The following is a 57,671-nucleotide window of genomic DNA, read 5'->3' on the forward strand; positions in this document are numbered from 1 at the left end:
CTCACGGTTCGGCACTGTTCACCCGTGGTGAAACCCAGGCTCTGGTTGTTGCAACACTGGGCACCGCCCGTGACGCACAGCTGCTGGACACCCTGGAAGGCGAGAAAAAAGACCCGTTCATGCTGCACTACAACTTCCCTCCGTTCTCGGTGGGCGAGTGTGGTCGCATGGGTGGTGCTGGTCGTCGTGAAATCGGTCACGGCCGTCTGGCCCGTCGTTCGGTTTCGGCCATGCTGCCAGCCGCTGACGTGTTCCCGTACACCATCCGTGTGGTTTCGGAAATCACCGAATCCAACGGTTCGAGCTCGATGGCTTCCGTTTGCGGCGCTTCCCTGGCCCTGATGGACGCTGGTGTGCCGATGAAGGCGCCGGTTGCCGGTATCGCCATGGGTCTGGTTAAAGAAGGCGAGAAATTCGCCGTCCTGACCGACATCCTCGGTGACGAAGACCACCTGGGCGACATGGACTTCAAAGTAGCCGGTACCGCCAAAGGTGTTACCGCGCTGCAGATGGACATCAAGATCAAAGGCATCACCGAAGAAATCATGGAAATCGCTCTGGGCCAAGCCCTGGAAGCGCGCCTGAACATCCTCGGTCAGATGAACCAGATCATCGGCCAGTCGCGTACCGAACTGTCGGCCAACGCACCGACCATGATCGCGATGAAGATCGACACCGACAAGATCCGTGACGTTATCGGTAAAGGTGGCGCGACCATCCGTGCGATCTGCGAAGAAACCAAGGCTTCGATCGACATCGAAGACGACGGTTCGATCAAGATCTTCGGCGAAACCAAGGAAGCGGCTGAAGCAGCACGTCAGCGCGTACTGGGTATCACCGCTGAAGCCGAGATCGGCAAGATCTACGTCGGCAAGGTTGAGCGCATCGTCGATTTCGGCGCATTCGTCAACATCCTGCCAGGCAAGGACGGTCTGGTGCACATCTCGATGTTGAGCGATGCTCGCGTCGAGAAAGTGACCGACATCCTGAAAGAAGGCCAGGAAGTGGAAGTGCTGGTACTGGACGTGGACAACCGCGGTCGTATCAAGCTGTCGATCAAAGACGTGGCAGCTGCCAAGGCTTCGGGCGTTTAATCAGCCCATAGCGTTAGCGCAATAAAAATGCCCCGCCGTGAAAACGGTGGGGCATTTTTTTGTCTGTCATAAACACCCAGAGATCGCAGCCTGCGGCAGCGTCCACAAAAGCGCTGTGGTAACCCGATCATGCAGGAGTTGCCGCAGGCTGCGATCTTTGCTTTTGTGAAAACCGGTGCTAGGTTTAGCCCACCGCCCGTGTAGCTCAGCCGGTAGAGCAGCGCACTCGTAACGCGAAGGTCGCAGGTTCGATTCCTGTCTCGGGCACCATCTTCCTTATTTCACCTTGCGGCTCAGATCCTCGACAGTGCGTTTGAGCTGATCCATCGCCCGATCCTGATCGTTGATCTTCTGCTTCAGACTGGAAATCTCGCTGCTGTTCGAATTGGAGCTGGAACCGCTGTTGCGCTTGAGGTCTTCCACCTGACGGCCGAGGGTTTCGAGCTTGCGATCCTGTTCCTTGACCTTGTTTTTCAGCTCCTCGATTTCCTTGCCGCTGGAACTGGAGCTCGAACCGCTGCTGCGTTTGAGTTCTTCGATCTGACGTGATTGATCGCTGACGGTGTCGCGCATTTTTTTCAATTCATCGACGCTGAAATCGCTGCGGATCACCACTTCTTTACCATAGTCGTTGTGAATCAACGAAAATTTGTCACCGTAGGAGGGGCTACTGGAACTCAGCTCCAGTGCCATGGCGCTTGCGGGAAGAGCCATGGCAGCAATCAGAGCGGTGGTGGAGATAACGGCGGACATTTTCGAAAAACTGCGCATCACTGGTTTTCCTTGTGAACAGCGAAGATGGGTGCCGAAGTGGCACATCGCTATGACTCGGATTTCGTATTTATGTTCCGCAGGTCAACTTTTTGTGCGAGAGATGTAAAGAGCCGTGTAATTCGTCATGCAAACGTCCTATATTCGGTGCCTGCATGAGCATCGCTTAGCAGTTTTCAGATGATCCCGAATGGTTCCGAAGGCCGGAAAAAACCGCGTCAGAGAGATCCTTGATGATCCAGATCCATCCTCCATTCTTACGATCAGCGAGAACGCCATGACCGAATTAACTCAAGAGCAACGTCACGAACAAGCGCTGGAAAAGTACAAGCTTGATGCGCCCCAACTGCTGGAAGAGATCAAGGATCTCAGTCCTGATGATCAGAAAGATCAGATCCAGTGGGCGTTCGAAGACGAGGCCGAAGCTCAGGGCCTGCAGCCCTGGGAGTTGACGCTCAAGTACACGAGCACGCCGGAGGAGTTCGAGGCGCAGCGTCTCGTGCTGCACAAAGAGGCGGCCGAAGTACTGGGTGTCGAGTGGGATGAGTACTGCGAGATGAATAATCTGGTGGTCTGAAACAAAAACGCCAGCCTTATCCGGGCTGGCGTTTTTTATTGCGTAGTCTTCAGAGACTCAAGCGCATCGACAGATCGACAGCTTTGACATCCTTGGTCATCGCGCCGATCGAGATGTAATCCACCCCGGTTTCAGCGATCGGCAGCAGCGTGCTTTCGTTGATGCCGCCGCTGGCTTCCAGTTTCGCCTTGCCGCCGTTCAGGCGCACGGCTTCGCGCATGTCATCCAGGCTCAGCTCGTCGAGCATGATGATGTCAGCGCCTGCCTCCAGTGCTTCTTTCAGCTCATCCAGGCTTTCCACTTCGACTTCCACCGGTTTGCCCGGCGCGATCTTGTGCGCGGCGGCAATTGCCTGCGGGATGCCACCGCTGGCGGCGATGTGGTTTTCCTTGATCAGGAACGCGTCGTACAGTCCGATGCGGTGATTGTGGCAGCCACCACAGGTCACTGCGTACTTCTGCGCCATACGCAGGCCTGGCAGGGTTTTACGGGTATCGAGCAGCTTGACGTCAGTAGCGCCGACGAAGTCTGCGAGGTACTGCGCGCGTGTGGCCACGCCTGACAACAACTGCAGGAAGTTCAGCGCACTGCGTTCACCGGTCAGCAGCGACCGCGCCGGACCTTCCAGATGAAACAGCGGTTGATTGGCTTTGACCCGCTCGCCATCGACCACTTGCCAGTGCACTGCAACGCGGGGATCGAGCTGACGAAATACTGCATCGACCCACGCCGTGCCACAGACGACGGCCTCGTCGCGGGTGATGATGGTGGCTTTGGCCAGGCGTTCGGCCGGGATCAGTTGCGCGGTGATGTCGCCGCTGCCGATGTCTTCGAGCAACGCACGGCGCACGTTGGCTTCGATTTCGGCGGTCAAATCGGCGAGACGTAGATTCGGCATAACGGGCTCCACAAACAAAGTGGTTCGATTATAGGGGCATGGGATCAGCCAACCCAAGGCGAGAACGTGCGTGCCTGACTGCATCCGGTCGAATTTGTTTGAGCAAACAGTGTTGAACCGTGGTCACTGGAAGGGCGCCGGTATAGGGGAAACCCTGACGGCTATAGCGCCGGAGACATCTTTTGCAAGATAATCCGCCTTGCATTTGACGTCATAGCTTTGACGTCCTAAGAATCACCGTTCCAGGAGGCTTGGATGCACAACGACGGGAAAGTAGTGCCTTTGCACAAGGCCGCTACCGATCAGGCGAATCACTCGCCGCTCGCCCGCCTGCCTGTGATTCTGCTTCAGGTTCGCGACAAGGCTGCGCAGCAACTGCGTCACGGTTTGCAGGAACTGTTCGATAACGCCGACGACACGCTGTTTGAAATGGCCGATCGGGCGCGCAACGACGTCGAGCAGAACATCTTTTTCGAAGCCATGCGCGACCTGCGCCTCAAGCGCAAGAATATCGAGCGCGGCTTTCTCGAACAGTTTTTCGAGGCCTTCGTCGGTCTCACTCAGTACGACCCCACGCACAACACGCTGCCACGCACGCTGATGTTTGAGGACTCGGCACCGCGCACCGATGACATGGAGCGCAGCGTAGCGGTCGAAACCATGGTCGGTCGGGTGCTCAAACGCGATGGTTTCGCCCTCGATCAATTGACTCTGCGTCTCAACGCCTTGCTCGGCAATACCCTCGACGACCAGCACAACCCGCTCGGCCCGGCGATGCTGTGCGAGTTCTTTTTGCAGGCCGGGCGCAATCTGGGCGTGGAGATCAAGGTCAAGCTGATCCTGCTCAAACTGTTCGAGCGCTATGTGCTGGCCGACACCGAACAGCTTTACGCTGAGGCCAACCAGCTGTTGCTCGCCACCGGCGTGTTGCCGGCGTTGAAACCGGCACCGGCGCGGCGCGCCATGGATCGAGCGGCCGCGAGTGTCTACAGCGAAGAAAGTCATGAGCCGACGCCCGCCGACGAAGGCGTGCAAGAAGTGTTCGCCGCGCTGCAGGAGTTGCTGTTGCATGTGCGCGGCAGCGTGGCGCCGACCCTGGAACCCAGCAGCGCGAGCCAACCGATCACCACACGCGACCTGCTACGCCTGCTTTCGCATTTGCAACAATACGTGCCAGCGCTCGCCGCGCAGGACGACTTCGATCTGCGCAATCAGCTCGAACAACTGCTGACGCGGGTCAGCGTCAAAAGTGGCAAGTCGCGGATCGTCGGTGGTGCAGACGAAGACGTGATCAACCTGATCGCCATGGTCTTCGATTGCATCCTCGAAGATCGCAACGTACCGGATTCGCTCAAGGCGCTGATTGCTCGTTTGCAGATTCCGATGCTTAAGGTAGCCGTCCTCGACAAAAGCTTTTTCAGCCGTAGCAGCCATCCGGCGCGGCGCCTGCTCAATGAAATCGCCGACGCAGCCATGGGCTGGGGCGACTGCGACAGTGCCGAGCGCGACAGTTTGTACGTGCGCATCGAACAAGTGGTGCAGCGCCTGCTCAGCGATTTTGTCGATGACCCGGCGATTTTTTCCGAGCTGCTCGCCGACTTCCTCGCCTTTACCAGCGACGAACGCCGCCGCAGCGAACTGCTTGAGCAGCGTTTGCGCGACGCCGAAGAGGGGCGCGCCAAAACTGAACTGGCCCGGCGCCGGGTCGAACAGGCATTGAATCAGGCATTGCTGGGCAAAGTCCTGCCGCCGTCGGTAGTCACTTTCGTCCAGAACGCCTGGAGCAAGGTGCTGCTGCTGACGCGCCTCAAACATGGCGATCAGTCCGCAGAGTGGCAGGCCGATGTGCAGACCATGGAGCAATTGATCTGGAGCGTGCAGCGTCATGATGATCCCGAGTTCAGTCTGCGTTTATTGACTCTGGTGCCGGGGTTGCTCAAGTCGCTGCGTGATGGCTTGACCAGTATCGCGTTCGATCCGTTTGCCACCGGTGAGTTTTTCAGCGAACTCGAAGCGCTGCACGTGAAGGTATTGGAGCGAGCGGCGGACACCGATCAAGCGACGATGATGGTCGAAGTGTCGCAGCAGATCGTTTTGCCGACCGCTGACGAGGGCTCGGTGGAACTGACCTCCGTACGTTTGCCTCACGACGATGCAGGTCTGCGCCAGGTTGACCAGTTGCGCCTCGGCAGTTGGGTGGCGTTTGCGGAAGACGACGAACACAGCTTGCGCTGCAAACTGGCCGCTATCATCGAAGCCACGGGCAAGTACATCTTTGTCGATCGCACCGGGACGAAAGTACGCGAACGCAGTCGCACCAGCCTTGCCCTCGAATTCCGCCGTGGCGCCGTCCGTGCGCTGGACGATACGCTGCTGTTCGACCGGGCGCTGGAGTCAGTGCTGGGCAATCTGCGGCGACTCAATCGCGCCAAGTGATCGCGCGCCGGGGGCCGATCACGGCATACTGGGCGTCAACACAGTCGGCGTTGAAGGAATCGGTATGCAGTTGGATCCCGCTAGCGGGTGGTGTCACGGGGTGCAGGTCTGCCCATCGCCCAACTTCAATGAGCGTCCTGCGGGCGAAGTCTCCCTGTTGGTCATCCATAACATCAGCCTGCCACCGGCGCAGTTCGCCACGGGCAAGGTGCAGGAATTTTTCCAGAATCGTCTGGATGTCACCGAACATCCCTATTTTGCAGGGATTGCTGACCTGCGCGTCTCGGCGCACTTTCTGATTGAACGTGACGGCAAGGTCACCCAGTTTGTCTCCTGTCTCGAACGGGCGTGGCATGCCGGAGTGTCGATTTTCGACGGCCGCGAAACCTGTAACGATTTTTCCGTGGGCATCGAACTCGAAGGCACCGATGATCTGCCGTTCACCGATGCGCAGTATCAAGCCTTGACGACGCTGACCCGTCAGTTGCAAACAGCATTTCCGGCTATCACCGGCGCCCGTATTTGCGGGCACAGCGATATAGCACCCGGGCGTAAGACCGATCCTGGCCCGGCATTCGACTGGGCGCGTTACCGCGCAGCCCTGGCACAAGAGGAAGGACAATGAGTTTTCTGGTGTTACTGCTGGCGGTCTGGATCGAGAAGTTCTCGGCCTTGCGCCATCGGGTTCAACGCGATGGCGGATGGATCCGCGAACTGAACAAACTCGAAAGCAGCGCGCGACTGGCCAGCCAGCCATGGATAGTGCTGACGATTCTGGTGTTGCTGCCGGTGGCGCTGCTTGGCTTGTTGCTGGTGGTGCTGGAGCCAGTAGCCTATGGCTTGCTGGCCTTGCCGGTGCATTTACTGGTGGTGATTTACAGTCTGGGACGCGGCGATTTACTCGGCGGCCTCGGGCCGTTCCGTGATGCCTGGCGCCGTGAGGATCTGCAAGCGGCGGCACATGTGGCCAAGCGCGATCTGGATATTTGCGCTGACAGCGGCGAGCAATTGCTTGATCGCGTGCAGGGGCATCTGCTGTGGGAGGCTTATCAGAGTTTCTTCGCGGTGATCTTCTGGTACTTCCTGCTCGGGCCGGTGGCGGCGTTGGCTTATCGCTTGTTGGCGCTGGCCGAAGAACACGGCAAGAATCCCGCACTGGCCGAACGCGCCGGGCAAATGCGCCATGCCTTTGATTGGGTGCCGGTACGCTTGCTGGCGGCCAGCCTGGCGCTGGTCGGCAACTTTGTTGCGGTCAGCCGGGTGATGCTGCATGAGCTGCTGAACTGGAACATCAGCGCTGCGCAACTGATCAACAAGGTTGGATTGGCTGCTGGAGAGATCCCACCGCCTGCGGTCGGTCCGGATGGCATCAACACTCTCGATTGCCTGTGGGAACTGCTGCTGCGTGCGGCAGTGCTGTGGTATGCCGGGTTTGCCTTGTGGACGGTTCTGGTTCACTGATTAAAAAAAGATCACAAGATCGCAGCCTGCGGCAGCTCCTACACAGGAATTGTATGTTTCCTGTAGGAGCTGTCGCAGGCTGCGATCTTTTTCGTTGTTAACCTTAAGTTACAAAACCTCCCTTCGATTTGAGCTATACAGAGACAGCGCCCGATAGTGGCTATCTGCTGTCGCCCCGCGCCTGCCAATAAAAACAAGAAAAACCAAGGGAGACTTCCAGTGAAGAGCTTGCTCTATCCCGCCGTCTCGCTGATGAACCGTCTGAGCTTCGGCATGAAGTTCAGCCTGATCAGCGTGCTGTTCCTGGTGCCGATGCTGGTGACCAATTTCTATCTGGTGCGCGATTCCTATCGCGAATTCCAGGGCACCCGCGTCGAGCTACAGAGTCTCGATCTGCTGGGCAGCAGCCTGGCCCTGCGCCGGGATCTGGAGACGCTGAACAATCTGGTGCAGATCAACGTCACCCTCGGTCAGTCGGGCAAGGCCGGGAACGTCGAAGCGCAAATCATCACGCTTGAACAAGCGGTTTTGACACGCCTGCAAGGGCTGACGGCGATGACCGACGATCCCGAACATATCCAGGTGTTCGACGGCAAACGCGATGAAATGATCGCCGCATTCAAGGCGCAGCAAACGGAAAAATCGCTGCAGAGCAAAAGCGCGTTGATTGGCAAACTGCTGGCCAGTGCGCAGATTTTCAGCCAGATCATCACCAGTCAGGCCGGCCTGAGCCGCGACAACCAGAGCGATATCCGCCAGCTCAGCGAACTGGTGACCCTGATCACGCCGACCGTCACGCAAACCCTCGGCGAAGGCCGGGCCATGGGTTCGTATTCATTGGGCCAGGGTTTTCTCAACAGCGCCTCCAGCACCCGTTTCGATGAGCTGTTGGTGCAGATCGAAAAACTCCAGGCGGAGTACGCTTTGAAATTGCAGGACGCCCTCGGCTCCAGTAAAGCTGCGCGGGAACACCTCAGTGCGATGGCCGACAACAGCAAGGCCTCGTTGAAACAGGCCAGCGAACTGTTCGAAGAGCAGGTCGTCATGGCCGACACCCTCGATGCGCCGTGGCAAGCTTTTTACGATCAGGTCACCGGGCTGATCGGCAAGACCTACGAGCTCAACGACGCCACGTTGAAATTCCTCGACACTCAGTTGCAGCAGCGTCTGGCGCAGAATCGCACACACATGCTTCTGCAGACTGTGGCGCTGTCGGTGGTGTTCGTGTTGATTTTCTACCTCTATGGTGGCTTCTACGCTTCGACCCGCACCACGCTTAAACGCCTCGGGGCGATGATGGACAAGGTCGCGGCCGGTGACATGACGGTTAACTTCAAGGCCAACAGTCGTGATGAGCTGGGTGAGTTGGGCGAAGTGTTCAACGGCACGGTGAAGAAGATTCACGACTTGATCGAGCGCGTCGGCCAGACCGTGGGCGAAGTCGAGCGTCAGGCCGGCCAGGTTGAAAACGTCTCCGCACAAAGCAATCAGGCGGTGGCGGGCCAGCGCACGCAGATCGAACAAGTGGCGACGGCGATGAACCAGATGTCGGCGACTTCACTGGAAGTCGCACGCAGTGCCGCCGCGGCGGTGAGCAGCGCCCACAGCGTGAATGACGAGACCATCAGCGGTCGTGGGCTGGTGGAGTCGCAGCAGGGCAGCATTGCTGCGCTGGCCAGCGAGATCGATCAGTCAGTGTTGGTGATCAATCAACTCGCCAGTGACAGCCAATCGATCAGCCGTGTTCTTGAAGTAATCAAGAGCATCGCCGAGCAGACCAATCTGCTGGCGCTCAACGCCGCGATCGAAGCGGCTCGTGCCGGTGAGCAGGGTCGTGGTTTCGCCGTGGTTGCCGATGAGGTGCGCACCCTGGCCAAACGCACCCAGCAATCGACCGAAGAGATTGAACAAATGATCGCCAAGCTGCACGGCGGTGTCGGTGCAGCGGTGAAAGCCATGGGCGTCAGCCATCAGATGGCCAACGGCACGGTCGGGCAGTCGGAGAAGGTTCAGCAGGCACTGGAAAACATCCTTGGGGCTGTGGGCATGATCGTCGATCAGAACCAGCAGATCGCCGCTGCCGTTGAGCAGCAAACGGCGGTGGCCCATGACATTGATCAGAATATCGTCGAGATCAACCGCGCCGGTGAGCGCACGGCGCAAGGTGCGCATCAGACCGAAGATGCCAGCCGGGCACTGTCGGCTCAGGTCGTGGAACTGAAACAACTGATCAGCGCCTTCCGCGTCTGAGCTGTACACAAATCCCCTATAGGAGCTGCGGCACGCTGCGATCTTTTGATCCTGATTTCAAAGATCAAAAGATCGCAGCCTCGTTTCACTCGACAGCTCCTACAGGGGGAGATGTGTTACCAGCCGAAGACTTCGCAGCTGTTGGCGGTGCTGGCCGTGGCCAGTTGTTGCGGGCTGATTTTCATCAGTCCGGCCAGCGCCTCACAAATCGCCGGCAAGTGCGCCGGACTGTTGCGCTGACCGGGAAACATGACAGGCGCCATGTCCGGTGAATCGGTTTCCAGCACGATCGACTCCAGCGGCAACTCCGCCAGCACGCGATGCATGCGCAGTGCCTGCGGCCAGGTCGGCGCGCCGCCCAGACCCAGTTTGAAACCCAGTTTGATGTACTCCCGCGCTTCTTCACGGCTACCGGCGAAGGCGTGGATGATCCCCGCGCGTTTGAGCTTGAAGCGCTTGAGGGTGGCAATCACCGCGGCGTGGCTGCGGCGCACATGGATCAGCGCCGGCAATGCAAAGTCCGCTGCCAGTTGCAGCTGTGCTTCGAACAGCGCCTGTTGGCGCTCGCGATCCAGCGTTTCGATGAAGTAATCCAGACCGATTTCGCCCACCGCACATAACTGCCGATGACCGCGCAAGCGTGTCAGCCAATCGCCGAGTGCGGTCAGATCTTCCGGGCGATGCTGATCGAGGTACACCGGATGCAGACCGAACGCCGCGTACAAATCGGCATCGCTCTGCACCAGATCCCACACCCGTTGCCAGTTACCCTCGTAAACCCCCAACACCACCATCCGCTGCACCCCGAGGGCACGGCTTTCGACGAGCAACGCCTGTCGATCTTCGTCGAAGTCGGGGAAATCGAGGTGGGTGTGGCTGTCGATCAGCTCCACGATTCAGTCTCGGTGAATACGCTGCTTGAATGTCCGCGCGATGGCCTGCACACCGGGCTTGTACTCCGACTGCTCGACGGCCGCCAGCGCTAGTTCCAGCGCCTTGTCGGCAATCAACTGGTGCTGTTGGGCCATGGCGTTGACTGGCAGCGGCAGGAAATCCAGCAACTGCGTATCACCGAATGTGCCGAGGCGCAGCGGCCGCGATTTCAGCGGGAAGTCATGCAGCGCATCGAACACGCCCTGCAGCAGGACGTAGGACGTGGTGACCAACGCGTCCGGCAAATGCCCCAGGCGTTGCAGGAGTTCTTCCATCAACTGCTTGCCGCACTCACGGCTGAAAGATTCAGCGTGCTCGACCAGCACCTCGCCTTTGAAGTCGACCAGCGCTTGTTTGAACCCGGCAGCACGTTCCTGGCTGATGCTCAGTTCCGGGCGCGCACCAAGCAGAACGATCTGCTTGGGTTGCGGGTCGAGCAGGCTCTGGGTCAGGTGCAGACTGGCCTCGCGGTCGTCACTGATCACCGAGCAGAAATGCTCCGGCTCCATGACCCGGTCGATGGCGATGATCGGCAGACCTTTGGCCTGCAACTGCCGATAGCTGTCATCGCCGGTCGGCAGGCAACTGGCGACGATCAGCGCATCGCAACGGCGCGCGCGGAACAGTTGCAGCAACTGGCGCTCGCTGTCCGGTGCATCGTCGGAGCTGGCGATCAGCAACTGATAGCCGCGCGCCCGCGCACCTTGCTCCAGCAGTTTGGCGATCCGCGCGTAACTGGGGTTTTCCAGATCCGGCAGAATAAAGCCCAGCGTGCGCGTGTGCCGACTGCGCAGCCCGGCTGCTTGAGGGTTTGGCGTGAAGCCATGCAGATCGACCACTGCCCGCACGCGCTCGACGGTCGCGGTGCTGATGCGCTGCTGTTCGGCCTTGCCGTTGATGACGTAGCTGGCGGTGGTCACGGACACTCCGGCCAACCGCGCGATATCACTGAGTTTCAACCCGGGATTTCCTTGTTTTTGCGAGCTTGCCGCAACATTTTCGCCAATCCTACCCGATTAGGGCAGGCGACTATTGTCGCAGCGCATCCGACAAGTTGGACTTCAAGGATGGGACATTATCGAGTAACGTGCCGATCTATCTAGATTAAACGTTTCAGCAAGCGTATTTTCTACGTTTTAGACGCCTTTGGCCGGTGCTGCCGTGAAACCGCCAAAACTGCCGCTGAAAAGCAAAGCGGTAGAGTGCCTAAGCTGCAACCATCCAAAACAATACCTGGCACCTTCATGTGCCAAAAAGGAGATCGCATGCTCGAGCTCACTATAGAGCAGATATCCATGGGCCAATCGGCTGTGGATAAACCCGCCGCCCTGCAATTGCTGGCCAATCATCTGGTGGCCGATGGTCTGGTCGCCGACGGCTACCTCGCCGGATTGCAGGCCCGGGAAGCCCAGGGCTCGACCTTTCTCGGTCAAGGTATTGCCATTCCCCACGGCACCCCGGAAACCCGCGATCAGGTGTTCGCCACTGGCGTGCGCCTGATGCAGTTCCCGGAAGGCGTGGATTGGGGCGATGGCCAGATCGTTTATCTGGCGATTGGCATCGCCGCCAAATCCGACGAACACCTGCGTCTGCTGCAACTGCTGACCCGTGCCCTCGGCGAGACCGACCTGGGTCAGGCCCTGCGTCGCGCCAGTTCGCCTGAAGCGCTGCTGAAACTGCTGCAAGGCGCGCCGCAAGAGCTGGCGCTGGACGCGCAGATGATCGGCCTCGGCGTCTCGGCCGACGATTTCGAAGAACTGGTCTGGCGTGGCGCACGTCTGCTGCGGCAGGCCGATTGTGTGAGTAACGGTTTCTCTGCGGTGCTGCAGCAAGTCGAAGCACTGCCACTGGGCGATGGTTTGTGGTGGTTGCACAGCGAACAAACGGTGAAGCGTCCGGGCTTGGCGTTTGTTACCCCGGACAAACCGATGCGCTACCTTGGCCAGCCACTCAGTGGTCTGTTCTGCCTGGCCAGTCTGGGCGAGGCGCACCAAGCGCTGCTCGAACGCCTCTGTGCGTTGCTGATTGAAGGTCGCGGCCATGAGCTGGGCCGCGCCACCAGCAGCCGCAAAGTCCTTGAAGTGCTAGGCGGTGAATTGCCCGCCGACTGGCCAAGCGCTCGCATTGCCCTAGCTAACGCCCACGGTTTGCACGCGCGTCCGGCGAAGATCCTCGCGCAACTGGCAAAGAGTTTTGATGGCGAGATTCGCGTGCGCATCGTCGACGGTCAGGACAGCGCCGTGTCGGTGAAGAGTCTGAGCAAACTGCTCAGCCTCGGCGCCCGTCGTGGCCAGGTGCTGGAGTTGATTGCCGAGCCGAGCATTGCCGCCGATGCCTTGCCAGCGTTGCTCGCCGCTATCGAAGAAGGCCTCGGCGAAGAAGTCGAGCCGCTGCCCGCGATTAGCGAACAACGAGAAGTCTTTGCCGACATCGCCGAAGTAGTCATTGCCCCGGCGTCCGGCACTCAGTTGCAAGCCATTCCCGCCGCGCCCGGCATTGCCATCGGCCCGGCGCACATTCAAGTGCAACAGACCATCGATTACCCAATGCGCGGCGAGTCCGCTGCCATCGAACGCGAGCGTCTCAAGCAAGCGCTTAGCGATGTGCGCAACGACATTCAAGGCCTGATCGAACGCAGCAAGGCCAAAGCCATCCGCGAGATCTTCATCACCCACCAGGAAATGCTCGACGACCCGGAACTCACCGATGAAGTCGACACCCGCCTCAAGCAAGGCGAAAGCGCCGAAGCGGCGTGGATGGCGGTGATCGAAGCAGCGGCCAAACAACAGGAATCACTGCAGGACGCGTTGCTTGCCGAACGTGCGGCGGATCTGCGCGACATCGGTCGCCGCGTGCTGGCGCAACTGTGTGGCGTGCAGACCCCGAGCGAGCCTGAGCAACCGTACATTCTTGTCATGGACGAAGTCGGCCCCTCCGACGTCGCGCGGCTGGATCCGGCGCGCGTGGCGGGGATTCTCACCGCACGCGGCGGCGCCACGGCGCATAGCGCAATCGTCGCGCGAGCCCTCGGGATTCCGGCGCTGGTCGGCGCTGGCGCCGCGGTGTTGTTGCTGGCGCCGGGCACGCCGTTGCTGCTCGACGGCCAGCGCGGTCGTCTGCATGTCGACGCCGATGCTGCGACTCTGCAACGCGCCGCCGAAGAACGCGACACCCGCGAACAACGCTTGAAGATTGCCGCCGAACAGCGCCATCAACCGGCGCACACCTCCGACGGTCACGCCGTCGAAGTGTTCGCCAACATCGGCGAAAGCGCCGGCGTGATCAGCGCGGTGGAGCAGGGCGCCGAAGGCATCGGTCTGCTGCGTACCGAATTGATTTTCATGGCCCATCCGCAAGCGCCGGACGAGGCGACGCAAGAAGCCGAATACCGCCGCGTGCTTGATGGTCTCGCCGGTCGCCCGTTGGTGGTGCGCACGCTGGATGTCGGCGGCGACAAACCGCTGCCGTATTGGCCGATCGCCAAGGAAGAAAACCCGTTCCTCGGCGTGCGTGGCATTCGCCTGACCTTGCAACGTCCGCAGATCATGGAAGCGCAATTGCGCGCCTTGCTGCGTTCGGCGGACAACCGTCCGCTGCGCATCATGTTCCCGATGGTCGGCAGTGTTGAAGAGTGGCGTCAGGCCCGCGACATGACCGAACGTCTGCGCCTGGAAATCCCGGTCGCCGATCTGCAACTGGGGATCATGATCGAAGTGCCGTCCGCCGCTTTGCTCGCGCCGGTATTGGCCAAGGAAGTCGACTTCTTCAGCGTCGGCACCAACGACCTGACGCAATACACCCTGGCCATCGACCGTGGCCACCCGACCCTGTCGGCGCAGGCTGACGGTTTGCACCCGGCGGTGCTGCAACTGATCGACATCACCGTGCGCGCGGCCCATGCCCACGGCAAGTGGGTCGGTGTTTGCGGTGAGTTGGCGGCGGATCCGCTGGCGGTGCCGGTGCTGGTCGGCCTCGGTGTCGATGAACTCAGTGTGTCCGGGCGCAGCATTGCTGAAGTCAAGGCACGCATCCGCGAACTCAGCCTGACTCAGGCGCAAACCCTTGCTCAACAGGCCCTGGCCGTGGGCAGCGCCAACGAAGTGCGTGCATTAGTGGAGGCCCTGTAATGGCCAAGATTCTTACCCTGACTCTCAACCCGGCGCTCGACCTTACCGTCGAACTGCCACGGCTGGACGCCGGTCAGGTCAATCGCAGCGACGAGATGCACACCCACGCCGCCGGCAAAGGCGTGAACGTCGCCCAGGTGCTCGCCGACCTCGGTCATCAACTGACGGTCAGTGGTTTCCTCGGCGAAGACAATCTGCAAGCGTTCGAAACCCTTTTCGCCAAGCGCGGTTTTGTCGATGCGTTTATCCGCGTGCCGGGTGAGACGCGCAGCAACATCAAAGTCGCTGAACAGAGTGGACGCATCACCGACATCAACGGCCCGGGGCCGGTGGTCGATGCCGCCGCGCAGCAAGCGTTGCTGGAGCGGCTGGTGCAGATTGCACCGGGACATGACGCGGTGGTGGTCGCCGGCAGTCTGCCGCGCGGAGTCACGGCGCAATGGTTGCGTGAGCTGATCGAACGGCTCAATCAGCTCGGCCTGAAAGTCGCTCTCGACTCCAGCGGCGAAGCGTTGCGCGAAGCTTTGAAAGCCAGTCCGTGGCTGATCAAACCGAACACTGAAGAACTCGCCGATGCGCTCGGTTGCGAGGTGGTTTCTCACGCCGCTGAAGCGCAAGCAGCGGCGCAATTGCACGCGCAAGGCATCGAACACGTGGTGATCTCCCACGGTGCTGACGGCGTGAACTGGTTCAGCGTCGGTTCGGCACTGCACGCGACGCCGCCGAAGGTCAGCGTCGCCAGTACGGTCGGTGCCGGTGATTCGTTGCTGGCCGGCATGCTCCACGGTTTGCTCAGCGCCGACACGCCTGAACAAACCCTGCGCACCGCCACCGCGATTGCCGCGATGGCGGTGACCCAGATCGGTTTCGGCATCAACGATGCTGCGCAACTGGCGCAGCTCGAACAGGGCGTGCGCGTGCGCCCCCTGACAGAACAATAAGAGGGTTTGTCATGAAACTAGCCATTGTTACGGCTTGCCCGAACGGTATGGTCACCAGTGTGCTGTGCGCGCGTCTGCTCGATGCGGCGGCGCAGCGTCAGGGCTGGAGCACCAGCGTTGAAGTGGTCGATGCCGCGCACCCGGAACGCGAGTTGTCGGCAGCGACAATCGAAGCGGCGGAGTGGGTTTTGCTGGTCGCCACCGGCGCGGTCGACATGACACGTTTTGTCGGCAAACGTGTGTTCCAGATTGCTCCGGCGCAGGCATTGCAGGATGTCGAAGCGGTGTTGCGTCGTGGCGCAGAAGAGGCTGAGGTCTACGTTACCAGCGCGGCTGAACCGGTTGCCGATGCAGCGCGCGCGCCACGTATCGTCGCCATCACCGCGTGCCCGACCGGTGTCGCCCACACCTTCATGGCGGCCGAAGCCTTGCAGCAAACCGCCAAGCGTCTGGGCTATGAATTGCAGGTCGAAACCCAAGGCTCGGTGGGCGCGAAAACTCCGTTGAGCGCAGCGGCGATTGCCGAGGCAGACGTGGTGTTGCTGGCGGCGGACATCGAAGTCGCTACCGAGCGTTTCGCCGGCAAGAAAATCTATCGCTGCGGCACCGGGATTGCCTTGAAGCAGTCCGAAGCCACGCTGAAAAAAGCGCTGGCCGAAGCTGTTGTGGAAAGCGCAGCCAGTAACGGCAAAACACCGGCCAAGCCAGAGAAAACCGGCATCTACAAACACCTGCTGACCGGCGTGTCGTTCATGCTGCCGATGGTCGTGGCGGGCGGTTTGATGATCGCGCTGTCGTTCGTGTTCGGCATCACCGCGTTCAAGGAAGAAGGCACCTTGGCCGCTGCGCTGATGCAGATCGGCGGCGAGACCGCGTTCAAACTGATGGTGCCGTTGCTGGCGGGTTACATCGCCTATTCGATTGCTGACCGTCCAGGTCTGGCGCCGGGGATGATCGGTGGTCTGTTGGCGAGCACCTTGGGCGCTGGTTTTATCGGCGGCATCGTCGCCGGTTTTATCGCCGGTTATGCGGCGAAGGCGATCAGTCGATATGTCGCCTTGCCGCAAAGTCTTGAGGCGCTGAAACCGATTCTGATCATTCCGTTGTTCGCCAGCCTGTTCACCGGTCTGGTGATGATCTACGTGGTCGGCAAACCGGTCGCCGGCATGCTCGGGGCGCTCACGCATTTCCTCGATAGCATGGGCACCACCAACGCGATTCTGCTCGGTGTGTTGCTCGGCGGCATGATGTGCGTCGACCTCGGCGGGCCGATCAACAAAGCAGCGTATGCGTTCTCGGTGGGGCTGCTGGCGTCGCAAAGTTATGCGCCGATGGCGGCGACGATGGCGGCGGGGATGGTGCCGCCGATTGGCCTGGGCATCGCCACGTTTATTGCGCGGCGCAAGTTTGCCCAGACCGAACGTGAGGCGGGTAAAGCGGCGCTGGTATTGGGGCTGTGCTTTATCTCCGAAGGGGCGATTCCGTTTGCCGCGAAAGATCCGTTGCGGGTGATTCCTGCGAGCATTGCCGGTGGTGCGTTGACCGGTGCGTTGTCGATGTATTTCGGCTGCAAACTGATGGCGCCGCACGGGGGCTTGTTTGTGTTGGCGATTCCGAATGCGATCAACCATGCGTTGCTGTATCTGCTGGCGATTGTCGCGGGGAGTTTGTTGACCGCTGTGGTCTATGCGACGGTCAAACGGCCTGAAGCCGTCGAGTTGGCGCTGGAGCCCGCCAAGGCCTGACTGACACCACAAAACCCTTGTAGGAGTGAGCCTGCTCGCGATAGCGGTCTGTCAGTGACATGAATGTTGGCAGGTATACCGATATCGCGAGCAGGCTCACTCCTACAATGGGTTCCGCGGTGTGTCTGGTGTCATGTGTGTTTCATGATCGCGTGCTTAAGTTTTCCTTTTTTCAGGGAGAACACCATGAGCGATTTCAACCCCGGTCGCCGGCGCGTCATGCAAGTTGTCGGCGCCGGATTGCTGATGCCAAGTCTGGCGCCGGCGGTGATTGCCTCGGTCAAGGACCGCCCGCAACTCACCGATGGCGTGCAGTCCGGCGACCTGCAGGGCGACCGCGCGATGATCTGGAGTCGCAGCGATCGCCCGGCGCATATGGTGGTCGAGTGGGACACCCGCAGCCAGTTTCGCCATCCCCGCCGATTGGTCTCGGCGCTGGCCGATGCGCGCACAGATTTCACCGCTCGGGTCGAGCTCACCGGGCTGCCGGCCGATCAGGCGATTTTTTATCGGGTTTATTTCAAGGATGCGCAGACCAGCGTCGCCAGCGAACCGTGGCTGGGTCACCTGCGCAGCGCTCCGACGGCGCGGCGCAACATTCGTTTCGTCTGGAGCGGCGACACCGTCGGCCAAGGCTTCGGTATCAACCCCGACATCGGCGGCATGCGCATTTACGAAGCCATGCGTCTGCGCCTGCCGGACTTTTTTATTCACAGCGGCGACACCATCTACGCCGACGGCCCGGTGCCCGCTCAGCTCACCACTGAAGGTGGCCGGATCTGGCGCAACCTCACCACCGAAGCCAAGAGCAAAGTCGCGCAGACCCTCGACGATTATCGCGGCAACTACCGCTACAACCTGATGGACGAAAACATCCGTCGCTTCAACGCCGAAGTGCCACAGATCTGGCAGTGGGACGACCATGAGGTGGTCAACAACTGGTCACCGGGCAAGCAACTCGACGAGCGTTATCAGGAGAAAGATATCCACACCCTGGTCGGGCGTGCGCGTAAGGCCTGGCTGGAATATTCGCCGATGCGTTTGCAGGCTGCCGACGGTGGCGGGCGTATTTATCGCAAGCTCAGCTACGGCCCGATGCTCGATGTGTTCGTGCTCGATATGCGCAGCTATCGCGGCGCCAACGACGACAACCTCGGCGCGGCGAAACCGTTTCTCGGGCGTGAGCAACTCGACTGGCTCAAACGCGGCTTGAAGAAATCCAAAGCGCAATGGAAGGTCATCGCCGCCGACATGCCAATTGGTCTTGGCGTGCCCGATGGCGAGGTCAGTCCGGGTGTGGCGCGTTGGGAAGCGGTGGCCAATGGTGATCCGGGAGCGGCGCAGGGGCGCGAGCTGGAAATCGCCGAATTGCTCGGCTATCTGCGCGCACAGCAAGTGCGCAATTTCGTCTTCCTCACCGCCGACGTGCATTACTGCGCGGCGCATCACTATCACCCGGATCGTGCGGCGTTTCAGGATTTCGAACCGTTTTGGGAGTTCGTTGCGGGGCCGTTGAATGCCGGGAGCTTTGGGCCTAATCCTTTGGATAAAACCTTTGGCCCGGAGGTGGTGTTCGAGAAGGCACCGCCGGTGCAGAACGCATCACCGTTTGCCGGGTTTCAGTTTTTTGGCGAGGTGAATATCGAAGGGCAGAGCGGTGAAATGAGCGTGGTATTGCGCGATCTTAATGGCGTAGCCGTTTTCGAGCAAAAGTTGCAGCCCGCTTGAAGATCAAAAGCTGACCCTCACCCCAGCCCTCTCCCGGAGGGAGAGGGAGCCGATCGAGGTGTTTGAAGAGGTACGTCGACCTGAAAGACCGAGTTGATTATGAGATCAGCACAAAGCCTTTCTCGATTATGGATTCGGTAAAGCAGTCGCAGGTCGGCGTACATCTCAAGCATCCCCCAATCAGTTCCCTCTCCCTCCGGGAGAGGGTTAGGGTGAGGGGCTCTTTAATAGACATCACGCCGATATCGACCCTGCTCAATCAACCGCTCCACTTCGGCTGCCCCGAGAATGTCGTTAAGCACCTGATCAACCCCCGAAGCCATCCCCTGAAGGCTGCCACAGATATAAATCACCGCCCCCTCCGCCAGCCATTTCTTCAGCTCATCAGCCGACTCACGCAAACGATCCTGCACATAAACCTTCTCCGCCTGATCCCGCGAAAACGCCAGATCCAGTCGTTCCAGATCACCATTGATCAACCACTCTTCCAGCTCCGCACGGCAGAGGAAATCGTGTTCACGATTGCGCTCGCCGAACAGCAACCACTGACGCGTTTGACCATCGGCAATCCGCGCCTTGAGCAAACTGCGCAACCCGGCCAGACCGGTGCCGTTGCCCAGCAGAATCATCGGCACGGGGTCGTTCGGCAGGTGGAAACCACTGTTGCGTCGAACCCGCAAACTGATGCTGCCGCCCACCGGCGCATGCTCGGTCAGCCAGCCAGAGCCAATGCCCAGACTGCCATCCGAATGCTGCTCCTGACGCACGATCAGCTCCAGCACACCGTCGGCGGCAATCGAGGCGATCGAGTATTCGCGCATGGCCAACGGCACCATTGCATCGACCAGTGATTGCGCGTGCAGGCCAACCAGGTGCGCGCGGTGCTCTGGCAATTGACGCGAAGCCAGCGCGACTTCCAGCGGCTCGTCGAGGCCGTTGATTTTCACCGTGGTCTCGCCACGAATGCCGAGGCCGTCGAGGAAATGTTCGATGGCCCACGGGCAGTTCCGCGGTAGCACTTCGACCAGGTCGCCAGCTAACCAACTGCTGGTATTCGGTGCGCTCAGGCCCAACAGATAAACCGGCGAACCGCTGCTGTCCGGGTTCATCAGTTCGCGGCGGACCAGCGTCCAGTTGTCGTAGCTCGGCGCTTGCCAGGTATCAACCGGCGCTTGCCCGGTGAGCAGGCCGAGTTGCGTCTGCCAGTGGCGCAGCGCATACGGGTCGCCACTGTCGACTTCCACTGGCGCAAACAGCGTCTTGCCGCCGTGTTCGCTCAGCCATTGATGCAGGCGTTTGGCGAAACCGCAGAAGTGCTGATACTGACGATCGCCGAGACCGAGCACCGCGTAGTTCAAGCTGTCGAGTGTCGAGGCTTTGCTCAAGACTTTGCGCTCGAAACCACGAGCGCTGTCCGGTGCTTCGCCGTCACCGAAGGTGCTGACGACAAACAACGCATTGTTCGATTCACGCAGATCCTGCTCGCTGACATTCGCCAGTGGCTGCACTTTCACCGGCAGTCCGGCGGCCTGCAATTGCCCGGCGGTCTGCCACGCCAGTTGCTCGGCGAAACCGCTTTGACTGGCGAAACCGATCAGCCATGCCGAGGCGTCGCCCGCCGGTTGATCGAGGCCTTTGCGCGCATCCTTGATCTGTTTTTTCTTGCGTCGGCGATCGAGGTACAGCAGCCAGCCGGTGATGAAGAACAACGGCATGCACACCGCCGCAAGGGTGATGATGATTCGCCCGACGAGGCCGAAATAGCTGCCGACGTGCAGCGCATAAATGCTCGTCAGCAGTTGTGCCTTGAAGCTCTTGTCGGCGTAGCGGTCGACGCGTTTGACGATGCCGGTGGCCGGGTCGAGGGTGATCTGGTTGAGCGCACGATCATGCGGCAAACTGTCGGGCAGGTAGAACACCGTCGCCGGTTGACCGGCTACAGGCGGCATCCGAATGTTGTAGGCAGACAGGCCCGGCCCTGCCGCGCTGTAGATACTGCTCCACATCGCCGCGTAGTCGGCGGTTGGCGCCGGGCCTTCCGGCGCCGGGCCGCGACCACCGCGTACGCGTTCGTTTTGCGGCGCGTCGGAGAGCAATTTGGTCAGGCCTTTGTTGTACCACTCGTACGACCACGACAACCCGGTCAGCGCCAGCAGCAGATAGACCAACAGGCACCAGGTGCCCGCCACCGAATGCAGATCCCAATTGAAAGTGCGGCCCTTTTTCTTCCAGTCCAGCGTCAGCCATACGCGCCAGCTGTTCCACTGTCGCGGCCAGCGCAGGTACAGACCGGAGAGGCAGAAAAACAGCAGGATCAGCGTGCAGGCGCCGGTGATGTTGCGCCCGGTATCGCCCATGGCGAGGAAGCGGTGCAGTTGCAGCATCAGGCCGAAGAAGTCCTGGCCGACGGCATCGCCCATGAACTCGCCGGTGTACGGGTCGAAGTAGCGCATTTCACCGCGACGTTCGCCCTTGGGTGGGGTGAAGAAAACTTTCGCCGCGTTACCGCTGTCGGTCTCGACCCAGAGCATCGAGACTTTCTTGCCCGAGGTGGCTTCGATGCGCTCGACCAGTTCGACGGGCGGAAGGACGCCGGCGACTTGTTTTTCCACTTGCAGCACGGACGGATTGATCGCCCGCAGGATTTCGTCCTGAAACGAATAGGCCGCGCCGGTGATGCCCATCAAGGCCAGCACCAGGCCTGCGGTGATGCCAAAAAACCAGTGCAACTGGAACAGGGTTTTCTTCAACACGTCACTCGCCGTCCATTCGGAAATTGTCTTCACGGCGCGCATTATGCCGTGGGTTATCGAGAAGCGTTCTTTATTACGCAGAAAAGCCCCGTTCAATTGAATGAACGGGGCCGACTGTTTTTGTAGGAGCTGCCGAAGGCTGCGATCTTTTGACTTTGCTTTTAAGATCAGGATCAACAGATCGCAGCGTGCCGCAGCTCCTGCAGGGTCAGAAGTGGAAATTGGTGCTCAACAGCGCCGTTCGGCCCGCCGCCTGGTTGGCGAAGTGGGTCGAGAAGGCTTTGTCGTAGTAGTTTTCGTTGGTCAGGTTCTGCACGTTGAGTTGCAGGTCGACGTTCTTGGTCAGCTTGTAGGCTGCCATCGCGTCGTAACGCACATACGAATCGACCATGGTGGTGTTGGCCACGCTGCCGAACACGTCATCCACGTAGAACGCACCGCCACCGATAGTCAGCTTCGGCGTGACCTGGTAAGTGGTCCACAGACTGGCGCTGTTCTTCGGCGTGTTCGGCAGTTCGTTGCCATCGTTGGCGCGGCCCAGTGGACCGCCGTCGACTTGTTCGCTGTCCATGTAGGCGTAGCCGGCGAACACTTGCCATTTGTCGGTGATCTTGCCGCTGGCCGACAGTTCGACACCTTGCACACGGGTCTTGCCGGCATTTTCGTACGACGAGGTATCGACTTGAACGCGAGCGTTTTCTTTCTCGGTGCGGAAGATGTCAGCGGTCAGCGACAGGCGATCGTTGAGCAGATCCCACTTGGTGCCGATTTCGTAGTTCTTGGTGGTTTCCGGCTCCATGTCGCTGCTCAACAGGTTGCCGCTGCGATCTGCCGTGCCGCCCAATGGGTTGCCTTCCTGACCTTCACCCAGGGTGTTGCCCGGTGGCGTCGCCGAGGTAGCGTAGGACGCGTAAATGCTGCCGTTCTCTGCTGGCTTGTAGACGACACCGAACTGACCGGTGACGAACTCGCTGGTGTCATCACCCTTGGAGGTAGTGCTGCCAGCGTTGTTGTAGGACTTGTAGCCGGTTTCGAAGTGGTCGTAACGCAGGCCCATGTTCACCAGCCATTGCTCGGACAACTCCAGGGTGTCGAATACATACAGTGCGTAAGTGTCGGACTGGGTGTCGGTGCCGGCGTAGTTGCGCGAGATGGCGCCGTTCCACGGATCGTTCGGGTTCGGGTTCGACAGCGAGGTGCAGTTGTAGCCACTGGCTGCGCCGATCAGACCCGGGTTGCAGTTGGTGGTCGCGGCGCTGGTGCGCGGCGTGGTGTCGGTGTTGACGTTGTACGAGGACTTCTGGCTTTCCTCACGGGTGTATTCGACACCGGTGGAGAAGCTGTTCTTGAAGCCGGCGACGTAGAAGTTGCCGAACAGGTCGGTCTGGTTGGTGGTGGTCTCGGTGTTGCTCACCCGAGTATTGGCACGACGCCAGACGCTGCCGTTGTTGACGTTGCCCTTGCTGTCGTCCGGCTGGGTCAGGATGTAATCCTGCATGCTGGTGCCGTGACGCAGGGTGTTCTTGAGGGTCAGCGAGTCGCTCAGGTCATGCTCGATGGCGAAGGTCGCGGTGTCGGTGCGGCCCTTGCGGAAGTCGCGATCCAGACCGTAGAAGTTGCTGTGATCACCGCCGGCGTAAGGCTTGTCCGGATTGGACTTGGTGCGTGCAGCGGAGCCGCCGGCCGGAATGGTGTACGGCACGCCCGAATCCGGGGTGTCGTTGCTTTCCAGATGGTAGTAATCGAGGTTGACGCGGGTGTCGGTGCCCAGGCCAAACGCCAGAGACGGGGCGATACCCCAACGGTCGTAATCGACCTTGTCACGACCGGCGACATTGCTCTCGTGGCTCATCAGGTTCAGACGACCAGCCGCGGTGTCGCTGAACTGGTAGTTACCGTCGAGGGTGTAACGCTGGGTCTGGTCGGAGCCCCAGGTGAAACCACCGTCGAACGAGTTGCCCAGGTGCGCTTTCTTGCTCACCAGGTTGATGCTGCCGCCTGCTGCGCCACGACCGCCGATGGCGGAGTTCGGGCCCTTGCTGACTTCAATGTTTTCTACGGCGAAGATCTCGCGGCTCTGTGAACCGGTGTCGCGCACGCCGTCGAGGTAGGTGTCGCCTTGGGCGTCGAAACCACGGATGAACGGACGGTCGCCCTGTGGATTACCACCTTCACCGGCACCGAAAGTGATTCCCGGCACGGTGCGCAGCGCGTCCTGCATGTTCAGGGCGCCGGTGTCTTTCAAGACTTGTTGTGGAATAACGGTCACCGAGCGCGGCGTATCGACCAGTGGTGCGGTGTACTTGGGCGAGGAGGCTTTCTCGACCTGGTAGGACGTTGGGTCCTGCGCTTCGCCGTTGATGGCGGTGGCGTCCAGGGCGATGGCATTGCCGGAGGCTTTGCTGTCGGTTTTTTCCGCAGCGAAGACCATATGGCCAGCGGAGCCGGCGGTGATCGCTACGCCAATAGCTGAGGCGAGCAGACGTGGTGAACTGACCGGTAATTGTGCGTGTTGACGTGCCATTTTTATTCCCCTCCCCAAGGATTTGAGGCGGCGGAATATAGGGTAAACAGGTATTCGTATCAATTGCGAAACATTGCTAACTGCACTGAATTTACATTCTTTACAATTTAACCTTACGGTTTTTGCCAGTTCATTCGTCTCCCGGGTTTTACATGGCCAATAAGAATCAATACCATTGCCGCCTCTTTGCCATCTGGTGACATCGCCATGCTGCTGCACATCCCTGGATTGTTCGCGAAAGACGAGGTGCAGCGCATTCGCGAGGCTCTGGAGCAGGCCGATTGGGCTGATGGCAAGATCACCGCTGGTTTCCAGTCGGCCAAGGCCAAGCACAATTTACAGTTACCTGAAGGCCATCCGCTAGCCAAGGAAATCGGTGCGGCGATGCTTGAGCGGCTGTGGAAAAATCCGCTGTTCATGTCCGCCGCGTTGCCGCACAAAGTCTTCCCGCCGTTAGTGAACTGTTACACGGCCGGCGGCAGTTTCGATTTCCACATCGACAATGCGGTGCGCCAGCCCAAGGGCAGCATCGAGCGGGTGCGCACCGATCTGTCGGCGACGCTGTTTTTCAGCGAGCCTGAGGATTACGACGGCGGCGAGCTGGAAATCCAGGACACCTACGGCACTCGGCAAGTGAAACTGCCGGCCGGTGATATGGTTTTGTATCCCGGCACCAGCCTGCATAAAGTCAACGCAGTTACTCGTGGCGCGCGCTACGCCTCATTCTTCTGGACGCAGAGCCTGGTACGCGAAGACAGCCAGCGTGCGTTGCTGTTCGAGATGGACGGCGCGATCCAGCAACTGACGCAAGACCTGCCTGATCATCCTTCGCTGATCCGCCTCACCGGCACTTATCACAACCTGCTGCGTCGCTGGGTCGAGGTATGAGTTTTCAACTACGCCGCGAGGAAGTCCTCGACGGCGCGCAACTCAGCGCGATGCTCGAAGAAAGCCCGGCTCGCGCGGCGCAGGCGATTCTGCTCGCCGCGGGTGAAGGCGTTGTCGAAGCGCAAGCGTTGCTCGGACAGATTCTGCTGGATGGCCAAGGCATTGCGCAGGATCAGGCGCTGGCGCTGCGCTGGTTTGGCATCGCGGCGGGGCGTGGGCATCTGATGGCGCGCAACATGCTTGGTCGCTGCCATGAACACGGTTGGGGCGTAGCGGCGAATGCGTCAATTGCCGCGCAGCAATACCGCATTGCAGCTGATGCTGGGCTGGATTGGGCGATGTACAACCTGGCCAATCTGCTGGCGACCGGGCGGGGTGTCGCAGTGGATCATCTGCAGGCGCTGGCGTTGTATTGGCGTGCGGCTGAATTGGGCCATGCGAAATCGATGAATCTGCTGGGGCGGTATCTGGAAGAAGGGCAGGTGTGCCCGGCGGATCTTACGGCGGCGCGTGATTGGTATCGGCGTTCGGCTGTGGGTGGGGATTTTCGTGGGCAGTTCAGTTTCGCGGCGGTGTTGGCGGATGAAGGGCGGATTGATGAGGCGGTCGATTGGCTTGAGAAAGCTTTGGCCGGCGGTAATCTGAATTTTCTGCGGGTGGCGAGTCAGGCGCTGCTAGGTGCGACAGATCCCAGGATTCAGGGGATGGCTGCTCGGTTCGTGCGTCGATGCACAGACTTGCAGCGCGTCTGAATTCGCAAAGCCCTCACCCTGGCCCTCTCCCGGAGGTAGAGGGGACCGATTGGGGATGCTTGAGAGGTGCGCCGACCTGAAAGTGCTTTGCCGAATCCATAATCGACGCGGTATTTCCGGTCGGTGAATGACGCTTTACACCTCGGTCGGCTCCCTCTCCTTTGGGAGAGGGCTGGGGTGAGGGGCCTCGGTTTCAAGTACCCCGCAAAACTTCAAGCCGAACGCACAGACACAAAAAAGCCCATGACACGTCATGGGCTTTTTGCATTACGGCTTAAGCGCTTACACGTAAAACGACTTCAGCGGCGGGAAGCCATTGAACTCGACTGCGCTGTAACTGGTGGTATACGCACCGGTCGACAACCAGTACAACCGATCACCGATCGCCAGGTTCAGCGGCAAACCGTACTTGTAGTTCTCGTACATGATGTCGGCGCTGTCGCAGGTCGGGCCGGCGATCACGACTTCTTCCATCTCGCCTTTCTTTTCGGTCCAGATCGGGAACTTGATCGCTTCGTCCATGGTTTCGATCAGGCCGGAGAACTTGCCCACATCGGTATACACCCAACGCTCGACGGCGGTGCGCGACTTGCGTGCAACCAGAACCACTTCGCTGACCAGAATGCCGGCGTTGGCGATCAACGAACGGCCCGGTTCCAGAATGATTTCCGGCAGGTCATCGCCGAAGTCTTCCTTCAGGAAGCGGATGATTTCTTCTGCGTAGGTTTCCAGGCTGTTGGTGCGGGTGATGTAGTTGGCCGGGAAGCCGCCGCCCATGTTGATCAGCTTGAGGTGGATGCCGTCTTCTTCTTTCAGACGCTCGAAGATCACTTTGACCTTGGCGATTGCTGCGTCCCAGACGCTGATGTCGCGTTGCTGCGAGCCAACGTGGAACGAAATGCCGTAAGGCACCAGGCCCAGGTCGCGAGCGAGGATCAGCAGATCCATGGCCATGTCGGTCTGGCAGCCGAATTTGCGCGACAGTGGCCAGTCAGCGGTGGTCGAGCCCTCGGTGAGGATTCGCACGTAGACTTTCGAGCCCGGGGCAGCCTTGGCGATGTTGCGCAGGTCGGCTTCGGAGTCGGTGGAGAACAGACGCACGCCCTTCTCGTAGAAGTAGCGGATGTCCTTGGATTTCTTGATGGTGTTGCCGTAGCTGATACGGTCGGCGCTGACGCCGCGATCCATTACCTTGTCCAGCTCGTAGATCGAAGCGATGTCGAAGCTCGAACCTTTCTCTTTGAGCAGGTCGATGATCTCGACGGCCGGGTTGGCCTTGACCGCGTAGTAGACCTTGGCGAATTCGAAACCGGCGCGCAGGTCATCGTAGGCCTGGCTGATCATCGCGGTGTCGATCACCACGAACGGGGTTTCCTGTTTGTCGGCAAACGCCTTCATTTTGTCGAATGTAGCGCGCGCAAAATAGTCTTCGACCTGGATCGACATGCTGGGAACTCCTACTGGCAAACTAAGTTAATCAATGGGTGCAAATGAACGCCCTCCGTATCCCCACTTTGGTTCGCCTACTTCCCAAGGCATGTCGCCGAAAGCAAAAAGGCCATGGGATGTGCAGCTTTCCCTTGGCCTTGCTGTCTCGTCGTCAGTACTTGAGCCGGATGGATCGTTTCCAGCATGGACGTTCGGCGCGAACTTTAGGGCGTGAGGGGCGTGAGATCAACTAAAAATGTCGCGTTTTTGCACGCTTCTGACGTGCGTCGCGTTCATCACTCTTTGTAGCCGACCGAGATGACGGGCAGATGTTCCCCGAGAATTTTCGAGGGTTAAAAATACCTGCACGTTCGCGGATTATGTCGGCTAAGTCGTGGGGAAGTGTGATGGCGGCAACATCGGCGACGTTGGCGGCGAGAGGACGGGGTGAGGGGGATTTTGGTTGTTTGGAAGGCTATCCAGCGCATGCTGTCTGGTTCTCAGGTGTTGAGATTCTTTTCCGCCTTGTGAATGACTTGGTAACACCCCGGTTCTGTAGGAGTGAGCCTGCTCGCGATGACTTTTTTTCAGCCGACATCTTCATTGACTGATATTGCGTTATCGCGAGCAGGCTCACTCCTACAGGGTTTTGTGTTTTACCGGTTGATCAGGCGACCACTGCCTCAGCCGGCGAGACGATATTGGTCTTCATCCCGCGCGAACGACCCGAACTCAGATAAGCCGCAATCGACTCCTGCGTGACCTCACCGAGGAACACCCGCTCGGCATCCATCACCGGCAACCACGCGCGATTGAACTCGTACATGCGCGACAGCAGGATGCGCAGATGCTCGTCGTACGCCGCCGTGGCGTTGAACTCGCGCAGATATTGCGCGCAAGTGCCGGTCTGACGATGCAGATCACGACGACGCACATACCCCAGCGCTTTGTTCTCGGCGCAAGTGACCACGACATAACGGCGGTCATGCTCGTCCATCAATTCCAGCGCATCGGCCACCGGCGTCTCCGGGCTCACCGACGGCGCGTTGTCCGCCGCGTCTTCCGCCTTCACCAGCAACAGACGCTTGAGCGTGCTGTCCTGGCCGACGAAGTTGCTGACAAAATCGTCCGCCGGGTGCGCCAACAGCGTGTCCGGATGATCGATCTGCAGCAGTCTGCCGGCGCGGAAAATTGCAATCTTGTCGCCGAGTTTGATCGCTTCGTCGATGTCGTGGCTGACCATGATCACGGTCTTGTTCAGCGCGCGCTGCATCTCGAAGAATTCGTTCTGGATCATCTCGCGGTTGATCGGGTCGACCGCACCGAACGGTTCGTCCATCAACAGCAGCGGTGCATCCGCTGCCAGTGCGCGGATCACGCCGATGCGCTGTTGCTGACCACCGGACAGTTCACGCGGGTAGCGATGTAGATACTGCTTTGGCTCCAGCTTGATCATGCTCATCAATTCGCGGGCGCGGTCGTGGCATTTCTGTTTGTCCCAGCCGAGCAGTTTAGGCACGACGACGATGTTCTCTTCGATGGTCATGTTGGGGAACAGACCGATCTGCTGGATCACGTAACCGATGTTGCGACGCAGGGTCACTTCGTCGAGATCGGTAGTGTCTTCGCCGTTGATGAGGATCTTGCCCGAGGTCGGTTTGATCAGGCGGTTGATCATCTTCAGCGTGGTGCTTTTGCCGCAACCCGATGGCCCGAGGAACACACAGATTTCGCCTTCATTGACGGTCAGGCTTACCGAGTCCACGGCTTTGACATCTTTGCCGTTGCTTTGGAAAGTTTTGCTGAGGTTTTGAAGTTCGATCATTTGAGCAGTCCTTTTGGAGTCAACGAGCGTTGCAGCCATTGGAGAAACAGGTCAGCGAAAATGGCCAGAAGACTGACCAGCAGTGCGCCGACGATCAGCATCGACATGTCACTGCGGCTGATGGAAGCGAGGATCAACACACCGAGGCCGCCGGCGCCGATGGTTGCGGCAATGGTCATCACGCCGATGTTCATTACCACGGCGGTGCGCACGCCAGCGAGGATCACCGGCACGGCGATCGGCAGTTCGACCATGCGCAGGCGCTGGCCGAAGGTCATGCCGATGCCGCGTGCGGCTTCACGGATGCCCGGTTCGACGCCAGTGAGGGCGAGGTAGGTGTTGCGCATGATCGGCAGCAGTGAATACAGGAACACCGCGGTGATCGCTGGCATCGGCCCAAGGCCCTGGCCGAACTTGGAGTAGAACGGCAGCAGCAGACCGAACAGGGCAATCGACGGCACGGTCAGCAGCACCGTGGCGCTGGCTTGCAAGGGACCGGCGAGGGTCGGAAAGCGTGTCATCAGAATGCCCAGCGGCACGCCGATGAGGATCGCCAACGTCACGGCGATGCCGACGAGGGTGATGTGCTGCCAGGTCAGGTGCATCACCTGCTGCCAGTCGAGGTGGGAAAAGGCGTTCAGAAATTCCATGACTTTTCCTCCTTAATCAAGTGGGTGCTGGCGCAGGAAATCGGCGGCCACTTTCGATGGGCTTTCATGATCGACGTCGACCCGCGCGTTGAGCTGGCGCATGGTTTCGTCATCGAACAGTTCGGCCAGTGGCTTGAGTTGCTCGGCCAGTTTCGGATTGGCGTCCAGCGTTGCCTGACGCACCACCGGCGCGGCGGTGTAGTCGGGGAAGTAGTGCTTGTCGTCTTCCAGCAGTTTCAGGCCGAAGGCATTGAGGCGACCGTCGGTGGTGTAAACCAGGCCGGCAAACACCTGACCGTTGCGCAGCGCGGTGTAGACCAGGCCCGCGTCCATCTGGCGGATGTTCTTGCGGCTCAGGTTCATGCCGTAGAGATCGACCATGCCGATCAGGCCGTCGGAGCGGTTGGCGAACTCGGTATCCAGCGCCACCAGATGATTGGTCTTGGCTTCGGCGCGCAGCACTTCGTTCAACTGGCTGATGTTGTTGATCTGCGGATATTCCTCGGCGACTTTTTTCGGCAGGGCGAGGGCGTAGGTGTTACTGAATTTCGACGGCGTCAGCCAGATCAGGCCTTTTTTCGCGTCGAGTTCTTTCACCCGGGCGTAGGACTGGGCGCTGTCGAGTTTCTCGGTGACATGGTTGTAGGCCACCAGCGACACGCCGGTGTATTCCCAGAGCATGTCCAGCTGTCCGCTTTCGTGGGCGCTGCGGGCGAGGTTGCTGCCCAGACCGCCGGTGATCTGCGCGTCGTAGCCTTTGCTGCGCAGGTATTGCGCGGTGATTTCGGCGAGCAGGGTCTGCTCGGTGAAGACCCGGGCGCCGAGGCGGATCAACGGTTTTTCAGCGGCTTGCGCGATTCCCGCGAACAGCAATACGCAGCCTAAGATCAAGCTAAGTCGTTTCATAAATATTCCTTCGCAAAAGCCTTAAGACGGGCGCAAACCGCGTTCCAGCCAGAGACGGCTGGCGAGGGTGACCACGCCATCGAGCAGCAAGGCCAGCAGCGCGGTGCACGCGGCGCCGAGCAGCAGTTGCGGCTGATTGTTCAGGGCGATGCCAGGGAAGATCAGGCTGCCAAGGCTGTTGGCACCGATCAGGAAGGCCAGCGGCGCGGTGCCGACGTTGATTGCCAAAGCCACGCGCACACCACCGACAATGATCGGCACGGCGTTGGGCAGCTCGACTTTCCACAGCACCTGGCGCGGGGTCATGCCGATGCCGACGGCTGCTTCTTTCAGCGAGCCCTGGACATTTTTCAGGCCTTCGTAGGTGTTGCGCACAATCGGCAACAAGGAGGCGAGGAACAAAGCGAAGATCGCCGGGCCACTGCCGATGCCGAGGATGCCCAGGGCAATCGCGAGCACGGCCAGCGGAGGCACGGTGTTACCGATATTGAAGATCTGCATGAAGCGTTCGGCGCGTCCGACCATGGTCGGGCGACTGAGGAAGATGCCGGCGGGGATGCCCACGACAAGGGCGGCCAGCATTGAAGCGAGGACGAGAATCAGATGAGCTTGCAGGTAAAACAACAAATCGTCGCGGTAGTGTTCGATCGTGTTGATGCCGATCCAGTGGACCAGCAGGGCCAGGAGCGCGATCACCACCGCACCTCCCATCAGCCCTTTGCCATAGCGGATAGCCACAGGCGGACTCCTTTTTTTGTAGTCGGCGAGCGCAGTCCCGTGTGGCAAGCCAAGCCTTGGCTGCCGGGAGCGTCGTTCGCGAAAAGTAGCCGTTTTTCAGTCCCGGCAAAGCGGTCTGAAAGCGAGCCATGAGCGCAGCCTCGTCAGGCTAACTTGCTGATTTTTCAGCCCCTGACGAAAATTCGTAACAGGGGATGGACGTCTCCGTGCTTTAAAAGGTTCCCATCTGCGGCAGCATTTGGCCACCCTTAATGTGCTCAACGGTTCGGTTATTGCATCGAGTTGGGCTATAATCGCGGCCCTTTTTTGAATCACCGCCAGGCGATTTCCCATGACCAACCAGGCCGCCGAAGTCGCGAAACGCCGCACTTTCGCCATTATTTCCCACCCCGATGCCGGTAAAACCACGATCACCGAAAAGCTCCTGTTGATGGGCAAGGCGATTGCAGTGGCCGGTACGGTGAAATCCCGTAAATCCGATCGCCATGCGACATCCGACTGGATGGAGATGGAGAAACAGCGGGGTATTTCCATTACCACGTCGGTCATGCAGTTCCCGTATCGCGAACACATGATCAACCTGCTCGACACCCCGGGCCACGAAGACTTCTCCGAAGATACCTATCGCACTCTGACGGCGGTGGACTCGGCATTGATGGTTCTCGACGGCGGTAAAGGTGTCGAACCACGGACCATTGCGCTGATGGACGTCTGCCGTCTGCGTGACACGCCGATCGTCAGCTTCATCAACAAACTCGACCGTGACATCCGCGACCCGATCGAACTGCTCGACGAAATCGAAGCCGTTCTGAAGATCAAAGCCGCGCCGATCACCTGGCCGATCGGTTGCTACCGCGACTTCAAGGGCGTGTACCACCTGGCCGACGACTACATCATCGTCTACACCGCCGGTCACGGTCACGAACGCACCGAAACCAAGATCATCGAGAAGCTCGATTCGGACGAGGCGCGCGCGCACCTGGGCGACGAGTACGACCGTTTCATCGAACAGTTGGAACTGGTTCAGGGCGCCTGCCACGAATTCAACCAGCAGGAATTCCTCGACGGTCAGTTGACTCCGGTGTTCTTCGGTACTGCATTGGGCAACTTCGGTGTTGACCACGTACTCGACGCCGTTGTCGATTGGGCCCCGCGTCCATTGGCCCGTGTGGCCAACGAACGTACGGTCGAGCCGGTGGAAGAGAAGTTCTCGGGCTTCATCTTCAAGATCCAGGCGAACATGGACCCGAAGCACCGCGACCGTATCGCCTTCATGCGTATCTGCTCGGGCAAGTACGAGAAAGGCATGAAGATGCGCCACGTGCGTACCGGCAAGGACGTGCGCATCGGCGACGCCCTGACGTTCTTCTCCTCCGAGCGTGAACAGCTTGAAGAAGCCTTTGCCGGCGACATCATCGGTCTGCACAACCACGGCACCATCCAGATCGGCGACACCTTCAGTGAAGGTGAAACCCTGGGCTTTACCGGTATTCCGCACTTTGCGCCGGAACTGTTCCGTCGTGTGCGTCTGCGTGATCCGCTGAAGTCCAAGCAGTTGCGTCAGGGTCTGCAGCAGTTGGCCGAAGAGGGCGCAACACAGGTGTTCTTCCCGGAGCGCAGCAACGACATCATTCTTGGCGCTGTGGGTGTGCTGCAGTTCGATGTGGTCGCCAGCCGTTTGAAAGAGGAATACAAGGTTGAGTGCTCGTATGAGCCGATCACTGTGTATTCCGCGCGCTGGATTGAGTGCGCCGACAAGAAGAAGCTTGAGGAATTTTCCAACAAGGCTGTGGAAAACCTGGCGGTCGATGGCGGTGGTCACCTGACTTACCTGGCGCCGACGCGGGTTAACCTGGCGTTGATGGAAGAGCGTTGGCCGGATGTGAAATTCCGTGCGACGCGTGAGCATCATTAAGCGTTGAGCTTTGTTGTTCGAGAGCCCCCAAGGTTTTGGCCTTGGGGGCTTTTTTCTGGGTGTATATCCGTTTTTTTGGTTGTTGCGGCTGGCGGTTTCGCCCTTACGGCGAGTCACCTTTTCCAAACGCCGAAAAGGTAACCCAAAAGGCTTGCTCCTACGTGCGGCCCGCTCGCTGGGGCTCGGGGTTCCTTCGCTGCGGGATCGATCCCTCCACTCAGCCTTCCGACGTCGCCCGTGGATCAAGATCAAAAGCTGCAGCCGAGCTAACGCTCATCCTGTTGAGTGGTGAGGAGCACAGCTTGGTCGGCTTTGGATTTGTGGTGGATTTGCCCCTCATCGGAACGCCGCCCGCCCAGCCCTCTCCCCAAGGAGAGGGAGCCGATTTGTGAGCCTTTCAGATCCTTGGTTCGACTCGGTATTTCACTTCGGCGTAGCTCTCCCAAACACCTCGGTCAGTCCCCTCTCCCTTTGGGAGAGGGCTAGGGTGAGGGGCTTTTGATCTGTTGCAGAATCTGAGGGGCGACTCGGTATTTCACTTCGGCGTAGCTCTCCCAAACACCTCGGTCAGTCCCCTCTCCCTCTGGGAGAGGGCTAGGGTGAGGGGCTGTTGATCTGTTGCAGAATCTGAGGGGCGACTCGGTATTTCACTTCGGCGTAGCTCTCCCAAACACCTCGGTCAGTCCCCTCTCCCTTTGGGAGAGGGTTAGGGTGAGGGGCTGTTGATCTTCGGCACGGTTTTATCGTGCGCAATGGCTGTAGGACGACTCGGTTTTTTGTAATCTCGATGTACTTGAACGCGACAACCCGCGTGCTGACCGTTAGTGTTCCAGCTCCACCCAAGTCGCTCTGAGAGGTCAATGGAATGACGAGTCGTCTGACTCACCTGCTGCGCCTCGGCGGTTATTTCGGCGTGATGGCCTGGGTGCTCGCGGCGTTGTTGTTCATCAATCGCCTGAGCAGCATGGTCAAGCTGTTCATGGCGTTGTACCTGCGCCAGGAGCTGGGGCTGGCGATCGAGACCGTCGGCTGGTTGCTGTCGGCGTACGGTGCGGGTTTGCTGGTCGGTTCGATGCTCGGTGGCTGGCTCAGTGATCATGTGCGCACCGCGCGGCTGACGGCGGCGTTGTTTTTCATTTCGGTGTGGGTGCTGATTCTGCTGGGGCTGGTGACGCAGGTGCCGTTGCTGGCGGCTTTGCTGTTGCTCAGCGGGACCATTGATGGCGCCATTCGCACCCTGCACCAGCGCCTGATCATGGAATATTGCGAGGTGGCGCAGCGTTCGCGTGCGCAGGCCTTGAGCCGGGTGGCGCGTAATCTCGGCATGGCCGCCGCCGGGGTCGCGGGCGGGGTGTTGGCGCAGACCGATTTTCGCTGGGTGTTTTTCGGTAGTGCAGCGATGACGTTGTTGGCCTTGCTGTGGTTTGTCCGGACGACATGGCGTCGGCCGGTGCTGATCAATGCCGAGCTTTCTACGACCGGCGCGGTTGGAGCGGGTGTGCCATACCGCGACAAACCCTTCCTCTGGTTGCTGGCAGCGACGGCCGTGCTCGGCATCGCGTTCGACACTGTCTACAGCACGCTGGGCAACTATCTGCGTGATTACTACCACTTGAGCACCGAGGCGATCGGCTGGCAGTTCGGGCTCAATGCGCTGTTGGTGATCGCGCTGCAGATCCCGCTGTCGCACTGGGGCGAGCGCTGGGGCTCACGACGACAAATGGTGGCGGGCAGTCTGCTGCTGGCCTGCGGGCTGGGCATGTTGCCGTTCGGTTCCGGGTTGGCGTTCGTCTGCCTGTCAACGGTGATCTGGACCTTGGGCGAGGCGCTGTTCATGCCGCCGCTGAATGTATTGGCCATGCAGTATGCCCAGCGTGGCAAAAGTGGGCAGTACTTCGGGTTGTTCTTCATGAGCTGGAGTGCCAGCGCGCTGCTGTCGCCTATGCTCAGTGGTCAGCTGTACGGCAACTTCGGCGGTCACAGCGTGTGGCTGGCCAGTGCAACCCTGCTGCTGATATCGATCCCGTTGACGTGGCAAGCCACCCGCGCGTTTAGCTGATCCGGTTATTGAGCTTATTCGAAAGCAATCTGTCCGCCGACGGCATTTCTGCGCGCCCGTTAGCGTCCTAACTGGTGAGCCCGACTGATCGGAACTAGATTTCACACAGCGCCAGTCCGGCACGAATGTCTCACCTGAAAATGGATGGAGTCGGCTATGAAAAGCAGGTTGCTACGGGTTTTATTGCTGTTGAAAGTGATGGTCATGCTGTCCCTCGGCACCGCGACGGCCTGGGCCGAGTGCGAGGATCACGATTCCCAGGCCTTCAATGGTCAGGTTGGGCACAGCGGACTGATGTTGGCCAAGTCCGAGTCCGAGCCGGGCGATCAGGGGCAGGGTGGCAGCGCCGATGATGACGACTCGACCACCGACGAGCCGGACACCGACGATCCGGATGACGAAGGCGATAGCCAGACGTAAATCGCCGGCAAAAGAAAACCCCTTCTGACTCGACTGATGCGCAATCGAGGTGGAAGGGGTTTGGTTAACTCAGAAATAACTCACATCCCCTGTGGGAGCGAGCCTGCTCGCGAAGGCGTCATCTCAGTCAGCATTAATGGTGACTGATTCACCGCTTTCGCGAGCAGGCTCGCTCCCACATTGTTTCAGGGCAGTTTTTAGGCCGCGCCGTCGAGGAACTGCTCGGCGTAGTGACAAGCCACCTGCCGGTTGTCCAGCGGACGCAACAACGGCTCTTCAGTGCTGCAACGCTCGGTCGCATACGGGCAGCGCTTGTGGAACGCGCAGCCCGGTGGCGGATTGAGCGGGTTAGGCAGTTCGCCGACGATCTTGATTTTCGGCTTGTTCGGGTCCGGGTGAATGGTCGGGGTCGCCGAGAGCAGCGCCTGGGTGTACGGGTGCAGCGGGCGTTCGTAGATGTCGTTCTTCGGGCCCATTTCCACCGGGCGACCGAGGTACATCACCATCACGTCATCGGCCACGTGCTGCACCACTGCGAGGTTGTGCGAGATGAACACGTAGGCGGTGTTGAACTCCTGCTGCAGATCCATGAACAGGTTGAGCACCTGCGCCTGAATCGACACGTCGAGCGCCGAAGTCGGTTCGTCCGCCACCAGCACTTTCGGTTGCAACATCATCGCCCGGGCGAGCGCGATACGCTGGCGCTGACCGCCGGAGAACATGTGCGGATAACGCTGATAGTGCTCAGGACGCAAGCCGACCTGCTTCATCATCGCCTGGACTTTTTCGCGACGCTCGGCGGCGGAAAGGTTGGTGTTGATCAGCAGTGGTTCGCCGAGTTGGTCACCGACTTTCTGCCGTGGGTTCAACGACGCGTACGGGCTTTGGAAGACCATCTGCACGTCTTTGCGCAGTTGCTTGCGCTGGGCCTTGTCGGCGCCGGCGACTTCCTGGCCGGCGATTTTCAAGGAGCCGGAGGACGGATCTTCAATCAGCGTCAACGCGCGGGCCAGAGTGGATTTGCCGCAGCCCGATTCACCGACGACGGCGAGGGTCTTGCCGGCTTCCAGTTCGAACGACACGCCATTGAGTGCGCGCACGGTCGCGTGGCCCTTGAACAGGCCACGGGAGACTTCATAGTGACGGGTGAGGTCGCGGGCGGTAAGTACGACGGCCATTACGCCACCTCCTGGTTCAACGGGTAGAAGCAGCGGGCGAGGCTGTGGGCTTTCGGATCAAGGCCTGGACGCTGCGCGCGGCAGCTGTCCTGCACATACGGGCAGCGCGGCGACAGTAGGCAGCCTTGCGGACGGTCGTAACGACCCGGGACGATGCCCGGCAGGGTGGCCAGACGTGTAGCGCCGAGGCTGTGCTCGGGAATCGCCTTGAGCAGCGCTTCGCTGTACGGGTGCGCCGGAATGTCGAACAGTTGTGGCACCTGACCGACTTCCACGGCTTGGCCGGCGTACATCACACAGACGCGCTGAGCGGTTTCCGCCACGACCGCGAGGTCGTGAGTGATCAGCACCAGGCCCATGTTCTGTTCTTTCTGCAACGCCAGCAGCAGATCCATGATCTGCGCCTGAATCGTCACGTCGAGTGCCGTGGTCGGTTCGTCGGCGATCAGCAGTTTCGGCTCGCCGGCAATTGCCATGGCGATCGCAACGCGTTGGCTCATACCGCCGGATAGTTGATGCGGGTAGGCGTCCATACGGCTGGCAGCACCGGGGATTTCGACTTTTTCCAGCAGTTCGATCGCACGTTTGCGCGCTTGCTTGCCGGACATTTTCAGGTGCAGACGCAGCACTTCTTCGATCTGGAAACCGACGGTGTAGCTCGGGTTCAGTGCAGTCATCGGATCCTGAAAGACCATCGACAGGTCTTTGCCGACGATCTGCCGACGCTGACGGTTGCTCAGCTTGAGCATGTCCTTGCCGTCAAAGCTGAGCGCGTCGGCGGTGACGATGCCGGGATGCTCGATCAGGCCCATCAGCGCCATCATGGTCACGGATTTACCCGAACCCGACTCGCCAACGATGGCCAGTACTTCGCCTTTGTCGACTTTGAGGTCGAGGCCGTCGACCACCGGGGTCGCGTTTTTGTCGCCGAAGCGAACGTTGAGATTCTTGATTTCTAGCAGTGACATGGGAATCTCCTCAGGCGGCGTTCTTGAGTTTCGGGTCGAGCGCATCGCGCAGGCCGTCGCCCATCAAGTTGATTGCCAGCACGCTGAGCAAAATGGTCAAACCAGGCAGACTGACTACCCACCAGGCGCGTTCGATGTAGTCGCGGGCCGAGGCCAGCATGGTGCCCCACTCAGGGGTTGGCGGTTGTACGCCAAGGCCGAGGAAGCCCAGTGCTGCGGCATCGAGAATCGCCGAGGAGAAGCTCAGGGTCGCCTGCACGATCAGCGGCGCCATGCAGTTCGGCAGCACGGTGATGAACATCAGGCGTGGCAGACCGGCACCGGCCAGGCGCGCGGCGGTCACGTAGTCGCGGTTCAGTTCGCCCATCACGGCGGCACGGGTCAGACGCACGTAGGACGGCAGCGAAACCACGGCGATAGCGATCACGGTGTTGATCAGGCCAGGGCCGAGGATGGCGACAATCGCCACAGCCAGCAGCAGCGACGGCAGGGCCAGCATGATGTCCATCAGACGCATGATGGTCGGGCCGATCATCTTCGGGAAGAAACCGGCGAACAGGCCGAGCAGGATCCCCGGAATCAGCGACATGACGACCGACGACAAGCCAATCAGCAGCGACAGACGCGAGCCCTGGATCAGACGCGACAGCAGGTCGCGCCCCAGTTCATCGGTGCCGAGCAGAAACTGCATCTGCCCGCCTTCCAGCCACGCTGGCGGCGTCAGCAGGAAGTCGCGGTATTGCTCGCTCGGGTTGTGCGGGGCGACCCACGGCGCGAAGAGTGCGCAGAAAATCACCAGCGACATGAACAGCAGGCCGGCAACCGCGCCTTTGTTCTTGGAGAAGGCTTGCCAGAATTCTTTGTACGGAGACGGGTACAGCAGGCTTTGATCCGCGCTTGCGGCGGACGTGGCTACTGAGGATGTTGGAGTGCTCATGGTATGGACCTCAGCGCTGATGACGGATGCGTGGGTTGGCAAAGCCGTAGAGGATGTCCACTACGAAGTTGACCAGAATCACCAGGCAGGCGATTAACAGGATGCCGTTTTGCACAACCGGATAGTCCCGGGCGCCGATGGCTTCGATCAGCCATTTACCGATGCCGGGCCAGGAGAAAATGGTTTCGGTCAGAACGGCACCGGCCAGCAATGTGCCGACTTGCAGACCGACCACGGTGAGTACCGGAATCAGTGCGTTACGCAAACCGTGAACGAACACCACGCGCGACGGCGACAGGCCTTTGGCCTTGGCGGTACGGATGTAGTCTTCGCGCAGCACTTCGAGCATCGACGAACGGGTCATCCGCGCGATCACCGCCAGCGGAATGGTGCCGAGCACGATGGCCGGCAGAATCAGGTGATGCAGGGCATCGAGGAATGCGCCCATGTCATCGGCCAGCAGGGTGTCGATCAGCATGAAACCGGTGCGCGGCTCGATGTCGTAAAGCAGGTCGATGCGCCCGGAAACCGGGGTCCAGCCCAGGCTCACCGAGAAGAACATGATGAGGATCAGGCCCCACCAGAAGATCGGCATCGAATACCCCGCGAGGGAGATGCCCATCACCCCGTGGTCGAACAGCGATCCTCGCTTGAGTGCCGCAATCACTCCGGCCAGAAGCCCGAGAATGCCGGCGAACAGCAGGGCGGCCATGGACAGTTCCAGGGTCGCCGGGAAGAGGGAGGTGAACTCGGTCCATACGCTCTCACGCGTACGCAGGGATTCGCCGAGATCGCCGTGGGCCAGTTTGCCGATGTAATCCAGATACTGGGCATACAGCGGCTTGTTCAGACCTAGGCGTTCCATTGCCTGAGCGTGCATTTCGGGGTCGACCCGACGTTCGCCCATCATCACTTCCACGGGGTCGCCCGGAATCATGCGAATCAACGCGAAAGTCAGCAAGGTGATGCCGAAAAACGTGGGGATCAACAACCCCAGTCGGCGGGCAATAAAACTAAACATCTTGTGTGGTACCTCATCAGCCGGTTAGGCGTGCCCGGCGTCCCTGGGGTCAGGGACACCGGGAGTTTCTTATCTACTTCACCTGGGTGGTGGCGAAGTTATTAGTGGTGAGAGGGCTGATGTGATAACCCTCTACGTTGTTGCGCATTGCGGTAAACATCCTGGTATGGGCCATGCTGATCCATGGCTGGTCCTGATTAAACAGCACTTGCGCCTGTGCGTAGAGCTTTGCGCGTTCGGCCGGATCTACTTTAGCCCGTGCTTCATCCAGCAGTGCCTGGAATTTTTCGTTGCACCAGCGAGCATAGTTCTCGCCATTTTTTGCCGCTTCGCAACTGAGCATAGGCGTCAGGAAGTTATCCGGGTCGCCGTTGTCGCCCGCCCATCCGGCCGAAACCATGTCGTGCTCGCCGGCCTTGGCGCGTTTAAGCATTTCGCCCCATTCCATCACGCGGATGTCGATCTTGATCCCGACTTTGGCCAGGTCAGCCTGCATCATTTGCGCGCCGAGCATCGGGTTCGGATTGGTCGGGCCGCCGCCGTTGCGGGTAAACAGGGTAAACACGGTGCCTTCCGGAACCCCGGCTTCCTTGAGCAGGGCGCGGGCCTTGTCCAGATCGCGTGGCGGGTTCTTCAGATCGTGGTTGTAGCCGAGCAAGGTCGGCGGGTACGGGTTGACGGCTGCTGTAGCGTTGCCCTTGCCGAACACCGAGTTGACGTAGGCTTCCTTGTCGAAGGCGATGTCGATCGCCTTACGCACCCGCACGTCGCTCATGTACTTGTGCTGAGTGTTCAAGGCGATGTAGGCCACGGTCATTGCGTCCAGTTCATCGACTTTCAGGTTGCTGTCTTTCTTGATGCTCGGGATGTCATCCGGCTTCGGATACAGGGTGACCTGGCATTCGTTGGCCTTGAGCTTTTGCAGACGCACGTTGTTGTCGATGGCGATCGCCAGAATCAGCGCGTCGGCCGGCGGCTTGCCACGGAAATATTCCGGGTTGGCCTTGAACCGTACCTGGGCGTCTTTGGCATAGCGCTGGAAGATGAACGGGCCGGTACCGACTGGCTTGTTGTTGAGGTCGCCGGTCTTGTTCGCCTTGAGCAACTGATCGGCGTATTCGGCCGGGTAGATCGAGGAGAACGCCATCGCGAGGTCGGCCAGGAACGGTGCTTCGCGGCGGGTCAGGGTGAATTTGACCGTGTTGTCGTCGACTTTTTCTACGCTTTTGAGCAGTTCCTTGAAGCCCATGCTCTCAAAGTACGGGAAGCCCACGCTCGACAGTTTGTGCCACGGGTGATTCGGGTCCAGCTGACGCTGGAAGCTCCAGACCACATCGTCGGCGTTCATGTCGCGGGTCGGCTTGAAGTATTCGGTGGTGTGAAACTTGACGCCTTTGCGCAGGTGGAACGTGTACGTCAGGCCGTCTTCGCTGATGTCCCAGGACTCGGCGAGCGCCGGGATCACTTCCGTGGTGCCGGGCTTGAAGTCCGCCAGTCGGTTGAAGATGGTTTCGGCCACCGCATCGGCCGTGACTGCAGTAGTGTACTGGACCATATCGAAGCCTTCCGGGCTGGCTTCGGTGCAGACCACCAAGGGTTTGGCCGAGACGCCGACAGCGACACTCAGCAACGCAGCCGCAATGGCCGCACGTAGGGGAAGCATTTTCATCGATAACCCTCTGCAATCGGTTGAAGACAAAAAACCGAACGGCTGACTCATCATGAGTCAGCCGACGGTTGGCGTTCTTACAGGATGTTGAACGGAATCGTGGTCACGAGACGGAACTCGTTGATGCTGCCGTCAGCCTGGTTTTCACTGGCGCGGTGAGCGGTGTAGGTGCCACGAATCGTGGTGGCCTTGAGCGGGCCGCTTTGTACGGCGTAGGTTGCGCCAACGCCGTATTCATAGTGGTGCTCGCCGTCCATCGACTGCACGCCATCATAGCCGCCACCCTTGTAGTGAGTGCCGTCGATGCCCCAGCCGCGCGCCTGGTAGATGTTGAACTTCAGGCCCGGCACGCCGTATTCGGCCATGTTGATGCCGTAGGAAACCTGGAAGGATTTCTCGTTCGGGCCGTTGAAGTCCGAGAGCAGGGAGTTGGCCAGGTAGATACCGTTGGTTTCGTGCAGGTAGTCGAAATACTCGTTACCGTTCACTTCCTGATACGAGAAAGTCAGGGTGTGCGCCAGGTGAGTCAGGCCGAACGACAGCGAGTAGGTATCGTTGTCGATTTCGCCCAGCAGTTTTTTGCCTTCGTCGACGGTCTTGTAGTAGTTCAGACCGGTGGTCAGGCTCAGCACGGAGCTGTCACCCAGTACGTGCGTAGCGCCGAAGTAGTATTGGTTCCACAGGTCTTCAGCCTGAGTGCCCCACAGGCTGGTGGTCAGACTGGCGAACGGCTGGTACGAGATACCGGCGGTGTTCACGTGGTCAGCTTCAGCGTCGATGCTGCCGTATTCGGAGCGGAACTTGCTGAGGCTTTCTTCGGTACGTGGCGAGACGCGGTCGAAGGTCGCCAGGTCGAAGGACAGGTTGTTCAGTTCTTCGCTGTGGATCGCGATCCCTTCGAAGCTCGATGGCAGCGGACGGTTGCCGATCACGTCGACCTGCGGGCTGCTGAAGTTCATGCGGCCGGCGGTCAGAGTGGTGTTGGAGATACGCGCCTTGACGTTGGCCAGGCCCAGTTTGCTCCATTGACCGACAGCGTCACCGCCTTCACGGGTCAGGGTACGGTTGTTGCCCGCGCCTGGACGGGTGCCCGGTGCGCCGCCGTTGTTGGACGCGAGGTTTTCGCGATCACGCTCCAGCGCAATGGCGTTGTAGGCCGCCACTTCGGTGCTGAAACCGACAGTACCTTCGGTGAAGCCCGAGTTGTACTTGATGATCGTGCCTTGTACCCAGTTGATACGGCGGTCGGTCTCGGCCGATTGACCGTTCTTGCGGTAAGCGAACTTGCCGCCGCGCTTGAGTTGCTCGTTGGCGTACCAGTTACGGGTCGAACCGCTGATCGATTGACCTTCGAGGAAGCCAGTGGCATCGGCCTGGGCACTTTTTTCGTTGACGGTCACCGGGGTGAACGCCTGGCTTTGGGTTTCCGCGTAAGCCGTGGCGGTGACGCTGCTGATGGCCAAGGCCAGTATCGCGGTGCTGCTCAGTTTCATGGGTGAAGCTCCTTTACTTTCTTTTTATGCCGGCTTTTTTTGGTATGCCGGTTATTGGTTTAGAACTCATTCACACATCGCAAACGTTTGCCAAAGGCCGGATTGGCGAATTTCGGCAAAGCGCTTGCGTGAGGGGCTAGACAGCGCCCCTCAGCGTTGCGGCTAATCGGTTGGGTTAATCGATACTGACACCCGAGAACACGTTGCGACCAAATGGGCTGACCTTGAACCCTTCGATGCTGGTGCTCAGTGGCTGGTTGACCGTCGAGTGGGCGACAGGCGTGATCGGCACTTGCTGTTTAAGCAATTGCTGGGCCTGTTTATAGAGCACGGTGCGCTGGTCACGGTCGGTGACGACCTTGGCCTGTTTGATCAGCTTGTCGTACGCCGGATCGCACCACATGGAGTAGTTGTTGCCGCCGATGGCATCGCAGCTGTACAGCGTGCCGAGCCAGTTGTCCGGATCCCCATTGTCACCGGTCCAGCCGATCAGACTGATGTCGTGCTCGCCGTTCTTGGTGCGCTTGATGTACTCGCCCCATTCGTAGCTGACGATTTTCACTTTCAGACCGATCTTCGCCCAGTCAGCCTGGAGCATTTCGGCCATCAGTTTGGCGTTCGGGTTGTATGGACGCTGCACCGGCATCGCCCACAGGGTGATCTCGGTGCCTTCTTTGACACCGGCAGCCTTGAGCAGCTCTTTGGCTTTTTCCGGGTTGTAGGCGGCGTCTTTGATGCTGTCGTCGTAGGACCACTGGGTCGGCGGCATGGCGTTGACGGCCAGTTGGCCGGCGCCTTGATAAACAGCGTTGAGAATCCCCTGTTTATTCACCGCCATGTCCAGCGCCTGGCGCACTTCGAGCTGGTCGAAGGGCTTGTGGCGCACGTTATAGGCGATGTAGCCGAGGTTGAAACCCGGCTTGGAGATCAACTGCAGTTTCGGATCGGCCTTCAGCGCTTCAACATCGGCAGGGCGCGGATGCAGGGTGATCTGGCATTCGCCCGCCTTGAGTTTCTGCACGCGCACCGAGGCGTCGGTGTTGATTGCAAAGATCAGGTTGTCGAGTTTGACCCGGCTCGGGTCCCAGTAATGTTTATTGCCGGTGTAACGAATGTTCGAGTCTTTCTGATAACTCTTGAATACGAATGGCCCGGTGCCGATCGGCTTCTGATTGATATCGCTCGGCTTGCCGTCGGCCAGCAGCTTGTCGGCGTATTCGGCGGACAGGATGGCGGCGAAGCTCATGGCGAGGTTCTGGATGAACGCGGCGTCGACGCTGTTTAGCGTGAACTCCACGGTCAGCGGCCCGGTCTTTTCGACCTTGGCGATGTTCTTGTTCAGGCTCATCCCGTTGAAGTACGGGAACTCGGTCGGGTAAGCCTTACGGAATGGCTGCTGTGCATCAAGCATGCGATTGAACGTGAACAGCACGTCGTCGGCGTTGAAGTCGCGGCTTGGCTTGAAGTACGGCGTTGTATGAAACTTCACTCCTTCACGCAGGTGAAAGGTGTATTTGAGACCATCCTCGGAAATATCCCACTTGGTGGCCAGACCCGGTACGACGTTGGTCGCGCCTTTTTCGAACTCGACCAGCCGGTTATAGATCGGTTCGGCCGCGTCGTTATCGGTCGCTGTCGTGTATTGCGCGGTATCGAAACCGGCGGGGCTGCCTTCGGAGCAGAACACCAGGCTCTTGCTGGCGGCGAAACTGGCGGACGAGGCGGCCATCAGGCCGGCGCCCAGCAATGCGGAAAAAATCAAGGTATGGCGCATGACGCTCCCTCTTTTTTAGTGTTGTTCAATGCGCCGCCGTCCCATCCTGAGACGTTTGGCTGCATCGAGCTCAATCCAGTACGTACGGCAAACCGGTGGCCCACACAGAAACTGGTCAGTACCCGACGGTAGGGGCCGCGGTCCTGGCAGTAAATGCGTAAATGCCTTAAAGCTCGTAGGAAAAGGCGACGCGTCCTATACCACTGTTGTAATCCGCAGTGGAATTGGCTGTAGGCAATTTCCTGACTTCCCGGCAGGTAAAACAACGGCGACGTCAAAAACGTCGCCGTTGCAGTGCCTTATTTGCTGACGCTGACGCCGTAGAAGGAGTTCAAGCCGAATGGGCTGATCTTGAAGTCCTGCACGTTGGCGCGCATGGGTTGGTACACCGTCGAGTGAGCGATAGGTGTCATCGGGACTGCATCTTTGAGGACGTGTTGTGCCTCTTTGTACAGTTCGGTGCGCTTACCTTGGTCGGTTGTGCGCTTGGCTTCCTTGACGAGGCCGTCGAACTTCTTGTCGCACCATTTGGAGAAGTTGTTGCCGCTGAGCGAGTCGCAGCCGAACAGTACGTTCAGCCAGTTGTCCGGGTCACCGTTATCACCGCTCCAGCCAATGATCATGGCCTGGTTCTCGCCACCTTTGGAGCGCTTGATGTACTCGCCCCACTCGTAGCTGGTGATCTTCACTTTCAAGCCGATCTTGGCCCAGTCGGACTGGAGCATTTCAGCCATCAGTTTGGCGTTCGGGTTGTACGGACGCTGCACCGGCATCGCCCACAGCACGATCTCGGTACCTTCCTTGACGCCGGCTTCCTTGAGCAGCTGTTTGGCTTTCTCAGGATCGTACTTGGCGTCCTTGATGGTGGTGTCGTAAGACCACTGGGTCGGCGGCATGGCATTAACGGCCAGTTGGCCTGCGCCCTGGTAAACCGAATCAATGATTTGCGGCTTGTTCACGGCCATGTCCAGCGCCTGACGTACGCGCAGGTCAGCCAGCGGGTTGGCCTCGTTGCTGCCCTTGACCTTGTCCATCACGTTGTAGGCGATGTAGCCAAGGTTGAAGCCAGCCTGATCAGGCATCTTCAGCGACTTGTCTTCTTTCAGCGCTTTCAGGTCGGCCGGACGCGGGAACAGGGTGACCTGGCACTCGTTCTTTTTCAGCTTCTGAATACGTACCGACGGGTCGGTGGTGATGGCGAAGATCAGGTTGTCGATCTTCACGTCTTCAGGCTTCCAGTAGTCCTTGTTGCCGGTGTAGCGGATGTTGGAGTCTTTCTGGTAGCTCTTGAACACGAACGGGCCAGTGCCGATCGGCTTCTGGTTGATGTCGGCGGCTTTGCCGTCCTTGAGCAGCTGGGCAGCGTACTCGGCGGACTGCACCGAAGCGAAGCTCATGGCCATGTTCTGGATGAACGCAGCGTCGACTTCTTTCAGAGTGAACTTGACGGTGTGCTCGTCGACTTTATCGATCTTGGTGATGTTGGTGTCCATCCCCATGTCGGTGAAGTACGGGAATTCGGTCGGGTACGCCTTACGGAACGGGTCATCCTTGTTAATCATGCGATTGAAGGTGAACAGCACGTCGTCGGCGTTGAAATCACGAGTCGGCTTGAAATACGGGGTGGTGTGGAACTTGACGCCTTCACGCAAATGGAAGGTGTAAGTCAGGCCGTCATCGGAAATGTCCCACTTGGTCGCCAGACCAGGAATCACAGCGGTGCCGCCGCGCTCGAACTGGGTCAGACGGTTGAACATGGTTTCAGCTGAGGCGTCGAAGTCGGTTCCGGTGGTGTACTGGCCCGGGTCGAAACCGGCCGGGCTGCCTTCGGAGCAGAACACCAGGTTAGTCGCAGCGGATGCGAAAGGTGCGGAGGCTAACAAGCCTGCGCCGACTAGAAACGGAATGACCGCGTGTTTAAGCATGTTGGCCTCATGATTTGTTGTCATTTTTTAGTTGTGAGGTACGACCTCGTGAGTCGTGCCTGCGGATACTTATGCAGGGGCCATACCCATTGCAAGATCCAGAGTGTGAGCGAGCGTTAAACGGTGGCACGTACGTACCTTAATGTCGCATCTGTGTAACTTTTGACGCATTTGACCGTTTGCGGGTGGTTTTTACGGTGCAAATGGAGCCCCAAAACGGTGCGCTGGTCATGTTGTGCGCGCCGCCTTGGGGCTTGGTGTTACTTATTTATACCGACGCCATAGAAGGGGGTTAGACCGAACGGGCTGATACGGAAATCAGTGACTTCCTTGCGCAATGGCTGGAACACCGTGGAGTTGGCAATCGGCGTGATTGGCACCTGCTGTTTAAGGATCAGTTGCGCCTGTTGATACAGTTTTACCCGCTGCGTTTTGTCGGTGGACAACTTGGCTTGTTGCACCAGTTTGTCGTAAGCCGGATCGCACCATTTGGCGTAGTTGCTGCCCTTTACTGCCGCGCAGCTGTACAGCACGCCAAGCCAGTTGTCCGGGTCGCCGTTGTCACCGGTCCAACCATAGATCATGACGTCGTGTTCGCCATTTTTCGCGCGTTTGATGTACTCGCCCCATTCATAGCTGACGATGTTGGCCTTGATGCCGATTTTCTCCCAGTCCTGCTGGATCATCTGTGCCGACATCCGCGCATTCGGGTTCGAGGCGCGTTGCACTGTCATTGCCCAAAGGTTGATGGTTGTACCCGGCGCAACCCCTGCTTCCTTCAGTAGCACCCGGGCTTTTGCCGGGTCGTATGGGGCGTCCTTGATGGTCGGGTCATACGACCATTGCGCCGGCGGCAAGGCGTTTTGCGCCAACTGGCCGGCGCTTTGGTAGACGGCTTTGATGATCGCCGGTTTGTCGATAGCCATGTCCAGCGCTTGGCGCACCTTGAGCTGATCAAGCGGCGCGTGGGTGGTGTTGTAGGCGAGGAATCCGAGGTTGAAACCGGCCTGTTTTAGCACGCGCAGATTCGGGTCTTTTTCCATCACTTCGATGTCGGCCGGGCGCGGATAGCCGCTGACCTGGCATTCGCCGGCCTTGAGTTTCTGCAGGCGAACGGCGGCGTCCGGGGTGATCGAGAAGATCAGGTTGTCGATCTTCACGTCTTCGGGTTTCCAGTAGGCCGTGTTGGCGGCGTAGCGGATCTGCGAATCCTTCTGGTAGCGCTTGAACACGAACGGGCCGGTGCCGATCGGCTTCTGGTTGAGGTCGGCGGCTTTGCCTTCCTTCAACAGCTGCGCGGCGTACTCGGCCGATTGCACCGAGGCGAAGCTCATGGCGAGGTTTTGCACGAACGCGGCGTCGACGTTGTTGAGGTTGAAGCGCACGGTGTTGTCGTCGAGTTTTTCTACCGATTTGATTGTGGTGTTGAGGCCCATGTCGGTGAAGTAGGGGGACTCGGCGGGGTAGGCCTTGCGGAAGGCGTTGTCTGGGTCGAGGAGGCGCTGGAAGGTGAAGAGGACGTCGTCGGCGTTGAAGTCTCGGGTCGGGGTGAAATATTCCGTGGTGTGGAATTTCACACCTTGGCGTAGGTGGAAGGTGTATTGCAGGCCGTCGCTGGAGACGTCCCATTTGGTTGCCAGGCCGGGTTCGATGTCGGTGCCGCCGCGTTTGAATTGGGTGAGGCGGTTGAAGACGGTTTCGGCGGAGGCGTCGAAGTCGGTGCCGCTGGTGTATTGGCTGGGGTCGAAGCCTGCCGGGCTGGCTTCGGAGCAATAAACGAGTGTTGTGGCGGCGTTGGCGATCGGGGCTATGGCTGTTAGTGCGAGGGTGATTAGTAGTGGTTTGAGGGTGAATCTTTCCATGGAGTCCCCGGGGAGATTGGAGGTGGTTGTGATTTCAGGGTAGCGGGGATTTGGGGGGCTTCGGAAATATCGTTTTTCTTGGGGGAGTGTCTATCTCGGTATATCCAGCGGTTGTGGGCATATCCGTTGCTGCGGTGATGGCTGCTTAGGGTTCCGCCCTTACGGCGGGTCACTTTTTACAAACGCCCGGAATGCCGGCCCAGAAAAAAGTAACCAAAAACGCTTGCTCCTGCGTGCGGCCCGCTCGCTGGGGCTCGGGGTTCCTTCGCTCCGGGATCGATCCGGGCGCAGCGTCTCCGGTTTGCTTCGCTGCACCTACTCCCGCTGTGTTTGGCTTCGCCAAACGGTCGCTGCGCTCCCACGCCCGGATCAATCCCTCCACTCAGCCTTCCGACGTCGCCCGTGGATCAAGATCAAAAGCAGGCGAGCTGACACTCGGCCTATTGAGTGGTGAAAAGCGGGTGTCTGCTTTAGTTTTGAGTTGGATTTGCCCCTCACCCCAGCCCTCTCCCGAGGGAGAGGGAGCCGATTTTTGGGCATTTCAAAATCTGAGTTCGACTCGGTATTTCACGTCGGCGTAGCTCGCCCAAACACCTCGGTCAGTCCCCTCTCCCTTTGGGAGAGGGCTAGGGTGAGGGTTTGCTTTTGACTGTTTAAATCTGTGTCAGATAACCAGAACCTTCCCACAGGGTTTTCAGGTTGTCCGTCGGACGTCGGCTCTCTAGGCTCTGGGTATCGCTGAATGTTCAGTGATCGGGTGTGAGAGCCCGCCGAGCTTGAAACTAGCACCAGTAAGACCATAATTGCGGCCGGTTTATTAGCCGTCGCAATGCCTTATGGCGGCTGTGTGCGGGCAGACTTCGGTCTGGCCGGTTTTCTGCTCACCGGTTTCTCACTCCGCACATAGCTGCCACCCTTTGCCACGTGAGAAATGGCTGAGGGCGGCTCGAATGACGAGCAGATTTTTATGAAAGATCAAATTGTCCCCGATCCCCCCCCTCGAATCCACAACCCCGCTCGAAGACGCCATCCGCGCCGACGATCAGATCAAAAACCGCGAAGCGATAAAGCGCGCCCTCGACTTCTACCTCAGCCCCGAACCCAGTAAACCGCGTCTACCCAGCACGATGTTCCTTGTCCATCCGAACATCGACACGGAAAGTCTGCTCGCGCATGCCTGCGAGTCACTCGCTTCGGCGAATGTCATGGCAGGCGATTTCGCTGATCAGCTCAGCCGCCCGCAACGCAGCACGGCGTTGGCGATTCAGCAGATTGTGATGCTGGCGGAGTTGGCGGTGAATCGGGCGCTGGATCGGGTTGATCCGCAGGCTTGATACCGCGTTATCGTTCATCGCGAGCAGGCTCACTCCTACAATTGAAATGCATTCCTCTGTAGGAGTGAGCCTGCTCGCGATGAGGGCAGATCATTCCCCCCAAAATTCGGACACAAAAAAACCGGCGATCATTCACTGATCGCCGGTCTTTCATTCAGCCCACATCAAATCACTGCATCAACACTTCAATCGAACCATCAGCCGTCATGCTCACCTGGCTGGTGCCCGCTTCGACTTCCGGCGTCACCGGGGCCGAATCCATCGCTGCCGCTTTCATCATCATCGGTGCGCGCAGGTACGGTTGTGGATAACCGTTGCTGTTGAGGTTCAGGTTGACGATTTTGTAGCCCTTGCCGCCCAGTGCGTCGGTGGCAAGTTGCGCGCGGTTCTTGAATGCAGTCACGGCTTCTTCCAGCAGTTTGTCTTCGCTGGACTTGCGGGTCGGGTCGGCGATGGCGAAGTCCATACCGCCCATTTTCAGGTCGCCCAGCAGTTCGCCGGTGAGTTTCGACAGGGCGGCGAAGTCGGCGCTTTCCAGGCGCAGTTCGGCGCGTTCACGCCAGCCGGTGATCTTCTGGCCCTTGGTGTCGTAGATCGGGTAGCTGTTGCGGCTGCCCTGGCGCAGGGTGATGTCCTTGACTTGCTTGGCCTGGGCCAATGCCTTGTTCATGGTGGTGCTGACGTCGGCGGCGAGTTTCGCCGGGTCGGTGTTTTGCTCTTCGGTGTAGAGGGTGACGATCATCAGGTCGCGGGCGACTTCCGTGCTGACTTCGGCGCGCAGGGAAATCTGGTTGTAATGCAGCTCATCAGCGGCCAGGGCCGGGAGGCTGGCGATGCTGCCGACGGTCAGGGCGAGAAGGGCGGCGCTGCGGCGAAATGTGTGCATGAAAGCTCCTTGATGAGGGCGCAGGTGATGGTTCGGGGGCCTGCGTGAAACCATCAGACTCTAGCTTCTGTGATCCGGTTCGCCCAGTTACAACTTCTATACAGATGGCCGGGGCTGCTGCGCAGCCCTTCGCGAGCAGGCTCGCTCCCACAGGGAAATGCATTTCAAAGGTGGGAGCGAGCCTGCTCGCGAAGGCGTCCTTATAGCCGCCGATAATGTTTTTGCCATGTGGTCGTTTGCCGCACTTTCGCCTCTCGAGGCCGTGCGTTGGTTATACTCCGTGCGATCCGCCTGGAGCGCTCATCAGGAGAGCTCATGCTCGCCCCCGTACAATTGACTTCCGCCACTCGCCAGAATCTCTGGCGGCTGACTTTCATCCGCACCCTGGTGCTCGCCGCGCAGGCCGGTTCCGTAGGCCTGGCCTACTGGCTGCAATTGTTGCCGTTGCCGTGGGTGCAACTGGCGATGACCCTCGGCTGCTCGACGCTGCTCTGCGTGTTTACCGCCGTGCGCCTGCGCACTTCGTGGCCGGTGACCGAACTCGAATATGCGCTGCAACTGGCATGTGATCTGGTGATCCACAGTGCGTTGCTGTACTTCTCCGGCGGCTCGACCAACCCGTTTGTTTCTTACTATCTGGTGCCGCTGACCATCGCGGCGGTGACGCTGCCGTGGCGCTATTCGGTGATCCTGTCCGGCATCGCGCTGGCGCTGTACACCGTGATGCTCACGCGTTTCTATCCGTTGGAAACCCTGCCGGTGGCCCGCGAGAATCTGCAGATCTACGGTATGTGGCTAAGCTTTGCCTTGGCCGCTGCAGTGATCACGTTCTTCGCTGCACGCATGGCCGAAGAGTTGCGCCGTCAGGAAGAGTTACGGGCTATTCGCCGCGAAGAAGGCCTGCGCGATCAGCAATTGCTGGCTGTTGCCACTCAGGCCGCTGGCGCGGCGCATGAATTGGGTACGCCGCTGGCGACCATGAGCGTACTGCTCAAGGAGATGCAGCAGGATCATCCCGACCCGTTGTTGCAGGACGATCTGAAGGTGCTGCAGGACCAGGTCAAACTGTGCAAGGAAACCTTGCAGCAATTGGTCCGCGCCGCCGAAGCCAATCGACGTCTGGCCGTCGAGATGCAGGACGTCACCGACTGGCTTGACGAAGCCCTCAACCGCTGGCACCTGATGCGTCCGGAGGCCAGTTATCGCTTCCACCGTCTCGGCCAGGGCACGGTGCCGCGTATGGCGCCGCCGCCGGATCTGACGCAGGCACTGTTGAATCTGCTCAACAATGCCGCCGATGCCTGCCCGGAAAATCTCCAGGTGACCCTGGACTGGGACGTCGAGAACCTGACCATCAGCATTCGTGACCACGGCGCCGGTGTGCCGCTGGCCATCGCCGAGCAGATCGGCAAACCGTTTTTTACCACCAAGGGCAAAGGTTTCGGCCTGGGCCTGTTTTTGAGCAAGGCCAGCGTGACACGCGCCGGCGGCTCAGTGAAACTCTATAGTCATGAGGAAGGCGGCACGCTCACCGAGCTGCGCCTGCCCCACGGCGCCCGAGGAGACCAACATGAGTGACGAAATCCAAGTCGAAGGCGAAGAACTGCCGCATTTGCTGCTGGTCGACGACGACGCAACATTTACCCGCGTCATGGCCCGCGCCATGGCTCGCCGTGGCTTTCGCGTCAGCACCGCCGGCTCCGCTGAGGAAGGCCTGACCATCGCCCAGGCCGATCTGCCTGATTACGCAGCGCTCGACCTGAAAATGGACGGCGACTCCGGTCTGGTGCTGCTGCCCAAGCTGCTGGAGCTGGACCCGGAAATGCGCGTGGTGATCCTCACCGGTTATTCGAGCATTGCCACTGCGGTCGAAGCGATCAAGCGCGGCGCCTGCAACTACCTGTGCAAACCGGCCGATGCTGACGACGTGCTGGCCGCGTTGTTGTCCGAGCACGCCGACCTCGACAGTCTGGTGCCGGAAAACCCGATGTCGGTCGACCGCCTGCAGTGGGAACACATCCAGCGCGTGCTCACCGAGCACGAAGGCAACATCTCCGCCACTGCCCGCGCCCTGGGCATGCACCGCCGCACCCTGCAGCGCAAACTGCAGAAGCGCCCGGTTCGTCGCTGAACCTGCGCTGAACGACTATCGCCAGCCCTCGCGATAAAACGCACCGATCATTTATGATCGGTGCGTGTCTGTTCTTTTCTATATCGAGCCTTATCCATGAATCAGAACGCTGAATATTCCGCGGTCAACGATGCTGTGCGCGGGCAGTTTTTTCGCAAGGTGTGGGCGATCATCACGCCGTATTGGCGCAGTGAAGAGAAGGGCAAGGCCTGGACGCTGCTGATTGCGGTGATCGCGCTCTCGCTGCTGAGCGTGGGCATCTCGGTGTGGTTCAACACTTGGTACAAGGATTTCTACAACGCCCTGCAAAAGAAGGACGAAGCGGCGTTCTGGCGCTTGATTCTGTATTTTTGCGGCATTGCGGCCGTGGCGATTATCGGTGCGGTGTACAGGCTCTATCTGACTCAGATGCTGACGATTCGCTGGCGGGCCTGGCTCACTGAAAAGCATTTCTCCCGTTGGCTCGCCGACAAGAATTACTACCAGCTGGAGCAGGGCGGTTACACCGATAACCCGGACCAGCGCATTTCCGAAGACCTCAACAACTTCACCTCCAACACCCTCGAACTGGGTATCGGGCTGCTGCGCAATATCGTCAGTCTGGTGTCGTTCTCGATTATTCTCTGGGGCGTGTCCGGCAGTATCGAGGTCTATGGAATCACGATTCCCGGCTACATGTTCTGGTGTGTGCTGGTTTATGCGGTAGTGGGCAGTTGGCTGACACACTTGATCGGTCGTCGTTTGATCGGTCTGAACAACCAACAACAACGCTTCGAAGCCGACCTGCGTTTTTCCATGGTGCGGATTCGCGAGAATGCCGAGAGCATCGCGTTGTACAACGGCGAACCGAACGAAAACCGTCGCTTGAGCGCCCGCTTCGGCAATGTCTGGCACAATTTCTGGGACATCATGAAAGTGTCCAAGCGCCTGACGTTTTTCACTGCCGGTTACAGCCAGGCCGCGATCATTTTTCCGTTTATTGTGGCGTCACCACGTTACCTGGCCGGCAAGATCGAGTTGGGCGAGCTGATGCAGATCAGCTCGGCTTTCGGCAACGTCCAGGAAAGTTTCAGCTGGTTCATCAGTGCGTACCAGAGCCTCGCTTCCTGGCGCGCCACCTGTGATCGTCTGCTGAGTTTCCGTCAGGCGATGACCGATAACGAAGAGCGCGTGCCAGCCATCGATGTGCAGAATCAGGGCAGTGAATTGCAGGTGCACAACCTTGGCCTCGATCTGGCGGACGGTCGCCATCTGCTGACCAGCGCCGACATGACCGTCGAGCCGGGCGAGCGTGTCATGCTCAGCGGCCGTTCCGGCAGCGGCAAGTCGACCTTACTGCGGGCGATGGGGCATCTGTGGCCGGCGGGCCACGGCAACATTCGTCTGCCGGCGGCGCGCTATCTGTTTCTGCCGCAGAAACCGTATCTGCCGATCGGCACTCTGCGCGAGGCGTTGAGTTATCCACAACCGGGCGACACCTACGCGCCGGAACGTTATGCACAAGTGCTGGAAACCTGCCGCTTGCCGCATCTGGTCGCGCGGCTGGACGAGGCCAATCACTGGCAACGCATGCTCTCGCCGGGCGAACAGCAGCGTTTGGCGTTCGCCCGCGCCATGCTTTATGCGCCGCAATGGCTGTACATGGACGAAGCGACTTCGGCGATGGATGAGGAAGACGAAGCGACGCTGTATCAGGCGTTGATTGATCAGATACCGGGGCTGAGCATTGTCAGCGTCGGCCATCGCAGCAGTTTGAAACGCTTCCATCCACGGCACGTGCGGATCGACAGCGGCCATTTGGTTGAACAGACCGTGACCGCCTGATCATCGTTAAACCCCTGTAGGAGTGAGCCTGCTCGCGATAGCGTTGGGTCAGTCACATCGATGCTGAATGTGCGGCGGTCATCGCGAGCAGGCTCACTCCTACATAAAGTGATGTAAACCGGAAAGTGATCGTACAACCCGCTTGAGCTATGATGCCCACAAGCCGAATTTTCGAGACAAAATGCAAACCATGGAAAACCTGATCGACACCCCGCGCCTCCCGCGCAAGCGCCGTAGCCTGGCCCAGGAACTGGTGACGGTGCTGAGCGAGCAGATCCGCGATGGCCTGCTCAAGCGCGGTGACAAACTGCCCACCGAGTCGGCGATCATGGAAGCCCATGGCGTCAGCCGCACCGTGGTGCGCGAGGCGATTTCGCGTTTGCAGGCTGCAGGGCAAGTGGAAACCCGCCACGGCATCGGCACCTTCGTGCTCGACACGCCGAGCCCGAGTGGTTTCCGCATTGATCCGGCCACCGTCGTCACCCTGCGTGATGTGCTGGCGATTCTCGAATTACGTATCAGCCTCGAAGTGGAGTCTGCCGGCCTGGCCGCGCAACGCCGCAGCGCCGAGCAACTGGCGACCATGCGCGCCGCCCTCGATGCACTCAACGAAAGCGCGGCCCACGCCAGTGATGCTGTTGCTTCGGACTTTGCCTTCCACCTGGAAATCGCGCTGTCCACCGGCAACCGCTACTTCACCGACATCATGACCCACCTGGGCACCAGCATCATTCCGCGTACGCGGCTCAATTCTGCGCGTCTGGCTCACGATGATCAGCAGCACTACATGAGCCGCCTGAGCCGTGAGCACGAAGAAATCTACGACGCGATTGCCCGTCAGGATTCCGATGCAGCGCGTGCGGCGATGCGTCTGCACCTGACCAACAGCCGTGAAAGACTGCGCCAGGCGCATGAAGAGGCGCAGGCGCAGAGGGGCTGAGTCGTCAGCCCACGATCCGTAAACTCAACGGCTGCGAAAACGGCTCCATACTCGACTCATCAACAAACTTGTAACGCAATTCGACATCCGTATTCAGGTACGCATGAAGTGCCTGTCTGGAAATCTGCAATTCGATCCCCGTCAGTTTCTCCATGTCATCTTCGGCATCGTCCCAAGTGCCGGTGTCCACTTCGTCACCTGCCCATTCCGGCTGTTCCGGGTCGTCGCCGAGAATCGGATAAACACTCCAGTTCGCCGGAAAATCGCTCGAATCCGGGACCTGTACGATCAATACATCGGGCAGCACGGATAGCTGAAGGGTGAGAGTGCCGGAGGCAGAGGCCACTTGCGCGAGGGTCGGCGCAGCATAATTCACAACCATTTCGGTTTCCTTCGAAGGTCCGCCACGATCCTTCGTGGCAGTCGTCGCACCTTACCCAGCGTTTCTCCAACGCTCAGTAAACGAATCTTGACCAGACATTTCCGCGCTAGAACCCTTTAAACACGGGCTTTTTCGACGATTCCTGCCAAGCCTTAAACAGTTTTGTCCGACAAAAAACCACCCACAACGATGAAATGCAGTTGACGGTTATCTTTTAAGTTGTACGATGACCTACAACTTCAGCGAAGGCTGAACGGACCAATCACAAAAAACGTTGCTACCAGGGTGTTCGAATAATGAATCCACAAGAACTGAAGTCCATCCTCTCTGCCGGCCTGCTGTCTTTCCCGGTGACCGATTTCAACGCGCAGGGCGATTTCAACCGCGCGGGCTATATCAAACGCCTGGAATGGCTGGCTCCGTATGGCGCTTCAGCCTTGTTCGCCGCCGGCGGCACCGGTGAGTTCTTCTCCCTGGCTGCCAGCGAATACTCGGAAATCATCAAGACTGCCGTCGACACTTGCGAAACCAGCGTGCCGATCCTCGCCGGTGTCGGTGGTTCGACCCGTCAGGCCATCGAATACGCCCAGGAAGCCGAGCGTCTGGGCGCCAAAGGCCTGTTGCTGCTGCCGCACTACCTGACCGAAGCGAGCCAGGACGGTGTTGCCGCTCACGTTGAAGCGGTGTGTAAATCGGTCAACATCGGCGTGGTCGTTTACAACCGCAACGTTTGCCGCTTGACCGCGCCGCTGCTGGAACGCCTGGCCGAGCGCTGCCCGAACCTGATCGGTTACAAGGACGGTCTGGGCGATATCGAGTTGATGGTGTCGATCCGTCGCCGCCTCGGTGATCGCTTCAGCTACCTGGGTGGTCTGCCGACCGCCGAAGTTTACGCTGCGGCTTACAAAGCGCTGGGCGTACCGGTTTACTCGTCGGCGGTGTTCAACTTCATCCCGAAAACCGCGATGGACTTCTACCACGCGATCGCCCGTGAAGATCACGCCACCGTTGGCAAGATCATCGACGACTTCTTCCTGCCGTACCTCGACATTCGCAACCGCAAGGCCGGTTACGCCGTGAGCATCGTCAAGGCAGGCGCAAAAATCGCCGGCTACGACGCAGGTCCGGTGCGCGCGCCGCTGACCGACCTGACAGGCGAAGAGTACGAAATGCTCGCTGCGCTGATCGACAAGCAAGGTGCGCAGTAACACCCGACAAAAACGCGGCCGCTGAGTAATCAGCGGCTTTTTGCGTAAAGGCTTTGAGATTCGAGGGCTGCCCCTGTGACAAATGCAAAACGCTACGACAACTACATCAACGGTGAATGGGTTGCCGGTGCCGATTACTCGGCCAACATCAACCCTTCGGAACTGAGCGACACCATCGGCGATTACGCCAAGGCTGACCTGACTCAGGTTCACGCCGCCATCGATGCCGCCCGCGCAGCATTCCCGGCGTATTCGACTTCGGGCATTCAGGCTCGCCACGATTCGCTGGATAAAGTCGGCACGGAAATCCTCGCCCGCCG

44 protein-coding genes and 1 tRNA gene (2 of these 45 running past the window's edge) are annotated in these 57,671 nt (G+C 59.4%); 23 read left to right on the forward strand and 22 right to left on the reverse strand.

Going from position 1 to position 57,671, the window contains the following annotated elements:
* Positions 1 to 1,094, forward strand: the 3' portion of a protein-coding gene (gene pnp / locus AK821_RS01940) for a polyribonucleotide nucleotidyltransferase (protein ID WP_008088348.1). Its footprint begins 1,012 nt before the window's first position; the window shows 1,094 of its 2,106 coding nt (coding positions 1,013-2,106); its start codon lies beyond the left edge, outside the window; it ends in the stop codon at positions 1,092 to 1,094.
* 194 nt (positions 1,095 to 1,288) lie between these two features.
* Positions 1,289 to 1,364, forward strand: a tRNA-Thr gene (locus tag AK821_RS01945).
* 6 nt (positions 1,365 to 1,370) lie between these two features.
* Here AK821_RS01945 and AK821_RS01950 read toward each other — a convergent pair.
* Complete coding sequence (locus tag AK821_RS01950; protein ID WP_064387887.1) at positions 1,371 to 1,865, reverse strand: hypothetical protein; 495 nt, start codon at positions 1,863 to 1,865, stop codon at positions 1,371 to 1,373.
* Between the two features lie 277 nt (positions 1,866 to 2,142).
* Here AK821_RS01950 and AK821_RS01955 point away from each other — a divergent pair, with 277 nt between their 5' ends.
* Positions 2,143 to 2,442 carry a DUF6388 family protein gene (locus AK821_RS01955; protein ID WP_064119459.1) on the forward strand — a complete coding sequence of 100 codons (300 nt, stop codon included), beginning with the start codon at positions 2,143 to 2,145 and terminating at the stop codon, positions 2,440 to 2,442.
* A 49-nt stretch (positions 2,443 to 2,491) separates the two neighbouring features.
* Here the strand turns inward: AK821_RS01955 and nadC are convergent, their stop codons facing one another.
* Complete coding sequence (gene nadC, locus AK821_RS01960; protein WP_064387888.1) at positions 2,492 to 3,340, reverse strand: carboxylating nicotinate-nucleotide diphosphorylase; 849 nt, start codon at positions 3,338 to 3,340, stop codon at positions 2,492 to 2,494.
* A 255-nt stretch (positions 3,341 to 3,595) separates the two neighbouring features.
* Between nadC and AK821_RS01965 the strand changes: the two genes are divergently transcribed.
* The 4 genes from AK821_RS01965 (at position 3,596) to AK821_RS01980 (ending at position 9,487) form a co-directional block, all read left to right on the forward strand.
* Positions 3,596 to 5,776 carry a DUF1631 domain-containing protein gene (locus AK821_RS01965; RefSeq protein WP_064387889.1) on the forward strand — a complete coding sequence of 727 codons (2,181 nt, stop codon included), beginning with the start codon at positions 3,596 to 3,598 and terminating at the stop codon, positions 5,774 to 5,776.
* A 64-nt stretch (positions 5,777 to 5,840) separates the two neighbouring features.
* Complete coding sequence (gene ampD, locus AK821_RS01970; RefSeq protein ID WP_064387890.1) at positions 5,841 to 6,401, forward strand: 1,6-anhydro-N-acetylmuramyl-L-alanine amidase AmpD; 561 nt, start codon at positions 5,841 to 5,843, stop codon at positions 6,399 to 6,401.
* On the forward strand, positions 6,398 to 7,237 hold the full coding sequence (gene ampE / locus AK821_RS01975) for a regulatory signaling modulator protein AmpE (protein WP_064387891.1): 840 nt from the start codon (positions 6,398 to 6,400) through the stop codon (positions 7,235 to 7,237). The genes ampD and ampE overlap by 4 nt, the downstream gene beginning before the upstream one ends.
* 219 nt (positions 7,238 to 7,456) lie before the next feature.
* A complete protein-coding gene (locus AK821_RS01980; protein WP_064387892.1) occupies positions 7,457 to 9,487 on the forward strand; it encodes a methyl-accepting chemotaxis protein in 2,031 nt (676 codons plus the stop codon).
* Between the two features lie 116 nt (positions 9,488 to 9,603).
* On the opposite strand, the gene AK821_RS01985 is transcribed toward AK821_RS01980, so the two are convergent.
* Positions 9,604 to 10,380, reverse strand: coding sequence for a TatD family hydrolase (locus AK821_RS01985; protein WP_064387893.1), 777 nt, complete (start codon positions 10,378 to 10,380; stop codon positions 9,604 to 9,606).
* Positions 10,381 to 10,383: 3 nt separating this feature from the next.
* Positions 10,384 to 11,379: a catabolite repressor/activator gene (cra, locus tag AK821_RS01990; protein ID WP_064387894.1), complete on the reverse strand. Its 996-nt coding sequence runs from the start codon at positions 11,377 to 11,379 to the stop codon at positions 10,384 to 10,386.
* Positions 11,380 to 11,685: 306 nt separating this feature from the next.
* On the opposite strand from cra, the gene ptsP reads away from it, so the two are divergent.
* The 4 genes from ptsP (at position 11,686) to AK821_RS02010 (ending at position 18,961) form a co-directional block, all read left to right on the forward strand.
* A complete protein-coding gene (gene ptsP / locus AK821_RS01995; protein WP_064387895.1) occupies positions 11,686 to 14,547 on the forward strand; it encodes a phosphoenolpyruvate--protein phosphotransferase in 2,862 nt (953 codons plus the stop codon).
* On the forward strand, positions 14,547 to 15,488 hold the full coding sequence (gene pfkB, locus AK821_RS02000) for a 1-phosphofructokinase (RefSeq protein WP_064387896.1): 942 nt from the start codon (positions 14,547 to 14,549) through the stop codon (positions 15,486 to 15,488). The genes ptsP and pfkB overlap by 1 nt, the downstream gene beginning before the upstream one ends.
* 11 nt (positions 15,489 to 15,499) lie before the next feature.
* Entirely contained in the window at positions 15,500 to 17,233 is a 1,734-nt protein-coding gene (locus AK821_RS02005; protein WP_064387897.1) for a PTS fructose-like transporter subunit IIB, read from the forward strand.
* Positions 17,234 to 17,419: 186 nt separating this feature from the next.
* On the forward strand, positions 17,420 to 18,961 hold the full coding sequence (locus tag AK821_RS02010; protein ID WP_064387898.1) for an alkaline phosphatase D family protein: 1,542 nt from the start codon (positions 17,420 to 17,422) through the stop codon (positions 18,959 to 18,961).
* Between the two features lie 224 nt (positions 18,962 to 19,185).
* On the opposite strand, the gene AK821_RS02015 is transcribed toward AK821_RS02010, so the two are convergent.
* Together AK821_RS02015 and AK821_RS02020 are read right to left on the reverse strand one after the other, a co-directional pair.
* The gene (locus tag AK821_RS02015) at positions 19,186 to 21,714 is read right to left on the reverse strand and encodes a PepSY domain-containing protein (protein ID WP_064387940.1); all 2,529 of its coding nucleotides are present in this window, start codon (positions 21,712 to 21,714) and stop codon (positions 19,186 to 19,188) included.
* 208 nt (positions 21,715 to 21,922) lie between these two features.
* A complete protein-coding gene (locus tag AK821_RS02020; protein WP_064387899.1) occupies positions 21,923 to 24,238 on the reverse strand; it encodes a TonB-dependent receptor in 2,316 nt (771 codons plus the stop codon).
* Positions 24,239 to 24,445: 207 nt separating this feature from the next.
* Between AK821_RS02020 and AK821_RS02025 the strand changes: the two genes are divergently transcribed.
* Positions 24,446 to 25,126, forward strand: coding sequence for a Fe2+-dependent dioxygenase (locus AK821_RS02025; protein WP_064387900.1), 681 nt, complete (start codon positions 24,446 to 24,448; stop codon positions 25,124 to 25,126).
* The gene (locus tag AK821_RS02030; RefSeq protein WP_064387901.1) at positions 25,123 to 25,878 is read left to right on the forward strand and encodes a tetratricopeptide repeat protein; all 756 of its coding nucleotides are present in this window, start codon (positions 25,123 to 25,125) and stop codon (positions 25,876 to 25,878) included. Before AK821_RS02025 ends, AK821_RS02030 begins: the two co-directional genes overlap by 4 nt.
* Positions 25,879 to 26,160: 282 nt before the next feature.
* On the opposite strand, the gene AK821_RS02035 is transcribed toward AK821_RS02030, so the two are convergent.
* From AK821_RS02035 to AK821_RS02055, 5 genes are all read right to left on the reverse strand, one after another.
* On the reverse strand, positions 26,161 to 27,324 hold the full coding sequence (locus AK821_RS02035) for a type III PLP-dependent enzyme (RefSeq protein WP_016986476.1): 1,164 nt from the start codon (positions 27,322 to 27,324) through the stop codon (positions 26,161 to 26,163).
* A gap of 649 nt (positions 27,325 to 27,973) precedes the next feature.
* Positions 27,974 to 29,131, reverse strand: a complete 1,158-nt coding sequence (locus AK821_RS02040; RefSeq protein ID WP_064387902.1) for an osmoprotectant ABC transporter ATP-binding protein OsmV — start codon at positions 29,129 to 29,131, stop codon at positions 27,974 to 27,976.
* Positions 29,128 to 29,781, reverse strand: coding sequence for an ABC transporter permease (locus AK821_RS02045; RefSeq protein WP_064387903.1), 654 nt, complete (start codon positions 29,779 to 29,781; stop codon positions 29,128 to 29,130). The genes AK821_RS02040 and AK821_RS02045 overlap by 4 nt, the downstream gene beginning before the upstream one ends.
* 12 nt (positions 29,782 to 29,793) lie before the next feature.
* Positions 29,794 to 30,687, reverse strand: coding sequence for a glycine betaine ABC transporter substrate-binding protein (locus AK821_RS02050; protein ID WP_064387904.1), 894 nt, complete (start codon positions 30,685 to 30,687; stop codon positions 29,794 to 29,796).
* A 21-nt stretch (positions 30,688 to 30,708) separates the two neighbouring features.
* Positions 30,709 to 31,398: an ABC transporter permease gene (locus AK821_RS02055; protein ID WP_172667905.1), complete on the reverse strand. Its 690-nt coding sequence runs from the start codon at positions 31,396 to 31,398 to the stop codon at positions 30,709 to 30,711.
* A 358-nt stretch (positions 31,399 to 31,756) separates the two neighbouring features.
* Here AK821_RS02055 and AK821_RS02060 point away from each other — a divergent pair, with 358 nt between their 5' ends.
* From AK821_RS02060 to AK821_RS02070, 3 genes are all read left to right on the forward strand, one after another.
* The gene (locus AK821_RS02060; RefSeq protein ID WP_064387905.1) at positions 31,757 to 33,340 is read left to right on the forward strand and encodes a peptide chain release factor 3; all 1,584 of its coding nucleotides are present in this window, start codon (positions 31,757 to 31,759) and stop codon (positions 33,338 to 33,340) included.
* An 865-nt stretch (positions 33,341 to 34,205) separates the two neighbouring features.
* On the forward strand, positions 34,206 to 35,399 hold the full coding sequence (locus tag AK821_RS02065; RefSeq protein WP_064387906.1) for an MFS transporter: 1,194 nt from the start codon (positions 34,206 to 34,208) through the stop codon (positions 35,397 to 35,399).
* A gap of 156 nt (positions 35,400 to 35,555) precedes the next feature.
* Complete coding sequence (locus AK821_RS02070; RefSeq protein WP_064387907.1) at positions 35,556 to 35,819, forward strand: hypothetical protein; 264 nt, start codon at positions 35,556 to 35,558, stop codon at positions 35,817 to 35,819.
* Between the two features lie 197 nt (positions 35,820 to 36,016).
* On the opposite strand, the gene AK821_RS02075 is transcribed toward AK821_RS02070, so the two are convergent.
* The 9 genes from AK821_RS02075 to AK821_RS02115 all read right to left on the reverse strand — a co-directional run bounded on the left by AK821_RS02075 (position 36,017) and on the right by AK821_RS02115 (position 48,646).
* Positions 36,017 to 36,997 carry a peptide ABC transporter ATP-binding protein gene (locus AK821_RS02075; RefSeq protein WP_064387908.1) on the reverse strand — a complete coding sequence of 327 codons (981 nt, stop codon included), beginning with the start codon at positions 36,995 to 36,997 and terminating at the stop codon, positions 36,017 to 36,019.
* The gene (locus tag AK821_RS02080) at positions 36,997 to 37,965 is read right to left on the reverse strand and encodes an ABC transporter ATP-binding protein (RefSeq protein ID WP_064387909.1); all 969 of its coding nucleotides are present in this window, start codon (positions 37,963 to 37,965) and stop codon (positions 36,997 to 36,999) included. The genes AK821_RS02075 and AK821_RS02080 overlap by 1 nt, the downstream gene beginning before the upstream one ends.
* Before the next feature lie 10 nt (positions 37,966 to 37,975).
* The gene (locus AK821_RS02085) at positions 37,976 to 38,902 is read right to left on the reverse strand and encodes an ABC transporter permease subunit (protein WP_064387910.1); all 927 of its coding nucleotides are present in this window, start codon (positions 38,900 to 38,902) and stop codon (positions 37,976 to 37,978) included.
* 10 nt (positions 38,903 to 38,912) lie between these two features.
* Entirely contained in the window at positions 38,913 to 39,923 is a 1,011-nt protein-coding gene (locus tag AK821_RS02090; protein WP_007953665.1) for an ABC transporter permease subunit, read from the reverse strand.
* 73 nt (positions 39,924 to 39,996) lie between these two features.
* The gene (locus AK821_RS02095; protein ID WP_064387911.1) at positions 39,997 to 41,592 is read right to left on the reverse strand and encodes an ABC transporter substrate-binding protein; all 1,596 of its coding nucleotides are present in this window, start codon (positions 41,590 to 41,592) and stop codon (positions 39,997 to 39,999) included.
* A gap of 77 nt (positions 41,593 to 41,669) precedes the next feature.
* Positions 41,670 to 43,085, reverse strand: coding sequence for an OprD family porin (locus AK821_RS02100; RefSeq protein ID WP_064387912.1), 1,416 nt, complete (start codon positions 43,083 to 43,085; stop codon positions 41,670 to 41,672).
* A 175-nt stretch (positions 43,086 to 43,260) separates the two neighbouring features.
* Entirely contained in the window at positions 43,261 to 44,859 is a 1,599-nt protein-coding gene (locus tag AK821_RS02105; RefSeq protein WP_064387913.1) for an ABC transporter substrate-binding protein, read from the reverse strand.
* 299 nt (positions 44,860 to 45,158) lie between these two features.
* Entirely contained in the window at positions 45,159 to 46,784 is a 1,626-nt protein-coding gene (locus AK821_RS02110; RefSeq protein WP_064387914.1) for an ABC transporter substrate-binding protein, read from the reverse strand.
* Between the two features lie 260 nt (positions 46,785 to 47,044).
* Positions 47,045 to 48,646 carry an ABC transporter substrate-binding protein gene (locus AK821_RS02115; RefSeq protein ID WP_064387915.1) on the reverse strand — a complete coding sequence of 534 codons (1,602 nt, stop codon included), beginning with the start codon at positions 48,644 to 48,646 and terminating at the stop codon, positions 47,045 to 47,047.
* A 974-nt stretch (positions 48,647 to 49,620) separates the two neighbouring features.
* Between AK821_RS02115 and AK821_RS02120 the strand changes: the two genes are divergently transcribed.
* Entirely contained in the window at positions 49,621 to 49,980 is a 360-nt protein-coding gene (locus AK821_RS02120) for a DUF6124 family protein (RefSeq protein WP_064387916.1), read from the forward strand.
* Between the two features lie 169 nt (positions 49,981 to 50,149).
* Here the strand turns inward: AK821_RS02120 and AK821_RS02125 are convergent, their stop codons facing one another.
* Complete coding sequence (locus AK821_RS02125) at positions 50,150 to 50,866, reverse strand: SIMPL domain-containing protein (RefSeq protein WP_064387917.1); 717 nt, start codon at positions 50,864 to 50,866, stop codon at positions 50,150 to 50,152.
* 315 nt (positions 50,867 to 51,181) lie between these two features.
* Between AK821_RS02125 and AK821_RS02130 the strand changes: the two genes are divergently transcribed.
* From AK821_RS02130 to AK821_RS02145, 4 genes are all read left to right on the forward strand, one after another.
* The gene (locus AK821_RS02130; RefSeq protein WP_064387918.1) at positions 51,182 to 52,444 is read left to right on the forward strand and encodes an ATP-binding protein; all 1,263 of its coding nucleotides are present in this window, start codon (positions 51,182 to 51,184) and stop codon (positions 52,442 to 52,444) included.
* Positions 52,437 to 52,997 (forward strand): response regulator transcription factor, encoded by a 561-nt coding sequence (locus AK821_RS02135; RefSeq protein WP_003221630.1) that lies wholly within the window; start codon positions 52,437 to 52,439, stop codon positions 52,995 to 52,997. The genes AK821_RS02130 and AK821_RS02135 overlap by 8 nt, the downstream gene beginning before the upstream one ends.
* A gap of 96 nt (positions 52,998 to 53,093) precedes the next feature.
* Positions 53,094 to 54,821, forward strand: a complete 1,728-nt coding sequence (locus AK821_RS02140) for an ABC transporter ATP-binding protein/permease (protein WP_064387919.1) — start codon at positions 53,094 to 53,096, stop codon at positions 54,819 to 54,821.
* A gap of 190 nt (positions 54,822 to 55,011) precedes the next feature.
* Positions 55,012 to 55,761: a FadR/GntR family transcriptional regulator gene (locus tag AK821_RS02145; protein ID WP_175559635.1), complete on the forward strand. Its 750-nt coding sequence runs from the start codon at positions 55,012 to 55,014 to the stop codon at positions 55,759 to 55,761.
* A 4-nt stretch (positions 55,762 to 55,765) separates the two neighbouring features.
* Here AK821_RS02145 and AK821_RS02150 read toward each other — a convergent pair whose 3' ends face one another.
* Positions 55,766 to 56,143, reverse strand: coding sequence for a hypothetical protein (locus AK821_RS02150; RefSeq protein WP_064387921.1), 378 nt, complete (start codon positions 56,141 to 56,143; stop codon positions 55,766 to 55,768).
* A 296-nt stretch (positions 56,144 to 56,439) separates the two neighbouring features.
* Here AK821_RS02150 and kdgD point away from each other — a divergent pair, with 296 nt between their 5' ends.
* Positions 56,440 to 57,351 (forward strand): 5-dehydro-4-deoxyglucarate dehydratase, encoded by a 912-nt coding sequence (kdgD, locus tag AK821_RS02155; RefSeq protein WP_016984321.1) that lies wholly within the window; start codon positions 56,440 to 56,442, stop codon positions 57,349 to 57,351.
* A 75-nt stretch (positions 57,352 to 57,426) separates the two neighbouring features.
* On the forward strand, positions 57,427 to 57,671 hold the 5' end (the start) of the coding sequence (locus AK821_RS02160) for an aldehyde dehydrogenase family protein (RefSeq protein ID WP_064387922.1). Its footprint extends 1,201 nt past the window's final position; only the first 245 of its 1,446 coding nucleotides appear in the window; it begins with the start codon at positions 57,427 to 57,429; the stop codon falls past the right edge of the window.

Origin of the sequence: Pseudomonas sp. RIT-PI-r, assembly GCF_001297015.1 — a bacterium.
Taxonomy (GTDB): domain Bacteria; phylum Pseudomonadota; class Gammaproteobacteria; order Pseudomonadales; family Pseudomonadaceae; genus Aquipseudomonas.

What these genes read in the sequence shown, in the direction of transcription:
- AK821_RS02105 (WP_064387913.1), bottom strand. Translation starts at nt 44,859, where the DNA reads ATGCGCCATACCTTGATTTTTTCCGCATTGCTGGGCGCCGGCCTGATG.
- AK821_RS02115 (WP_064387915.1), bottom strand. Translation starts at nt 48,646, where the DNA reads ATGGAAAGATTCACCCTCAAACCACTACTAATCACCCTCGCACTAACA.
- AK821_RS02030 (WP_064387901.1), top strand. Translation starts at nt 25,123, where the DNA reads ATGAGTTTTCAACTACGCCGCGAGGAAGTCCTCGACGGCGCGCAACTC.
- AK821_RS02005 (WP_064387897.1), top strand. Translation starts at nt 15,500, where the DNA reads ATGAAACTAGCCATTGTTACGGCTTGCCCGAACGGTATGGTCACCAGT.
- AK821_RS02150 (WP_064387921.1), bottom strand. Translation starts at nt 56,143, where the DNA reads ATGGTTGTGAATTATGCTGCGCCGACCCTCGCGCAAGTGGCCTCTGCC.
- AK821_RS02145 (WP_175559635.1), top strand. Translation starts at nt 55,012, where the DNA reads ATGGAAAACCTGATCGACACCCCGCGCCTCCCGCGCAAGCGCCGTAGC.
- AK821_RS02060 (WP_064387905.1), top strand. Translation starts at nt 31,757, where the DNA reads ATGACCAACCAGGCCGCCGAAGTCGCGAAACGCCGCACTTTCGCCATT.
- kdgD (WP_016984321.1), top strand. Translation starts at nt 56,440, where the DNA reads ATGAATCCACAAGAACTGAAGTCCATCCTCTCTGCCGGCCTGCTGTCT.
- AK821_RS02070 (WP_064387907.1), top strand. Translation starts at nt 35,556, where the DNA reads ATGAAAAGCAGGTTGCTACGGGTTTTATTGCTGTTGAAAGTGATGGTC.
- AK821_RS02020 (WP_064387899.1), bottom strand. Translation starts at nt 24,238, where the DNA reads ATGGCACGTCAACACGCACAATTACCGGTCAGTTCACCACGTCTGCTC.
- AK821_RS02110 (WP_064387914.1), bottom strand. Translation starts at nt 46,784, where the DNA reads ATGCTTAAACACGCGGTCATTCCGTTTCTAGTCGGCGCAGGCTTGTTA.
- AK821_RS02025 (WP_064387900.1), top strand. Translation starts at nt 24,446, where the DNA reads ATGCTGCTGCACATCCCTGGATTGTTCGCGAAAGACGAGGTGCAGCGC.
- AK821_RS02090 (WP_007953665.1), bottom strand. Translation starts at nt 39,923, where the DNA reads ATGTTTAGTTTTATTGCCCGCCGACTGGGGTTGTTGATCCCCACGTTT.
- AK821_RS02135 (WP_003221630.1), top strand. Translation starts at nt 52,437, where the DNA reads ATGAGTGACGAAATCCAAGTCGAAGGCGAAGAACTGCCGCATTTGCTG.
- AK821_RS02010 (WP_064387898.1), top strand. Translation starts at nt 17,420, where the DNA reads ATGAGCGATTTCAACCCCGGTCGCCGGCGCGTCATGCAAGTTGTCGGC.
- AK821_RS02075 (WP_064387908.1), bottom strand. Translation starts at nt 36,997, where the DNA reads ATGGCCGTCGTACTTACCGCCCGCGACCTCACCCGTCACTATGAAGTC.
- ptsP (WP_064387895.1), top strand. Translation starts at nt 11,686, where the DNA reads ATGCTCGAGCTCACTATAGAGCAGATATCCATGGGCCAATCGGCTGTG.
- AK821_RS02045 (WP_064387903.1), bottom strand. Translation starts at nt 29,781, where the DNA reads ATGGAATTTCTGAACGCCTTTTCCCACCTCGACTGGCAGCAGGTGATG.
- ampE (WP_064387891.1), top strand. Translation starts at nt 6,398, where the DNA reads ATGAGTTTTCTGGTGTTACTGCTGGCGGTCTGGATCGAGAAGTTCTCG.
- nadC (WP_064387888.1), bottom strand. Translation starts at nt 3,340, where the DNA reads ATGCCGAATCTACGTCTCGCCGATTTGACCGCCGAAATCGAAGCCAAC.
- AK821_RS02095 (WP_064387911.1), bottom strand. Translation starts at nt 41,592, where the DNA reads ATGAAAATGCTTCCCCTACGTGCGGCCATTGCGGCTGCGTTGCTGAGT.
- AK821_RS02055 (WP_172667905.1), bottom strand. Translation starts at nt 31,398, where the DNA reads ATGGGAGGTGCGGTGGTGATCGCGCTCCTGGCCCTGCTGGTCCACTGG.
- AK821_RS02125 (WP_064387917.1), bottom strand. Translation starts at nt 50,866, where the DNA reads ATGCACACATTTCGCCGCAGCGCCGCCCTTCTCGCCCTGACCGTCGGC.
- pfkB (WP_064387896.1), top strand. Translation starts at nt 14,547, where the DNA reads ATGGCCAAGATTCTTACCCTGACTCTCAACCCGGCGCTCGACCTTACC.
- AK821_RS02065 (WP_064387906.1), top strand. Translation starts at nt 34,206, where the DNA reads ATGACGAGTCGTCTGACTCACCTGCTGCGCCTCGGCGGTTATTTCGGC.
- AK821_RS02035 (WP_016986476.1), bottom strand. Translation starts at nt 27,324, where the DNA reads ATGTCGATCCAGGTCGAAGACTATTTTGCGCGCGCTACATTCGACAAA.
- AK821_RS02040 (WP_064387902.1), bottom strand. Translation starts at nt 29,131, where the DNA reads ATGATCGAACTTCAAAACCTCAGCAAAACTTTCCAAAGCAACGGCAAA.
- AK821_RS02050 (WP_064387904.1), bottom strand. Translation starts at nt 30,687, where the DNA reads ATGAAACGACTTAGCTTGATCTTAGGCTGCGTATTGCTGTTCGCGGGA.
- AK821_RS02140 (WP_064387919.1), top strand. Translation starts at nt 53,094, where the DNA reads ATGAATCAGAACGCTGAATATTCCGCGGTCAACGATGCTGTGCGCGGG.
- AK821_RS01950 (WP_064387887.1), bottom strand. Translation starts at nt 1,865, where the DNA reads ATGCGCAGTTTTTCGAAAATGTCCGCCGTTATCTCCACCACCGCTCTG.
- AK821_RS02100 (WP_064387912.1), bottom strand. Translation starts at nt 43,085, where the DNA reads ATGAAACTGAGCAGCACCGCGATACTGGCCTTGGCCATCAGCAGCGTC.
- ampD (WP_064387890.1), top strand. Translation starts at nt 5,841, where the DNA reads ATGCAGTTGGATCCCGCTAGCGGGTGGTGTCACGGGGTGCAGGTCTGC.
- AK821_RS02130 (WP_064387918.1), top strand. Translation starts at nt 51,182, where the DNA reads ATGCTCGCCCCCGTACAATTGACTTCCGCCACTCGCCAGAATCTCTGG.
- AK821_RS01965 (WP_064387889.1), top strand. Translation starts at nt 3,596, where the DNA reads ATGCACAACGACGGGAAAGTAGTGCCTTTGCACAAGGCCGCTACCGAT.
- AK821_RS02085 (WP_064387910.1), bottom strand. Translation starts at nt 38,902, where the DNA reads ATGAGCACTCCAACATCCTCAGTAGCCACGTCCGCCGCAAGCGCGGAT.
- AK821_RS01955 (WP_064119459.1), top strand. Translation starts at nt 2,143, where the DNA reads ATGACCGAATTAACTCAAGAGCAACGTCACGAACAAGCGCTGGAAAAG.
- AK821_RS02080 (WP_064387909.1), bottom strand. Translation starts at nt 37,965, where the DNA reads ATGTCACTGCTAGAAATCAAGAATCTCAACGTTCGCTTCGGCGACAAA.